Raw genomic sequence first — 57,671 nt, forward strand, 5'->3', positions numbered from 1 at the left:
ACCACCACCAGCTTGACCACGCCTTCGGCACGCAGGCTGTGGGCGATCTGCGCCACGGAGTGGCCCTCCGGCCGCTCGCCCACGGTCTGGCCGCCGGTCATGGCGACCGCATCGTTGTAGAGCAGCTTGTAGGTGATATTGGCGCCCGAGGCGATGCTCTGGCGGATGGCCAGCAGACCGCTGTGGAAGTAGGTGCCGTCGCCCAGGTTGGCAAAGACATGCTTGTCCGTGGTGAACGGCGCCTGCCCCACCCAGGTCACACCTTCACCGCCCATCTGCGTGAAGGTGCTGGTGTTGCGGTCCGGCATCCAGGTGGTCATGTAGTGGCAGCCGATGCCGGCCACCGCGCGCGAGCCTTCGGGCACGCGGGTGCTGGTGTTGTGCGGGCAGCCGCTGCAGAACCAGGGCGTGCGGTCGGCCGTGCCGGCCGGAATCTCGGCCAGCGACCGTTCCCGGGCCGCAATCACCGCCAGGCGCTGCTCCATGCGTGCTTCGATGTCGGCCGGGACGCCCAGCTTCTTCAGGCGCTTGGCAATCGCCTGCGCGATGATGGCGGGCGTCAGGTCGGCCTTGGGGCGCAGCAGCCAGTTCTGGCTGGGGTTGGGCATGCTCCATTCGCCGCCGGAATTGTCGCCTTCCTGCTCGTCGAACTTGCCCAGCACGTTCGGGCGCACATCGTTGCGCCAGTTGTACAGCTCTTCCTTGAGCTGGTATTCGATGACCTGGCGCTTTTCCTCGACCACCAGGATTTCCTGCAGGCCCTGGGCGAAATCACGGGTGATCGACGCCTCCAGCGGCCAGACCACATTCACCTTGTGCACCCGGATGCCCAACTGGCGGCAGACCGCGTCGTCCAGGCCCAGGTCCACCAGGGCCTGGCGCATGTCGTTGTAGGCCTTGCCGCTGGCAATCAGGCCAAAGCGGTCGTTCTGCCCCTGCACCACGTTGTAGTTCAGCTTGTTGGCCCGCACATAGGCCAGCGCGGCGTACCACTTGTAGTCCATCAGGCGCGCTTCCTGCTCCAGCGGCGCATCGGGCCAGCGGATATGCAGCCCGCCCGGCGGCATGACAAAATCTTCGGGCAGCACGATGTTCACGCGGTCCGGATCGACCGAGATGCTGGCCGAGGACTCCACCACTTCCTGGATGGTCTTCAGCCCGGACCACAGGCCCGAAAACCGGCTCATCGCGAAGGCGTGCAGCCCCATGTCCAGGATGTCCTGCACATTGCTGGGAAAGAACACCGGCGTGCCGCAGGCCTTGAAAATATGGTCGCTCTGGTGGGCGGCGGTGGAGGACTTGCTGATGTGGTCATCGCCCGCAATAGCAATCACGCCGCCGTGTTTGGCGGTGCCCGCCATGTTGGCGTGCTTGAACACATCGGAGCAGCGGTCCACACCCGGGCCCTTGCCGTACCAGATGCCGAACACGCCGTCGAACTTCTTGGAGTCAGGGTACAGATCCAGCTGCTGCGTACCCCAGACGGCCGTGGCGGCCAGTTCCTCGTTCACGCCCGGCTGGAAGACGATGTGATTGGCCTGCAAATGCTTTTTGGCGGCCCACAGCGACTGGTCGTAGGTGCCCAGCGGGGAGCCCCGGTAGCCGCTGATGAAACCGGCCGTGTTCAGGCCGGCCTGGGCATCGCGCTGGCGCTGCAGCATGGGCAGGCGCACCAGCGCCTGCACCCCGCTCATGAAGGCACGTCCATGCTGCAGGTCGTACTTGTCATCCAGCGTGACGGTTTCCAGTGCGCGGCGCACGCTTTCGGGCAAGGGGGCGTTCATAGGCCACCTCCATGCACTGCAGCGGCAGTTCCTGCGCCCTGGGCCGGAAGGCGGGGCTCGGCTGGGGCGCGCACGCTGGCGCACCCGGCTTCGGAATAGGCTTTCATCGCTTGTCTCCATGGGCGGCGCAGTGGTCCCGTCTGGAGCGAATCCCGCAGACATGGCCCCGCACCTTTTGTATGTAATTTCGATGATGCGGGTCAAGTGTAGGTTCCACCGCCCGGAAGGTGATTGCTTTCTTTGCCGACTTCCTGCAGTCTTGCGCAAGGATTTTTCTCAGATCTACCAAAAAGTGAACAATCTCGACAAATTCGACCTGGGCATACTTGCCGCCCTGCAGGCCGACGGCCGCCTGACCAATGCCGAGCTGGCCCAGCGCGTGGGACTGTCGGCTGCGCCCTGCTGGCGGCGCGTGCGGGCGCTGGAAGAGGCGGGCTTCATCCGCGGCTACCACGCCGAGATCGACCGCCACAAGATCGGCCTGGGCGTGCTGGCCTTTGTGCGCATCGATGCCGAAATCAGCACCGGCGTGCGCACCCGCGAGATGGAGGAAGCCATCCGCGCCATTCCCGAAGTCGTGTCCTGCCACTACATCAGCGGCAAAGGCATGTTCGAGCTGCAGGTGGTGGCCAAGGACCTGGAAAGCTTTTCGCACTTCACCCGCACCGTGCTGCTGAACCTGCCAAATGTGAAAGACATGCACACCAGCTTTTCGCTGGGCGAGGTCAAGTCCAGCAGCGCCTGGCCGCTGGGCCATCTGCAGCCCAAGGCGCCTGCCAGGGGCTAGTGCAACCCGCGGACAACGCTGCACTGCAGCACGCCCCGGCCGCGCCGCAAGACCGCCAACTGACTGTCACCAAGGCGTCCGACCGCCTGCACGGCGCGCGGCTTCCAAGCACAATGGCCCGGCCATGTCCGAAGCCTCTCCTCCCCCCTCTTCCGATTCTTCTGGCGCGCACGGCCCTGCTGCGCCCGTTCCGCCTGCACCGGCGCCGGCGCCCGCCGGCCAGGTGCTGGAAGACCCGGCCAGCCCGCACAGCCGCTCGCCCCAGGCCAGCAAGCCGGTGTCCACCTGGGCACCGCTGGTGGCTTCCCCCAGCTTCCGCATGCTCTGGGGGGTCACGCTGGCGGCCAATATCTGCATGTGGATGAACGATGTGGCCGCAGCCTGGATGATGACCTCGCTGACCACCTCGCCGGTGCTGGTCGCCCTGGTGCAGACCGCCTCCACCTTGCCGGTCTTTCTGCTGGGCCTGCCCAGCGGAGCGCTGGCCGACATCCTGGACCGCCGCCGCTATGTGATTGCCACCCAGTTCCTGGTGGCCACGGTGGCGGTGCTGCTGTGCATCACCGTGGCCATGGGCTGGATGACGGCACCGCTGCTGCTGGCCCTCACCTTTGCCAACGGCATCGGCACGGCCATGCGCTGGCCGGTGTTTTCCGCCCTGTTGCCGGAGATGGTCAGCAAGGCCCACCTGCCATCGGCCATGGCGCTCAACGGCGTGGCCATGAATGCCTCGCGCATCGTCGGCCCGCTGGTGGCGGGCGCCATCATCGCCAGCCTGGGCAGCGCCTGGGTGTTTGTGCTGAATGCCGTGCTGTCCATCCTCTCCGGCATCGTGCTGGTGCGCTGGAAGCGCCACCAGCCGGAAAACCCGCTGGGCCGCGAACGCCTGCACAGCGCGATGCGCGTGGGCCTGCAGTTCGTCAAGGAGTCGCCGCGCATGCGCGCCGTGATTGCGCGCACCGTGGCGTTTTTCTTCATGTCCACCGCCATCATGGCGCTGCTGCCGCTGACGGCCCAGCGTTTCGAGGGGCACTTTGTCGGCGGCGCCGGCACCTTCACCATCCTGCTGGCCTCCATGGGTGCAGGCGCCATCATCAGCGCCATGTTTCTGCCGCGCCTGCGCCAGGCGCTGGGCGAAAAGCTGGTGATTGTCGGCACCTGCGTGATGGCACTGGCCACGGTGGGCGTGGCCCTGGTGCCGCACCTGCTGCTGGCCATTGCCTGCATGATGGTGGCAGGCATGGCGCTGATCTCCACCGCCAACAGCCTGGGCGTGAAGGCCCAGATGGCCCTGCCCAACTGGGTGCGTGCCCGCGGCATGGCGGCCTACCAGATGTCCATCATGGGCGGCACGGCCATCGGTGCGGCACTGTGGGGCAAGGTGGCCTCGCTGACCAGCGTGCCCACCAGCCTGATGGCCGCGGCCGTCACCGGCGTGCTGGTGATGCTGCTGGTGCAGCGCCTGGTGACCGAGCGCCAGGCGCTGGAAGACCTGAGCCCCTCCAAGGCCTGGATACCGCCTACGCACGACCGCCCCGAAGGCGGCCGCGTGGTGGTACAGATCGAATACCGCATCAACCCCGCCAAGGCCCGGCGCTTTCGCACGCTGATGCAGGAAAGCCGCCGCAGCCGCCTGCGCCAGGGGGCGGTGGGCTGGAGCCTGCTGCACAGCATGGAGCAGCCCGAGCGCTATGTGGAGCAGATCGTGGATGAATCCTGGACCGAGCACCTGCGCCGCTTTGAACGCGTGACGGCCGCCGATGTGGCGCTGCGCGAACGCAAGCTGGCCTTCCATGTGCACGACACCCCGCCGACCGTGCGCCGCTACTTCGAGACGGATTGACCCGGCGGCCCGGCCGCGCCGGGTGGCCGATGCCCACAAAAAAGGATGCCCGGGGCATCCCTTTTTATTGCAGCGCAGCATGCTGCCCGAAATGTCTGCACTGGCGAGGGCCTGCCGGATCTGCGGCCCGGAAAGACCTGCGCCAGAGCAAGCGCCCATCGCCTGCGCAGCACCGGCGGCAGCGGAGACTAGCCTCCGCGCACCGGCACGCCCTTGGGCCACAGCACCCAGAGACGCAGGTTCTGCTTGATGCGCCCGGCCAGCTCCCCGGCTTCATGCCCCCAGCCCATGAAATAGTCGGCACGCACGGCACCCACAATGGCGCTGCCCGTGTCCTGCGCCAGCACCAGCCGGCTCAGGCTGACCTGCGGGCCGGTGGAATGCAGCCATACCGGCGTGCCATAGGGAATGCTGCCGCGGTCCACGGCAATGCTGCGCCCGGGCGTCAACGCCACGCCCTGCGCGCCCTTGGGCCCGAAGTTGATGTCCACTCCTTCCAGGGCTTCCTCGCGGAAGAAGACATAGCGCGGATTGCTCCACATCAGCTCCTGGGTACGGCCGGGGTTCTGCGCGATCCAGGCCTTGATGCCCGGCCAGGTGGCATCGCGCACCAGGCCCTGGTCCAGCAGCCATCTGCCGATGCTCTTGTACGGCTGGTCGTTGGTGCCGGCGTAGGCCACGCGCACCTGGCGCACACGGCCGTCGGGCTCGGTGATCTGCAGGCGTCCCGAACCCTGGATGTGCAGCACCATGGCCTCGACCGGATCGTTCATCCAGGCAATGACCTTGCCCTGCAGCGCGGCCTGGGCGGCGGGCAGGGTTTCGATCTGCTGGCGGGTGTACCAGGGGCCGCCCTTGGCGGTGCGGCCGGCCGGCAGGGCATACAGCGGAATGTTGAACTCGGCCGTGGGCTGGCGGCTGGCGATGATCTGCGGCTCGTAATAGCTGGTCAGCATGCCGTCCACGCGGCCGTCATGGCCTTCCACGCGGTAAGGCTGCAGGCGGGAGCGCAGCCACAGCTGCTGCTCGGCCTCGCTGGACAGGCTCATGCGCCGCACCTCGCCGCACAGCGGCGAAAACGCCGGACTGGGGCGCTCGCAGCTCTTGAGCATGGCGTTCCAGGCTTCGTGCAGGGCGTCCTGCTGCACGCCGGGCAGCTCGGCCCAGCGCACCGGCACCCAGCGGCTCTTGGGCTGCAGGGCCGTGGGCGGCAGCGGCTCGGCGTCGCTGCCATCGCCCAGGGCGATCGAAGGCTCGGAAGGCAATGGGCCGGAACCCGTAGGCTTGGGGGGGCTGGAGCAGGCCACCAGGCTTCCTACAATGACAGCCAACGATGCTCGCAGCAGGAGAGAGAGATTCATGACCCTGATTTTGCTTGAAGCGCTACTGGCTTTGTTGGTATTGGTGTTGATTGTCTGGTGGACCATGTTCTCCGGTCGCCCCAAGGGCGAACGACCGCCGCCGGACGAGCCACCGCAGCACTAGCCTCCGGCGCGGCGACCGCGGCGTGGCACCGGGTGTTGCGCACGGGCATGGTGCATCGCTGCGGCGCAGCATGGCGCTGGCCGCCGGACCGGCCCGCCTGGCCGTGCGGGCGTCCGAGGTGGCTGCGCACACTATGAAAAATCTTCATTGCCCGCAGTGCCAGCGCACACTCCCCCTACCAACGGCCTACACTGCCTCTGGTGTCCTACGTGAACCGGCCCGAGACGCTGATAGCCTCGAGGCATCACGTCACCACAATTTCAGGTCCGCGACGTGGCGATTGCCGCGTCGCCTACTCCACGCAACCTGACTAGGAGTGTTTTTTATGCGTAACAAGATCATCCTTGCAGCCGCCACGGCCGCCGTCCTCACCATCACCGGCTGCGCCAACACTGGCATGAGCGACACCACCCGCCGCACCGCCACCGGTGCCGGCGTGGGCGCCCTGGCCGGCGCCGCCATCAGCGCGGCCACCGGCGGCAAAGCCGGTGTGGGTGCGGTTGCAGGCGCTGCCGTGGGCGGCCTGGGCACCTACATCTGGTCGCAGCACATGGAAAAGCAAAAGCGCGAGATGGAAGCCGCCACCCAGGGCACCGGCGTGGCCGTGACCCAGACGGCAGACAACCAGCTGAAGCTGGACATCCCCAGCGACATCTCGTTTGCCACCGGCAAGTCCGACATCCAGAGCAACTTCGCCCCCATCCTGGACCGCTTTGCCGAAGGCCTGCGCAACAACCCCAACACCGATGTGCGCATCGTGGGCCACACCGACAGCACCGGCACCGACGCCATCAACAATCCGCTGTCGCTGCACCGCGCCGAATCCACCCGCAACTACCTCACTGCCCGCGGTGTGAACGGCAACCGCATCCGTGTGGAAGGCCGTGGCTCCATGCAGCCCGTGGCCACCAACGACACGGCCGAAGGCCGTGGCCGCAACCGCCGCGTGGAAATCTTCGTGGGCGAACGTTCGGCCCAGTAAAACCGTCGGCGCCAGACCACAAAAAGGCCGCAGTCGCGGCCTTTTTGCATAGGGAAACACCTGGGTCGTGGCGGCCATGCGTCCCACCACCCTGGCGGGGCTCAGGCCGCCGGCAACTGGCCGTGGGCACGCAGCAGATTGGCCAGCTCCACCGCCGACTTGACCTGCATCTTGTCAAACACACGGGCGCGGTGCACCTCCACCGTGCGCACGCTGATGTCCAGCTGATCCGCAATCAGCTTGTTGGGCACACCTTCCACCACCAGGCCCATCACGGCGCGCTCGCGCTCGGTCAGCTCGGACAGGCGGGTGCGCACCGTCTCCTGCTGGGCCGCCGCCTCCAGCCACTGGGCCGACACGGCCAGCGCCTGCTCGATGCGGTCCACCAGTCCGTTGTCGGAAAACGGTTTTTCGCAGAAATCAAAGGCACCGCGCTTGACGGTGTCCACCGCCGTGGGCACATCGGCGTGGCCGGTCAGGAAGATCACCGGCATGCGGCCGATCTGGTCCTGGGCCTTGAGGTCGTCAAACAGCGTCAGACCGCTTTTGCCGCCCATGCGGACGTCCAGCAGCAGGCAGCAAGGGGTGCGCGAAGGGCTGTGCGAGGCCAGCATGGCTTCAAAGGCCTCGGCACTGTCATAGGATTCGCTCAGCAGCCGCCGCGAGCGCAGCAGCCAGGCAAGAGCCTCGCGCACATCGGCGTCATCGTCGACGATGTAGACGGTAGCGTTGGGGACTGGTTCCATGGTATCTGTCAGGGGGAGAGTGGCTTCACTGCGGTACCGCAACGGGCAGCGTGAAAGTGAATACCGTACCACGTGGCTGGTGCTGACGGTGCTGCAATTGTCCGCCATGCTGCTCCACCACCGTGCGGCACAGGCTCAAACCCAGGCCCATGCCCTCCGGGCGGGTGGTGAAAAAGGCCCCGAACAGCTGTTCAGCCACCTCGTCCGGAATCCCCGTGCCCCAATCGCTGACAGAGAACACCAGCCGGTCGGCAGGCTGTCCGGCTTCCGGTGCCTGGACCCGCACTTCCAGCCGACGCTCCACGATCTGCGCCGCCTCCATGGCCTGCATGCCGTTGCGCGTCAGGTTCAGCAGCACCTGCTCCACCATGGTCACATCGCACCACACCGGCGGCAGGCCGGGGGCCACATAGGTCTCCACGTCCACGCCCAGCTTGCGCGCCTGCATGCGCACCAGCGGCAGCACGGCATCCAGCAGCTCCTGCGGAAACACGGCTTCGCGCGACTGGTCGCGGCGGCGCACGAAGTCGCGCACGCTCTTGATCACGCGCCCGGCACGGTCGGCCTGGAAGCCGATCTTGCGCATCACGGCCACCAGCTCCTGCAGCTGCTCCCGCGCCTGCTCGCCGGTCAGCTGCGCCACCGGCGTGTTGCCCGAACCCTCCAGCAGGTGCAGCGAGCCCGAGGCGTAGCTGGCAATGGCCATCAGCGGCTGGGTCAGCTCGTGGCTCAGCAGCGAGGCCATCTCGCCCACCGTGGCCAGGCGGGCCGTGGCCTGCAGACGCTCCTGCGAGGCGCGGGAGATTTCCTCGATGCGGCGCTGCTCGCTGATGTCGATGAACGCGCTCATCCAGCCCGTGTGCTGGCCCTGGGCATTGATCAGCGGCGCTTCGAAGATCAGCACCGGGAAACGCGTGCCGTCTTTGCGCATGAACACCGACTCATGGCCCTCGCGCGCCGTGGGAATGGCGCCGGACAGCCGGCGCCCCTGGCGCTGGCGGTATTCCTGCGCCAGCTCCGGCGGCCAGTAGGGTGCGATGTCCAGCCCCAGCAGTTCCTCGGAGCTGAAGCCCACCATGGCGCAGAACGCCGGGTTCACATAGCTGATGCGGCCCTGCAGGTCCCGCGCGCGCAGGCCGGTGATCAGCGAATCCTCCATGGCCTTGCGAAAGGCCAGCGCATCGCCCAGGTCGCGTTCGGCACGCAGGCGGCGCCGGTTGTCGCGCACCAGCACCACCAGCACGCTCACCAGCGCAATCGACATGGCCGTCACCAGCGCGGTCAGCACGTTCGGGAACACGTTGGGAGCCCGGTGCCAGCTGTCCATGCGCAACACCAGCGTGTGGCCCGGCAGGTCCAGCAGCTGCTGGGCCGAGAACACGCGCGTGCCACGCCAGGCCGCCCCCACCAGGGCCAGGCGCGTGCCATCGGGCTCAGTGAACGAGACCTCCTGGTTGCGCGTCAGGTTCTTGCTGACCTGGCTGCTCAGGATGTTGGGCAGCGAATAGGTGGCCACCACATAGCCCACGAAATGGCCCTGGTGCTGCAGTGGCTGGCAGGCCTCCATCAGCTCCATGCCCAGGCCCTCGCCCAGCAGCTGGAAGTAGCTGGGCGAATAGGTCGCCGCATTGGTGCGCCGGGCGTTGGAACAGGCCGCCACAGCATGGGTTTCGCTTTCCTCGCGGAAGTTGTCGCTCCAGTATTCGCCGCGGTACGGGGTCTCGGCGTGGGCCACCAGCCGCATGGCGGCGTTGCGCCATTCCACGCGCACGATCTCGCGGCGCACCTGCAGCAGCTCGGCGGCACGCACGCGCCAGTCTTCCAGCGCCACATCCCCGGCATTCAGGGCCTGCAGATCCTGCATGTTGCGGGCCAGCGCGGAGCGGATTTCGGACACCGCGCCCACGGTGTCGCGTTCCAGCTTGTCCTGGACCTGGCTGGCCTCGTAGCGGCCGGCCAGCCACACCATGGTGACCAGCATGCTGACCACCAGCACCACCAGCAGGGTCCACAACGACCAGCGCCGCCAGGCACTGTGCCAACGGCGCCAAGGCCAAGTTTGCAGGGAATTCACAGGACGCGATGCTCCAAAGCAGGCAGTTGCTGCCGCACCTGCCGTAGATAGGTGCGGTCCATCTGGCCCAGCACCACGCCAGCACCTTCGGCGGCCTGGAGGGCCTGCACCTGCCCCCAGGGGTCGACCAGCATGCTGTGCCCCCAGGTGTGGCGCCCATTGTCGTGGATACCGCCCTGGGCCGGCGCCAGCACATAGCACTGGTTTTCCACCGCCCGGGCGCGCAGCAGCAGCTCCCAGTGCGCCCGGCCCGTGGTGTGCGTGAAGGCACTGGGTACCAGCACCAGGTCCGCGCCCGCGGCGGCATGCGCGCGGTACAGCTCGGGAAAGCGCAGGTCGTAGCACACGCTCAGGCCCAGGGTCCAGGTCTGGCCGCTGCGGTCGGTCAGGGTTGCCGTCACCGGCCGGTCACCGGGTTCCACCACCCGGGATTCGTCGTACTGCTCCTGTCCCGTGGCAAAGCGGAACAGGTGCACCTTGTCGTAGCGCGCCACGCATTGCCCTTGCGGGCTGAAGAGCAGACTGGTGTTGCGCACATGGTCCGGGGCCAGGGCCACCAGCGGCAGCGTGCCTGCGGCCAGCCACACCCCGGCTTCCCGCGCCCAGTCCGCCAGAGCGGACTGGATGGGACCATCGCCCCACCGCTCGGCATAGGCCAGCTTGTCGGTATCGCTGCGGCCCATGGCACAGAAGTATTCGGGCAGGGCCACCAGCTCCGCCCCCCGCTCGGCGGCCTGCAGCAGCAGCGTTCGGGCGGTGCACAGATTCTCTTCCACCACCGGGGTGGACACCATTTGCAGGGCGGCGATCTTCATGGCTGGGGCTCCTTGGTCGATGGCGCGCCGGCCGCTGCCGGGGGCACCGTGCCTCCGGCAGTGGGCGGTGCGGTGCGCCGGGGCACGGCGCGCACCTCGGGCTCGGACCAGCTGCCGGTGATGTCGAACTCCCGTGTCGCCACCGCCACCAGCGGACCACGCAGCACGGCCTGGGCCAGGAAACTGCCCAGACCGATCACCGGGTTGATGGCCGTGGCCACCAGCGAAGCCGTCATGGCATTGATTTCCGGCACCACCACCACGCGCAGCTGCTGGGTCTCGTCGGCCAGATTGGCCTGGCCTTCCATCAGCACGGCGGCGTTCACGCCCTTCATCTGCAGGTTGTTGGTGCGGGCCACGCCCTGGGCCACGGTCACATCGCCGCGGACAAAGTCAAAGGCAAAACCGCTGCTGAACACATCGCGGAAGTCCAGCCCGATGCGCCGCGGCAGGGATTGCAGGCTGAGCACGCTCAGCAGCTTGGCCAGCCCGGGTTCTGCCTTCAGGAACTGGCCCTGGCCCACATCCAGGTGCAGCTTGCCGGCCATGCTGTGCCAGTCCGGCGCAATCGGTGCGCCGCGCCAGCCCAGCTCGCCTTCCAGACTGCCCTTGCCGCCGCGCACCACGCCGGGCATGGCAAAACGTTCCAGCAGCGCGCCGGAATCCTTGAGGGCCAGCGTAAAGCGCAGCTGGGTGCGGCGGCGCAGGGCATCCGGGCCACCCCAGGTGCCCTGTGCGGTGAGCGTGGCCTCGGGCAGGCTCACATCGAAGCGGTCCAGCACCCACTGCGGCTGGCCATCGCGGCGCTGGTTCTGGGCCTGCACCGCCAGGCTGCCCAGTGCCCGGCCGGCCAGGGCGAATTCCTTGACCGAAATGTCCAGCGCCGGCATCTGCTGGGGCTGGGACTGCAGCAGGCTGTCGGCCTGGTCGGCCGCCCCTTCGGGCAGCAGCAGGTGGGACAGACGGGCAAACACCAGGCCCTGGGGGTGGGTCTTACCCGGCGGATGGTATTCCACATAGCCGCCCAGCTGCCGCGCCTGGATGTTGCCGCGCCAGACGGCATCGGACTGGGTCAGCCCGGCCACCACGTCGTACAGCACGCGGCCATGCAGGTGCAACTGGTCCACGCGCAGCCCCAGGCGTTGGGGCAGATAGGGCAGCACGTCCGCCGGCACCGGCGCCGCGGCGGGGGCCACGCGCCCGGCTTCCGCCGCCGGGGTGGCCAGCGCCCGCCAGGCGTCGATGTCCAGGGTGTCCAGCTGGGCCTGTGCCTGCACGCCAGGGCCCCCGTTCCAGCCTGCGGGCCAGGCCCCGGCGGGTCCGATGTCGCGGCCCAGCTGGATCCAGCCCCCGGTCACCCTGGCCTGCGGGCCCGTCTGGTCGTAGACATAGGTCAGCGACGCGCGGTCCTGCACATGGATCTGCAACATGTCCTGCAACGGGGACTTGCTGTCGCCTGCCGCAGCCGGTGTCAGCCGCTGGGCCACCTGCAGCGGGGCCGCCACCTCGGCCGCCTTGCCCAGCGGGGCCGGCAGATTCAGCGCCATGCCCTGCAGGCTGCTGCGCACCACGATCTGCGGCAGCTCCCGCTGCAAGCCCACCTGCACCTCGTACTCGGTGGCACCCGTGGCATGCCGGGCCAGGTCCGCCACCGGCGCCAGAAAGGCGTCGCTGCGCAGCCCCTCGGCCGTGGCGCGGCCTCGGGCGCGGATGTCCAGCGCCGGCGCGCCCTTGCCCACCTGCAGCCCGCCGGCCAGCGACACATTGCCGCCCAGCGACTGGGCCTGTACGCTCTGCAGGGTGAAGCCCTTCTCGCTGAAATGCACCATGCCCCGGGCCTCCTGCAGCTCGGGCACATCGGGACGCAGGCGCAGCCGGTTGCCCTGCAGGCCCACCGTGCCGGTCACCCGAGCATGCTCCAACTGCTCGATCGGCAGATGCAGCGCCAGCTTCAGCGTGGCGGGACCGGCCGCCGCAGCACGGTCCAGCGCATGCTCGGTGATCCCGGCCAACGGGGAGCGTGCCACCACATCCAGCCAGGCCGGCAGCGCCGCCTTGCCATGGCCAGAGACGTCCAGCACCGGGGTGGACAGGTCCGGAATCGCGGCCTGGATGGCTTCAAGCGGCACCTTGCTGTGCTCGCCAAACCAGCCTTGGGCGTTGCGCACCTGCATGCCCGCCCGGTCGAACACCAGCTCCCCGGCCAGCTGGGTGATCAGCGGCCAGGGGGCTTCGCCCTCCGCACGCAGGCGCGGCGGCACATAGTCATAGACCACGTCCCGCACCGGTGCGACGATGTGGAACACACCTTTGCTTCCATGGGTGTCGAAGGGGAACTGTTCCAGCGGCCCCGCCACCTTGAAGCGCACATTGCTGGCGCTGCCGCTGCGCACGCTGTCGCGCACATAGTGGCGCGCGTCTTGCGGCACCTCCAGCGGCAGATAACGGTGCACGCGTGCGCCATTGGCGCGGCTGAGCACGCCTTCCAGCTCCAGATCGCCCGGCAGGCGCCGGGCCGCATCGGCCCCCATCTGCCAGCGCAGCTGCAGCTGGCCTTGCGCATCGGCATTGGCAAACTGGGCCTGCGGCACCTGGACCGACCAGCGCCCGTGGGCATCCTGGCTCCAGCGCAGGCTGGCCTGCAGCCGGTCCACCGGGATGCGGGGCTCTTCAAAAATACCGGGAAATTCCAGCGCCCCCTGGCGCATCTCCACATCGGCCGAGCCCCCTTGCTGGTCGAAGGTGAAGCGCAGGTTGGCGTTGTGCAGACCCGGCGTGTGGCTGTCAGCCTGCAGGTCGCGCAAGCTCACCCCCTGCAGCTGGCCTTGGGCCCGGTAGCGCAGCGGGTGGCCGGCCATGGCCGGCTGCCAGCGCAGCTGCAATTTTTCCGCCCGGCCTTGCAGCTCCCAGCGCGCCAGCTGCGCCTGGGCATCCTCCGGCAGGGGCAGCCGCTGGGCCACGGCCCGGGCCAGCGCCAGATCCAGGTAGCTGGCTTCCAGCGCATGGGGTGTATCGCTACCGGCCTGGGGCCAGCGCAGCGTCACATCGCTGGCCGGCCAGTGGGCGCCGTCGGCCAGGGTGAAGGTCCAGCCCGTTCCCCGGGCTTGCCAGCCCCCGTCCAGGGCCTGCAGGTCCAGCCGACCGGCCACCTGCTGCAGGTCCAGCGCGGGCTGTCCGTTGCGCCAGTCCACCCGCGCCTGGGGCAGGCGCAGGTCGGCCGTGACACCGGCCAGCGCGCCTTTGCGCACATCGGCCCAGGCACGAAAGTCGCCCCGTGCCTGCACCTGGTCCACTCCCCATTCGGCCGGCCAGGGCAGGTGCGGCACCTGCTGCAAGGCTCCCTGGGCAAACCACTGTCCCTGCCAGCGTTCCCAGGGGCGGCCGCTGACGGCCAGCACCGGTTCCTTGAAGTTGCCCATCACCTGCAGTGCACCGCCCCCCTGCGCCAGGGGAAGCCGGGCGTCCATGCGCAGCGCATGCTGCCAGTGCCCGTTGCGCAGCACCAGGTTCACGCCTTCGAGCTGCTGTTCGGGGGTGTTCCGCAGGGCATCGTTCCAGCGCAGCACGCCGTTGCGGATGGCGATTTCGGGCTGGTCCAGCACCCATTCCAGGGGGCTGCTGTCCGGCGTGGCGTCGTCCTGCTGCAGCAGGCCCGCCACTTCCCAGCGCCCGTCGGCCCGACGCCGCACATCCAGCTGCGGAGACTCCACGACGATCTGCTCCACCCCCCTGCGCCAGAGGGAGCGGGCCGAGACGGCCACCACCACCTGCGGCAGCTGCAGCGCAGGCCGGCCCTGGGCGTCCTGCAGCTCCACATCCTTCAGCTCCAGGCTGGGCACCAGACCGTCGGAATAGGCGGTCACGGCACCGATGCGCACCGGTACCCCCAAGGCCTGAGCGGCCAGCTGTTCCAGCTTGCCGCGGTAGTCCCCGATTCGCGGCACAATGAATCCATGGAGCACCCCGGCCGTGGCCGCGAGCAGCAACCAGAAGGCCAGCAGCCCTGCCAGCGCCCACCGCGCCACCACTGCTGCCCTGTGGAGCAGGCGGGAGGGGTGCGGTTTCGGATCGATCATTGGCAAGGTGAAGAGTGGCCAAATTATGACCCGCGGCTCCCGGCACAGGGAGCATGTAGGGGCATGGTGCTGGCAGACGCTTCCCAGGCCCTATCCCTTGGTGAACATGCAGAGCGCAGACATTTCCCCGGCCGAACACGCAACCCCCGCCTTGCCGCCTGCGGCCTATTCACGCTTCTGGCAGCGTCTGCACCGGCGCTACGACGCCCTGTTCCCGCTGCTGCCGGCCGGCGTGCCCACCCGTGCCACGATGGAGCAGGCACTCGACGCCCTGCTGGCCCAGCCCTATGAATTGGGGGCCGCGTTGCGCATCCTGCGCCAGCTGGTGCTGGAGCGCACCATGGTCCTGGACTGCGATGGCACGGCCGACCTGGGCGCCGTCACCGGCAGCATGACCGCGCTGGGCGAGCTGGCCCTGGACCGGGCCTGTCAGGCCGCCCGCGCCGATCTGGACAGCCGCCATGGAGCCCCGCAGGGCCCCGACGGCCAGCCGGTCCAGCTGTGGATCATCGGCATGGGCAAGTTCGGCGCGCGGGAGCTGAACGTCTCCAGCGACATCGACCTGATCTATGTCTACGAACACGATGGCGACACCGCCGGCCTGCCCGACGGGCGCGGCAAGCTCTCCAACCATGAATACTTTGGCCGCGTGGTCAAAGCCATCTATGCGCTGATCGGCGACACCACCGAGCACGGCTTTGTCTTCCGCGTCGACCTGGCGCTGCGCCCCAATGGCAATTCCGGCCCGGCCGCCGTGTCCCTGGGGTCGCTGGAAGAGTATCTGCTGGTGCAGGGCCGCGAATGGGAGCGCTTTGCCTGGCTCAAGAGCCGCATCGTCGCGCCCACGGCCTGCATTGCCACCCCCAATGTGCAGGGCCTACGGGGCGTGGTGCTGCCGTTCGTGTTCCGCCGCTATCTGGACTACAGCGTGTTCGATGCGCTGCGCAGCCTGCACCGCCAGATCCGCGAACATGCCACCCGCCGCAGCGCCGGCCACCCCGAACGCGCCAACGATGTGAAGCTGTCGCGCGGCGGCATCCGCGAGATCGAATTCACCGTGCAGCTGCTGCAGGTGGTGCGCGGCGGCCAGTTCCCCGAACTGCGCTGCCGCCCCACGCTGGAAGCGCTGCAGCGCCTGGCCCGTGCCAATCTGATGCCGCAGGAGACGGCCCAGCAGCTGGCCGAGGCCTACACCTTTCTGCGCGGCGTGGAACACCGCATCCAGTACCTGGACGACCAGCAGACCCATGTGCTGCCCACGCGCGACGACGACCTGGAATGGATTGCCCGGACCATGGGCTTTGCCCGCTGCCAGGATTTCCTGCACCAGCTCGATGCCCACCGCGAACTGGTGGCCCAGGAATTCGACACCCTGCTGGGCGGCGACAAGGCCCAGGACTGCGCCAGCGGCAACTGCGCCGGGCCGCGCGCCATCACCGGGGGGCCGGCCATTCCCGATCTGGAAGCGCTGCTGGAACAGCTGCCGCCGGCCCTGTCCAGCCGCGTCGCCGAATGGCGAGACCTGCCACGGGTGCAGGGCCTGCGCGACGAGGCCCGCACCCGCCTGTTCCGCCTGGTGCTGCGCACCGCGCAATGGGTGCAGCAGGGCAAGGTGGGCGAGGAAGCTGCCGTGCGCATGATCAACTGGCTGGAGCCGCTGCTGCGCCGAGAAAGCTATCTGGCCCTGCTGCTGGAGCGCCCGTCCGTGCACGAACGCCTGCTGCACATGCTGGGCGCCGCCAAATGGCCGGCCCGCTACCTGCAGCAGCACCCGGGGGTGATCGACGAGCTGGCGGGCGAAGCCCTGTTCCAGGAGCGCTTTTCCGCCGCCGACTTCGAGCACGAGATGGCGCTGCGCCTGCAGGCGCTGGAATCCACCGGAGAGGACGACGACGAAACGCTGCTGAACCTGTTGCGCCGGGCCCACCATGCGGAAACCTTCCGCACCCTGGCCCGCGACGTGGAAGGCGCCATCACCGTGGAACAGGTGGCCGACGACCTGAGCGCCCTGGCCGATACCGTGCTGCGCGTGACCGCGTCCTGGTGCTGGCAGCGCCTGAAAAACCGCCACCGCGAGGTCCCGCAGTTCGCCATCATTGGCTACGGCAAGCTGGGCGGCAAGGAGCTGGGCTATGGCAGCGACCTGGACATCGTCTTCGTCTTCGACGACGCCGACGACAACGCCCCGGAGGTCTATGCCGCCTTTGTGCGCAAGCTGATCAACTGGCTCACGGTGAAGACCGGCGAAGGCGATCTGTTCGAGATCGACACCGCCCTGCGCCCCAATGGCAACTCCGGCCTGCTGGTCACCAGCTTCAAGGCCTACGCCGACTACCAGCAGCAACGCGGCAGCAACACCGCCTGGACCTGGGAACACCAGGCCATGACCCGCGCGCGCTTCGTGCTGGGCAGCGACGATCTGGCCGCCCGCTTCGATGCCGTGCGCGAAACCGTGATCACCGCCCCCCGCGACGCCGCAGCGCTGCGCGAGGAGATTGTCTCCATGCGTGCCCGTGTGCGCGCCGCCCATCCGGTGCGCGGTGCGGCCTTTGATGTGAAGCACAGCGAAGGCGGCATGGTGGACGCGGAGTTCGCGGTGCAGTACCTGGTACTGTCCCAGTCCGCACAGCACCGTGAACTCATCGACAATGTGGGCAATATCGCGCTGCTGCAACGGGCCGAAGCCGCCGGGCTGCTGCCCGCAGGCCAGGGCCAGGCAGCGGCAGCGGCCTACCGCGAACTGCGCCGGGTACAGCACCAGTCGCGCCTGAACGAGGGCAACGGCCAGGTAGATCCGGCCAGCGTCCAGGTCCAGTCCGATGCCATCCGGCAGCTGTGGCAGACCGTTTTTGGCGATGCGTAAGCAATTACTTCCAGTTCCAACGGAAATTTCCGTGGAGCAGTCCTCCATAAGATGTAAAAATATGTCACATCTTCCATGTGGCCGCCATGAACCTTGTTGAACTGAATATTGACACCATTCCTTTGGGTCAGCCCCTGCCTTTCGCCTTGCGCGGGGTGGCCGGTGCCTTGCTGGCCCAGAAGGGCTATGTGATCCGTACGCCCAAGGAACTGGAAATCCTGCTGGCCCGTGGACAGACCCTGTGCGTGGACACCGACGAGTCGGGCGACAGCTTCCGCGCCTTCAAGGCCCACCTGCAGAACATGCTGATGTCGGACAAGCCGCTGGGCATGATTTCCAGCATGACCATGCATGCCACCCTGGCCCAGGAAGATGCCGCCGACCGGGAACGCAAGACCCCGCACTGGCCCACCTGGCAGGCCCGCCTGACCCAGCTGATGCGCACCCCCGACCCGGATAGCTTTCTGCCCCGGTTCGAGAACATGCACCAGGGTCTGGCCCGCCACTGCGCCGAAGCCCCGGACGCCACCCTGCTGGCCCTGGTGCAGATGTCCGCCGAGGAAACCCGCCACTACTGCGCCACCCACGCCATGCTGGTGGCGGCGGTGTGCATGATTTCCGCCCGGGAAACCCTGCGCTGGCCGGAAGAGCGCATCCACCAGATCGGCCGCGCCGGTCTGAGCATGAACCTGGGCATGGGCCATCTGCAGGACGACCTGGCCCAGCAGATCACCCCGCTGAGCGCCACCCAGGCCCAGGCCGTGGAAGACCACGCCCTGCGCTCGGAGCAGATGCTGCGCGACCTGGGTGTCACCGACGAGGTCTGGCTGCAGGGCGTGCGGGGTCACCACCTGCGCGCACCCGGCCGCCTGGCCGAGAAGACGGCGGGTGACCAGCTGGCCCGGATGATCCAGCGCGCCGACATCTTTGGCGCCCGGATCGCACCCCGCGCCAACCGCCACCCCATGTCGGTCACCTCGGCCATGCAGGCCAGCTACTACGACGAGACCAAGTCGGTGGACGAAGCCGGCGCCGCGCTGATCAAGTCGCTGGGCATCTACCCGCCCGGCGCCTGGGTCAAGCTGGCCAGCGGCGAAACCGCCGTGGTCGTGCGCCGCGGCACCACGGCCGCCACCCCCAAGGTGGCGGTGCTGGTGAACAAGGAAGGCATGCCCACGGGCGAGCCCATTCCGCGCGACACCGCCCACCCGAACTGGAAAATTTCCGCCCCGGTGGCGCAGCGCGACGTGCGCGTGCGCCTGCCGCTGGACCGCCTGCTGGAGATCAATTGCTGAGCCTGCGGGCCGCCTGGATGCAAGCCGTTACATAAAAATTCCCCGGGCCCTCTGGAACTTTTGTCCAATGAGCCCATCTAGCAAGTAGTGGATTGGCGAGAGTGATCGCTTCCACCGTAACGGTTTATTGTTGTGAAGCCTGCATGCTTGGCATCTGTCCATCCTGGAGCGCTTCTCCTCCCTCCCTCTCTTAATTCGTTTCGGGACGCTTCACAACGTTTTTATGCAAAGCAAAAAGCCACCTGCGGGTGGCTTTTTTGCGGGCGGTCGGGGCTGGCGGGGCGGTTCAGAGCCGCGGCGCCGTGTCGGCAAAGCTGGCGCGCGGGGCCAGGCGCTCGCGCAGGGCCGCCAGGGCCGGGCGTCCCTGCAGCCAGTCCTGCTGGGGAAAGCGGAAGGCCAGCCAGTCCACGGCCGTGACGACGGCGATATCGGCCAGGCTCAGATGCTGGCCGGTCAGGAACGGCTGTGCGCCGGGCGCCTGGGCCTGCATGGCATCCAGGCCGCGCTGCACCTTGTCCAGGGAGCGGTCCACCCAGGCCTGGCAGCGCTGGGCGTCGCTGCGGCCGGCCCAGGTCTGTTCCAGGCGCATGGCCACACCGGCGTCCAGCACGCCGTCGGCCAGGGCTTCCCAGGTCTTGACATGGGCGCGCTCGCGCCCGCCCGCCGGAATCAGCCGGCCCACCGGCGACAGCGTGTCCAGGTACTCGACGATCACGCGCGAGTCGTACAGCACCTCCTTGCCGTCCAGCACCAGGGCCGGCACCTTGCCCAGCGGGTTGGTCTGGGGCAGCTGCGTGTCCGCTGCCCAGGGGTTGTCTTCCTGGAAACGGTAGTCCAGCTTTTTTTCGGCCAGCACGATGCGCACCTTGCGCACATAGGGGCTGGCGAGGGAACCAATCAGCAACAAAGACATGGCGGAAGCTTTCGCGGAAGGCAGCGGGGAGACGGCGTGGCAGCGGGCCGGCATGCGCCGGCACCGGAATCTGGGCCAAATTCTATCGGGGCTGTCGGGGGCAGGCTCTGCGCATTGCAGCCGTCCCACCTACAATCGCCCCCCATGAGCCTGTCCCACATCTCCGCCCTCTCCCCGCTCGACGGCCGCTACGCCGCCAAACTGACCGACCTGCGCCCCATCATGAGCGAGCAGGGTTATATGCACCGCCGCGTGCAGGTGGAAATCACCTGGTTCATCGCGCTGTCGGATGCCGGTTTTGCCGAGTTCCCCCCGCTGTCCGAAGGTGCCCGCACCTATCTGCACGGTCTGGTGAGCAACTTCTCGGAAGCCGATGCCGCCGCCATCAAGGAGATCGAGAAGACCACCAACCACGACGTGAAGGCCGTGGAATACTGGATCAAGGCCAAGTTCGACGCCCGTCCCGAACTGCTCAAGGCCGCCGAATTCGTGCACTTTGCCTGCACCAGCGAAGACATCAACAACACCAGCCACGCGCTGCAGATCCGCGTCGGCCGCGACATGGTGGTGCTGCCCGCCCTGGACCGCATCATCCTGAAGCTGCGCGAAATGGCCCGCCTGTACGCCGCGGTGCCCATGCTCAGCCGCACCCACGGCCAGACCGCCAGCCCCACCACCGTGGGCAAGGAAATCGCCAACGTCGTGATGCGCCTGCAAAAGGCCTCGGACAACATCGCCAACGTCAAGACGCTGGCCAAGATGAATGGCGCCGTGGGCAACTACAACGCCCACCTGTCCGCCTGGCCCGACTTCGACTGGGAAGCCTTCAGCCAGAAGGTCATCGAGACCCCCGAACCCCAGGGCCTGGGCCTGACCTTCCAGCCCTACTCGATCCAGATCGAGCCGCACGACTACATGGCCGAGATCTTCGACGCCGTGGCCCGCGCCAACACCATCCTGATCGACCTGTCGCGCGACATCTGGGGCTATGTGTCCCTGGGCTACTTCAAGCAGCGCCTGAAGGCCGGCGAAATCGGTTCCTCGACCATGCCGCACAAGGTCAACCCCATCGACTTCGAGAACGCCGAAGGCAATCTGGGTCTGGCCAACGCCATCCTCAAGCACCTGTCCGAAAAACTGCCGGTGTCCCGCTGGCAGCGTGACCTGACCGACTCCACCGTGCTGCGCAACATCGGTGTCGCTTTCGGTTATGCCACCCTGGCGTACACCTCGCTGATGACCGGTCTGAACAAGCTGGAACTGAACGAAGAGCGGCTGCAGCAGGACCTGGACAATGCCTGGGAAGTGCTGGCCGAGCCCATCCAGACCGTGATGCGCCGCTATGGCGTGCAAGGCGCGTACGAAAAGCTCAAGGAAGTCACCCGCGGCAAGACCGTGCTGGCCGAAGACCTGCACCGCCTGATCAATGGCCTGGAAATTCCCCAGGCCGACAAGGACCGTCTGCTGGCCATGACACCGGCCTCCTACATCGGCAAGGCGGCCGAGCTGGCCCGCCGCGTCTGAGCCGGGCCCTGCGCCTTCCTGCGGGTGGCCACACCCGCAAGGCTCCCCTGTAGAGCTGCCTCAGCGCCACTGCCGGCGCGCGGGCGGCTCTTGTTTTTGACAGTTTCCCAAGGACTGCCTGCGGGCAGCACCGCCACCACGTCCCGCCATGGCCATCAAGTCCACCATCTTCAAAGCCAATCTGTCGATTGCCGACATCGACCACGGCTACTACGCCGACCACAACCTGACCCTGGCACGCCACCCCAGCGAGACCGACGAACGCATGATGGTGCGCCTGGTCGCCCTGGCGCTGAACGCCTGGCAGCTGCAGGCCCTGTGCAACGGCGACGGCACGCTGGGCTTTGGTATCGGCCTGAGCGACCCGGACGATCCCGATGTCCACATCACCGACTACACCGGCCAGAAACGCCTGTGGATCGAAGTGGGCCAGCCCGAGGAAAAGCCCATCACCAAGGCCTGCAACAAGTCCGACCATGTGCTGGTCTACCCCTTCAACCACGCGGCGCATGTGTGGTGGAAAGGCATCGAGGGCAAGGTCAACCGCCAGGACAAGCTGGAGGTGCTGTACATCGACTCCGAGGTCGCCCAGCAACTGGGCAGCCTGGCCGAACGCAGCATGCAGCTGCAGGCCACCATCCAGGAAGGGCAGCTGACGCTGTCCAGCAACCAGGGCATGGTCGTCGTCGAACCCACCCGCTGGAAGTAAGACCCGCCCGGCGGGACGCTGCTTGCGGGCTAGGCGCAGTCCATCTGCACGGCCTGTGCAAAGGCCTCCAGCTCCCACCCCGTGCCCAGCAGCAGGCGGCGGGTGGCACGCTGGTCCAGCACCGCACCGTCGGGCACACGCCGGCCCAGGTGCTGCAGCGATTTGTCACCGGCAATCGCCACGTAATGGCTGTCGTAGCTGCGCGCCAGCCGGTTCCACAGACCGTGGGCCCCTGGCGACTGGCGCGCGCCGCTGAGCAAGCAGACGCCCCGGTCCAGCACCTGCTGGTACACCGCGCTGGCAATGCCGCGGCGCTGGTAGGCCGGCGCCAGGCGGGAATGGGGCGAGCGCACGCGGCGGTCGGTGCGCCGGTCCACTTCCACCAGGCGGTTGAACACGGTGTAGCCGGCCAGGCAGGCGTTGGCCACATCTTCCACATAGGCAAACCATTCACCGTCGGCCTCGCGCCAGTGCAGCACGAACTGCGGGTCGTGCAGGGGGCGGCGCTCCAGCCCGTAGAGCTTGTTGCCCGGCTGATACAGCCGCTCGTACAGCGCTTCCAGCTCGCCGTCGACCAGGGGCAGCATCACGTCGATGCGCAGCTCGGTGTGCAGCTGCGGCCGCAACGGCCGCAGGCGCCGCCACCAGGCGGACACCGCAGGCACGGCAAAATTGCAAGCAAAAGTAGGCAGGGACAGCATCCCCATGGCAGGCAGGTACACCGCATGCTCCTTGGCAGGCCAGCGGGAGGCGCGGCGTGACGGCTGGGCGCGCGCATCCGGTCTGCGGGCACCGGCGTGCCCGCAAGGATTCAGCTGTGCCTGTCCGTCGGCATGCGCCCGCGCGGGCTGACCGGCTCCGGGGGCACTGGGCTCACCGCCACACGCTGGCCTGCGACACCCAGGCCAGCGCGTACAGGCCGTGCGGCCTGGCGGGGGCCGATTTCACGGCGCACCACGGCACGCTCGCTCAGGCGCGCCATCACCGGCAGCAGCAGGTTCTGCGCGCGCACGGGCAGCCCCAGGCCACGGGGGCAGGCAGACACATGGGGCAGGCAGCAGGCGGGCATGGAGGCAACATGCCGGGTCCGGGGGACCACGGCATACACACTGTCGGTGGAAAACGGCCATCCTAGGCGCCCCGGCCATGGCCGGCCAGCACCGGCGCCATATCGCACCAAATGGGTGCGATATGGGCGGAATGCCGCGGCCAGCACCGGCCCAATGTCCAGGGATTGCCCAAGAGCTCCGCCCGCCTTCTCAGCACGGCGCAAGCCCCGACCTCTACAATGCGACCCGATTTCGTCTCCCACACTTCTATAAGACCTGCCGGTTTCACCGCCATGAACATCATTCGCTTTTCCGACCTGTGCGCCCAGGGCAAAGCCCAGGGCCAGCGCGTTTTCATCCGTGCTGACCTGAACGTTCCGCTGAACGACGCCGGCCACATCACCGAAGACACGCGCGTGCGCGCTTCCGTGCCCGCCATCGAGATGGCGCTGAAGGCCGGCGCTGCCGTGATGGTCACCAGCCACCTGGGCCGCCCCACGGAAGGTGAATTCAAGCCCGAAGACTCGCTGGCCCCCGTGGCACAGCGTCTGTCCGAGCTGCTGGGCCGTGAGGTGCCTCTGGTCGCCAACTGGGTGGACGGCGTGCAAGTCGCGCCCGGCCAGGTCGTGCTGCTGGAAAACTGCCGCGTGAATGTGGGCGAAAAGAAGAACAAGCCCGAACTGGCCCAGAAGCTGGCCAAGCTGTGCGACATCTTTGTGAACGACGCTTTCGGCACCGCCCACCGCGCCGAAGGCACCACCTACGGCATCGCCGAGTACGCGCCCATCGCCTGCGCCGGCCCGCTGCTGTCGGCCGAGATCGACGCGCTGAACAAGGCCCTGGCTGCACCGGCACGCCCCCTGGCCGCCATCGTGGCCGGCTCCAAGGTGTCCACCAAGCTGACCATCCTCAAGAGCCTGGCCGACAAGGTGGACCAGCTCATCGTGGGCGGCGGCATTGCCAACACCTTCATGCTGGCGGCCGGTCTGAAGATCGGCAAGTCGCTGGCCGAGCCCGATCTGGTGGCCGATGCCAAGGCCGTGATCGATGCCATGGCCGCCCGCGGCGCCAATGTGCCCGTGCCCACCGATGTGGTCACCGCCAAGACCTTTGCGGCCGACGCCGTGGCCACCGTCAAGAAAGCCACCGATGTGGCAGACGACGACATGATTCTGGACATCGGCCCCGAGACCGCAGCCCTGCTGGCGGCACAGCTGAAGAAGGCCGGCACCATCGTCTGGAACGGCCCGGTGGGCGTGTTCGAGTTCGACCAGTTCGCCCATGGCACCCAGGTGATTGCCCAGGCCATCGCCGAATCCCCCGCCTTCAGCATTGCGGGCGGTGGCGACACCCTGGCCGCCATTGCCAAGTACGGCATCGAGAAGGACGTGGGCTACATCTCCACCGGCGGCGGCGCCTTCCTGGAAGTGCTGGAAGGCAAGAAGCTGCCTGCCTTCGAGATCCTGGAAAAGCGCGCCAACGGCTGAGGATCACCCCTCCACGGCCGCCCGTGCGCTGCCGGCCCCGAGGGGACTCCTCAAAAAAAGCCCGCAGTGCACACTGCGGGCTTTTTCCTTTTGGGGGGATCAGGCCTCTGCTCCGGCTGGGCGCTCACCCCCACAGCATGCTGCCACCGGTCCAGGCCAGATAGCCCAGCACGCTGAAATACGCCACGCTCAGCACCAGGCCCAGGTAACCCAGCAGCACAAACAGCCCATCGCGCTGCACCAGGCCCACGGTCAGCAACAGAATGCCCACGGCCGGTGCGGTGTTGGAAAACGGAATCGGCCCCAGCGGCGCCATCAGCAGCAGGCCGCCAAATGCCAGCATGGCACTGTTCACGCGCAGCATGGTCCAGCCGGTCAGCGCCGGCCAGCGCGGCTGCACCCAGCGGTCTATCCTGCGCACCACGGCCACCCCCTTGTGCAGCACGGGCTTGAGCCTGGCGGCATCCAGCGGCTTGTCCAGAATGCGCTGCGGCAGCCAGGGCAGGCGGTTGAGGAACAGCGCGCAGGCCAGCAGCACGATCGCGGCGCCAAACACGGTGGACACGCCGGGGATGGACACCGGAATCAGAAACGGCAGCGACGACAGCGCGCAGATCAGCAGCATGCCCTGGCGGCCACTGGCCTCCAGCAGCGCGCGCAGGGTGACGGTGTCACCGTCGATATCGTCAATCAGGGTGGTGAGCAGATGGCTCAGCATGGCATCCTTGGGTGGCGGGCGGTACAGGGCTGCGGACGCAGCCGGATGCGGTCTGAGTGCGCACAGCGCCCAAAGTTGCAGCGGCGTAGCGGCCTGGGCCCGGATGTTCCCATGGAACACTGCTTTTTCCGCAATACCCGTGCGCGCACGCAGCTATCAAAAACAAAGCCCGCCAGGCTGCTGGCGGGCTTGCAGAACGGGATGACCAGGGCGGCCGCAGCGGTCGGGCCTGCCGGTACTCAGTGGCCGAAGACGATCTGGGCAATCACGCCGGTCGCCACGGCCACCAGCAGATAGTCCTGGCCGTTCTGCACCCATTGCTGACCGCGCCCGGGCCGCTTCAGGCCATGGCGCTGCCAGTCCTGCACCACATAGTGCGGGCCCCGGTACTGCTGCGGCACGCGCGAACCCGGCACCCAGCGGTGGTCCGGACCGGCGCCATGGCGCTGGGCCTGGCCGTGCGCAGGCTGATGGGGTGCAGCGTGGGCTGCGGGGGCGGCCGGCTTGCCCGGATGGGGCTGCGCGGCGGGCGCCTTGCGCGGTGCGTCGTGGCGCTCCGCTCCCGGTCCGCCCTGCGGGCCGGGTTGGGCCACGGCCGACAGGCTGGCAGCGCCCAGGATCACAGCGGCGAGCACGGCGGAAAATCTCGTTTGCATGGCGGTCCTCCTCGGAAAACATCGATGGAGCCATCGTAGGCAGTGCATGCAACGCCCAGCCAACGCCAAGGTAAAGCGCAGGCAAAGTTGCGTGACGGGGCGTACCGCCACCGCAGCGTCAGGCCGTCACCGCGACCGCGCCGGCCACAGCACCGAAGCGATGGCCACCACCATCAGGCCCACGGCCGTCCAGTCCTGCCAGTGCAGCACCTCGCCCAGCCACCAGGCTCCGCTGAACACGCCGATCACGGGAATCAGCATCACGCTCAGCGTGGAGGCCACGGGCGGCAGCGTGCGCGCCAGAAAGAACCAGGTCACCTGGGCAAAGCCGATGGCCAGCGGACCGTTGTAGAGGATGGTGGCCAGGGCCGTGGAGTCCGGCCACACCCAGCGCTCCCGCTCCAGCAGCACAGACAGCACGGTCAGCACGACGGCCGTGATCAGCACCATCCAGAACGACAGCGTCATCAGCGGCACCGGCATGCTGGTGCGGCGCAGCAGCTGCGTGCCCAGGGCCCAGCCGGCGGCGGCGGCCAGCATCAGGCCCACGCCCACGGGGCGGCTGCCCATGGCGGCGGTTTCGTGCCACAGCAGCAACACCACGCCCAGGGCCGCAGCGACCACACCGCCCCAGGCTCGGCCGGCCAGCCGGTCGCCAAAGCAGAACGCGCCCAGCACGGCCGAAAAAATGGGCATGGTGTAGCCCAGGATGGCGGCACGCCCGCTGGACAGCAGCGGGATGGCCAGAATCATCAGGCAGTGCCAGAACAGCATATTGGTCAGCGTCAGCGCCGCCAGCCGGCCCCAGGCGGAGCGCGGCACGGTCCAGGGCGCTTTCTGCTGCCACAGCACCGCGGCCAGCACCGGCACGGCCAGCCACATGGCCACCATGCGGAAGGTGAGCGGGGGGAAATGCGCCACCCCGACTTTCATGATGGGCCAGTTCAGCCCCCAGACGACGGTGAGCAAAACCAGCAGGACAAGTTGACGGGGCGTGAAGCGGGGCATAGGCGGCCGATTGTGCAGGCAAGAACCGGGCCACCGAGGGACACAGGTGACAGCCTGGGCGCCGATGGGCCGCCCCCTCTAAAATCGCGCTTTATGACTTTTCTCGACATGCTGCGCGACGCGTCCACGCGCAATGACTCCATGCTGTGCGTGGGTCTGGACCCCGAACCCAGCCGCTTTCCCGGCGCCATGCAGGGCGATGCGTCCAAGATCTACGACTTCTGTGCAGCCATCGTCGATGCCACCTACGATCTGGTCAACAGCTTCAAGCCCCAGATCGCCTACTTCGCGGCCCACCGCGCCGAAGACCAGCTGGAAAAGCTGATGGCGCACATGCGCCGCGTCGCCCCCCATGTGCCAGTGATCCTGGACGCCAAGCGCGGCGACATCGGCTCCACCGCCGAGCAGTACGCCAAGGAAGCCTTCGAACGCTACGGTGCGGACGCCGTGACGCTCTCGCCCTTCATGGGCTTCGACTCCATCACGCCCTACCTCAAGTACGAGGGCAAAGGCGCCTTCCTGCTGTGCCGTACCTCCAACCCCGGTGGGGACGATCTGCAGGCACAGACCCTGGCCGACCTCCCCGGCCGGCCGCACATGTTCGAACATGTGGCCAAGCTGGCCCAGGGCCCCTGGAACACCAACGGCCAGCTGGGTCTGGTCGTGGGCGCCACCCGCCCGCAGGAGATCGAACGCGTGCGCGCCGTGGCCCCCACGCTGCCGCTGCTGATCCCCGGCGTCGGTGCCCAGGGCGGTGATGCCGTGGCCACGGTGAAGGCGGCACGCATCGGCGGCGGCCCCATCATCATCAACTCGTCGCGCGCCATCCTCTACGCATCGCAGGGCGAAGACTTTGCCCAGGCCGCACGCGCTGCGGCCATCGCCACCCGCGCCACGCTGCAGGCCGCCGCCCGCAGCTGAACCCCCACCCCGCGCAGCGCCTGTTATGCAGCTCAAGTGGCTGGAAGACTTTGTGGCCCTGGCGCAGGAGCGCAGCTTTACCCGTGCGGCGGAGCTGCGGCATGTGACCCACCCGGCCTTCGGCCGGCGCATCCGTGCGCTGGAGGCCTGGGCCGGCACCCCCCTGGTGGAGCGCGAAGGCAGCCCGGTGCGGCTCACGCCGGCGGGCGAGGTGTTCCTGGATTCCGCCGAACAGATCGTGCGTACGCTGGAACAGTCGCAGGAAGAATTGCGCGCCGCGGCCGGTCGCCAGGCGCACACCATCACCCTGGCCACGGGCCGCACGCTGGCGCGCACCGTGGTCGCCGACTGGCTGATGCAGCTGCAACCGGTGCTGAACCAGCACGAACTGGTGGTGCGCACCACCTCCATGCAGCAGGCGGCGTTGATGCTGGAGCAGGGCCAGGCCGATTTTTCGCTGCTCTACCACCACCCCACGCTGGCGCCCGGACTGGACACGCGCCAGTTCCACTATCTGCATGTGGCATCGGACAAGCTGGTGCCGGTGGCCCGTGCCGATGCGACCGGCACTGCCCGCTACCGCTTTGAAAGGGGCACACCGGTGCCCTACCTGGCCTATGCACGCGCCCTGGCGCTGGGCCGGCTGGTGGAAGACCACCTGGCCAACCACCGCCAGGCCCCGCGCCTGCAGCGTCTGGTGGAGTGCGACAGTGCCGACGCGGTACACGAATACGCGCTCAAAGGCCTGGGGGTGGCCTGGCTGCCCTGGTCCATGGTGCATGCCGACTGCCGCGACGGGCGGCTGGCCGTGGCCGGGGGGGCCGCGCTGGAAATCCGCTTCGATGTGCGCATCTACCGCCCGAAAAGGCGACTGAGCCCCTCGGCCGAGGATTTCTGGCAAGCTCTGCAACCTGCTTGATGCGTTTTTTGCATACCCTGATAACAGCACGGGCATGTGCCGTTTTGGCACCAAACTTGCTGGTGAAGATCGCACAATTCGCAACAACCTCGTTTCGAACACTCCCCCCTCCTCCCTGAAGGACAGAAATTCATGACCCGCACTATCCTGCGCCGCACCGTACTGGCCTGCGGCGTGGCCCTGGTGGCCGCTCCCGCCCTGGCTGATGCTTCCTACCCCAACAAGCCCGTGACCATCGTCGTGGGCTACCCCGCCGGCGGCTCGACCGACCTGGTGGGCCGCCTGGTGGCCAACGAGATCGAAAAGCACCTGGGCCAGACCGTGGTGGTGGAAAACCTGGGCGGCGCCGGCGGCGCCATCGGTGCCCAGAAGGTCGCCAATGCCAAGCCCGATGGCTACACCCTGCTGGTGGGCGCCAACAACGAGCTGGCCATTGCCAACCTGGTGAACAAGGCCGTGAAGTACAAGATCAGCGACTTCACCCCCATCGGCATGGTGGCATCCCAGCCCATGGTGCTGGTCGCCTCGCAAAAGTCCGGCGTGAAGAACACCCGCGAATTCATCGACCTGGTGAAGGCCAAGCCCGACGCCACCAGCTACGGCTCGTCCGGCGTGGGCACGGCCCTGCACCTGGCTGGCGAAATGATGAAGGACCAGGGCAAGATCAAGATGCAGCACGTGCCCTACCGCGGCGTGCCGGCTCTGACCAATGACGTGCTGGGTAACAACATCGAGTTCGGCGTGTTCGTGCTGTCCTCGGGCCTGCCGCTGATCAAGTCCGGCAAGGTCGTCGCCCTGGGCACCACCGAAGCCAAGCGCTACCCTGCCACGCCGGATATCCCGGCCCTGGCCGAGCAGCCCGAGTTCAAGAACGTGAACATCAACAGCTGGTTCTCGCTGATGGGCCCGGCCAACATGCCTGCCCCCGTGGTCGCCAAGATCAAGGCCGCGCTGGACAAGACCATGGCCGCCCCCGAATTCCGCAAGAAGATGGAAGACGCTGGCGCCCAGGTCATGGACCCCAAGCTGGACCCCAGCAAGTACATAAACACCGAAATCGGCAAGTACAAGAAGATCGTGGACGTGGCCAAGATCGAACTGTGATCGCCTGCGGGCAGCGCCTGGCACAGCCCGGGCGCCTGCCGCGCATGCAAAGCCCCTGCTGCCCTGGCACAGGGGCTTTTCTACGTCTGCACCATGGTGGTGCAGCCCGCTTTCCTCCTCGGTGCCACAGGCTTCGGCGCCGGAGCCTGGATGTCAGACCCGCTGTACCCGCGCAGGCGACAGCACGGCCGCATCCACGCCCTGGGCCCGCAGCGTGGCATCCACCGCCTCGCCCAGAATCAGGTTGCGTGCCAGCAGGCTGTAGCCGGCGGCGCTCTGGATGCCGTAACCGCCTTGCGCGGCCAGCCAGAAGAAGCCGGGCAGCGGCGCGGGCGACGCGTCCCAGCCCACCACCAGCTCGCCGTCTTTCACAAAGCTGCGCAGCCCGGCCCAGGTGTGGCTGGGACGGCGTATCTGCAGCGTGGTGGCCTCTTCGATGCGCCAGATGCCGGTGGCCACATCCAGCTCCTCGGGCTGCACATCGTGCGGGGTGGTGGCGTCGGCATTGGCCGGCGAACCCAGCAACTGGCCGGCGTCGGGCTTGATGTAGAAGCTTTCGTCGGCGCTGATCACCGCCGGCCAGTGCGTGGCATCCACCCCTTCCGGCACGCCGAAGGTGAAGGCACTGCGGCGCATGGGCGTCAGGCCGATCGGCACCGCCCCGGCCAGGCCGCCCAGCACATCGGCCCAGGCACCGGCGGCATTCACCACCACGGGGGCCTGCACGCTGCGGCCGTCGGCCAGCGTGACCGTCCACAGCCCTGCCGCCCGCGCCAGCGCCGTCACCTCGGCACTGCACCACAGTGCGCCGCCGACCTGGCGCAGGCCGCGCAGAAAGCCCTGGTGCAGGCCATGCACGTCGATATCGCGCGCGCCCTCGTCCAGAAAACCGTCGACGATGCCGTGCTGGAGTACCGGCACCAGTGCCTGCAGAGCGGCCGCGTCCAGGCGGCGGGCCGCAGGCGCATGCCGCAGCGCTTCGGCGTAGGCCGCATCGAGCAGCGCACGCTGCGCGGCCGTGGCGATGTAGAGCACGCCGCGCGGGCTCAGGATGGGCGCGTCGGCAAAACCGGCGGGCGGCGCGTCATAGAACGCCCGGCTGGCACGCGTCAGCGCCTGCACCTGGGCCGGTCCGTAATGCTCTTCGAACAGCGCCGCGGAGCGGCCGGTCGTGTGGTAGCCCGGCTGGGTTTCGCGCTCCAGCACCAGCACCCGCTGGCCGGCCTGCGCCAGCTGCCATCCCGCGGCTGCACCGGCCATGCCCGCCCCCACCACCACCGCATCCCAACCCGCTGTCTGCATTGCCTGTTCTTCCTGCGGTCGGTGACCGCACTGGGCGGTGGTGCACTTGACCCCCGCCGCTGCTTCAAGATGCCCACCATACACCGGCGATGTGCTTGCCGCGTGCTACGCCTCCAGCCTGGCAGCAATCCAAGGGTTAACCCTTTGGTTTGTGGCGCAATCGACCACCGGGTGACGCTCGCACGGCCACTGGTCGCCGCACCGCAGCAAAGATGCGGATCCGCTGCCCATACTGGGAACATGGGCGCTTGCGGTCGCGCCCGGTGGGCCTTGGGGCCCTGCGGCGCGGCCCACCTGACCTGGCGCCCCATGGACTCCACCCACGCAAAGGAACCCCCATGCCGCGTTGGCTTTCACAGTTGCGCCTGTCGCAGAAATTTCTGATCCTGGGAGTGCTGGCATTGGTGATGGTGGCCATCCCCACCGGGCTGTACATCAAGGACGTGCTGGGCAATCTGCGCCACGCCGACCAGGAAGCCGCTGGCATGGCACCGCTGATGGCCATCAACCAGGCGGTGCAGCAGATCCAGCTGCACCGCGGCACCACGGCCGGCATGCTGGGCGGCGACACCGGCATGGCCAACCGCCGCCCCTCCGTGCGCGACGCCGTGAACCAGGCGCTGCAACAGGCCCAGGACGCCCTGCAACAGGCTGATGCCCCGCAGCCACTGCGCAAGCTGGCACAGACCTGGCAGGGCCTGGAGCAGAAAGTGGCCGCCCAAGCCATCACCCCTCCGCAGAGCATGGCCGAGCACACCCAGCTGGTGACCAGCCTGCACCAGCTGAGCGAGGAACTGCTGAACGCCTACGGCCTGACCCTGACGTCCCACGCCGACATCCAGGCTCTGATCCAGTCCGCCCTGGTGCAGGCGCCCCTGCTGAGCGAAAGCCTGGGCATGGTGCGGGCCCAGGGCACGGCGGCGCTGGCGCAGAAGCAGCTCTCGCCCGAAACCCGGGGCAATATGCGCGCCCTGGTGCGCCGCATCACGGAAATCCGCGGCACCGGCAGCCGCGCCACCGAGCGCGCCATGCAGCTCAATCCCGAGTTCCGCAGCGCGCTGGGCAACGTGGTCGACACCATGCGCGCCCTCACCAGCGCCAGCCTGACGCTGGTGAACGACCAAGTGATCGAAGCCCAGGCACTGGCCCTGCCGCCCGCCACCTACTTTGACAAACTGACCCAGGCCATCGACGCAGTGAACGCGCTGGGCACCGGTGGTGCCCAGGCACTGAGCCAGCGCCTGGAAGACGCCGCCCGCAGCCAGCGCCGGCAGCTGGTGGCGGTGGTGGCACTGCAGGCGCTGTGCCTGGTGGGTGCCGTGCTGCTGGCCCTGGCCTTTGTGCGCTCCATCACCCGCCCGCTGTCGCAGGCCGTGCAGCTGGCCCAGGCCGTGGCCGACGGCAACCTGACCGGTCACGACGCGCCCGTGGACCGCAACGAGGTGGGCGAACTGATCGGTGCCCAGCAGCAGATGCGCGCCAGGCTGCTGCCCATCGTGCAGCAGGTGCGCCGCGGCGCGGACAGCGTGGCCCTGGCCAGCGCGGAAATCGCCCAGGGCAACCAGGACCTGTCGTCACGCACCGAAAGCCAGGCCAGCGCGCTGGAAGAAACCGCCGCGTCCATGGAGGAACTCAGCGCCACCGTGCGCCACAACGCCGACAATGCCCGCGAAGCCAGCCGCCTGGCCGAATCCGCGCGCGATGTGGCGGTACAGGGCGGCGACGCAGTGGCGCGCGTGGTGGGCACCATGCAGGGCATCAACGACAGCAGCCGCCGGATTGCCGACATCATCAGCGTGATCGACGGCATCGCCTTCCAGACCAACATCCTGGCACTGAACGCCGCCGTGGAAGCCGCCCGCGCCGGTGACCAGGGCCGGGGCTTTGCCGTGGTGGCCAGCGAAGTGCGGGCCCTGGCGCAGCGCAGTGCCGAAGCGGCCAAGGAGATCAAGCAGCTGATCGAAGCCAGTGTCTCCCGCGTGGGCGAAGGCAATGTGCTGGCCCAGCAGGCCGGTGCCACCATGGGCGATGTGGTGCTGGCCATCCAGAAGGTCACGGAAATCGTCACCGCCATCAGCAGCGCCAGCCAGGAGCAGGCCTCCGGCGTGGCCCAGGTGGGCGAAGCCGTGACGCAGATGGACCAGGTCACCCAGCAGAACGCCGCCCTGGTGGAGCAAATGGCCGCCGCCGCCACCAGCCTCCACACCCAGGGTCAGGAGCTGGTGCGCGCCGTCTCGGCCTTCCGCTGGAATGGCGGGCAAGCCAGCAGCGCTCCGCCGACACCGGCCCTGGCCGGTGGCACCGTCGAGCGCCCGGCCCTGCTGCATACGCTGACCTCCGCCTGAAGCCAGGCCGCCCCGGCCGGGTCTACTGCGGCCCCATCGCTGGCCATCGCCAGGGGCGATGGCCTCAACCCATCCCGGGTCCGGAATCCCCGCTGCGCCGACCCCCGGCGCTCACTGCTGCAGATACGGCTGCAGATAGCGGCCGGTGTGGCTGGCCGGGTTCTGCGCCACCTGCTCGGGCGTGCCCACGGCCACCACCTGGCCGCCGCCGGCGCCGCCTTCCGGCCCCATGTCGATCAGCCAGTCTGCGGTCTTGATCACGTCCAGGTTGTGCTCGATGACGACGATGGTGTTGCCCGCATCGCGCAGCTGGTGCAGCACCTTGAGCAGCAGATCCACATCGGCAAAGTGCAGGCCGGTGGTCGGCTCGTCCAGCACATAGAGCGTGCGGCCGGTGTCGCGCTTGGACAGTTCCTGCGCCAGCTTCACGCGCTGCGCCTCACCGCCGGACAGGGTGGTGGCGCTCTGCCCCAGGCGGATATAGGACAGGCCCACGTCCAGCAGCGTCTGCAGCTTGCGCGCAATGGTCGGCACATCCTGGAAGAAGGCATGCGCATCTTCCACCGTCATCTCCAGCACGCTGGCGATGTCGCGGCCCTTCCACTGCACTTCCAGCGTTTCGCGGTTGTAGCGGCGGCCATGGCAGATGTCGCAGGGCACATAGACATCGGGCAGAAAGTGCATTTCCACCTTGACCACACCGTCGCCCTGACAGGCTTCGCAGCGACCACCGGCCACATTGAAGCTGAAGCGCCCCGGGCCGTAGCCACGTTCTCTGGCGGTATTGGTTTCGGCAAACAGGTCCCGGATGGGGGCGAACAGGCCGGTGTAGGTGGCCGGGTTGCTGCGCGGCGTGCGGCCGATAGGGGCCTGGTCGACGTTGATGACCTTGTCGAAATGCTCCAGCCCTTCCAGCGCCTCGTGCGCCGCCGGCTCGGTGCCGGCGCGGTGCAGCTGGCGTGCCACTTCGGCGTACAGCGTGTCGTTGACCAGGGTGGATTTGCCCGAACCCGAAACACCGGTCACGCAGGTGAACAGGCCCACGGGGAAGTCCACGGTCACCTGCTGCAGATTGTGGCCCCGTGCCCCCACCACGCGCAGGGCCTGCAGCGCGTGGTGCTGGGGCGCCGCCACCCGGTCCGCGCCCGGCACCTGCGGAAAACCGCCGGCCGGTGGTGCCGCCGCCCCAGGGGCCGCGCCTGCTTCCTGCCGCAGCGGCAGCCAGGGCGTGCGCCGGCGCGGCACCTCGATGCGGCGCTCCCCGCGCAGGTACTGGCCGGTGGGGGAGGCGGGCGTGGCCGCCACTTCGTCGAACGTGCCCTGGGCCATCACCTGGCCACCATGCACACCGGCGCCCGGCCCCATGTCGATCAGCTGGTCGGCGGCGCGCATCATGTCTTCGTCGTGCTCGACCACGATCACGGTGTTGCCGATGTCCCGCAGATGCTGCAGGGTCGCAATCAGCCGGTCGTTGTCGCGCTGGTGCAGGCCGATGCTGGGCTCGTCCAGCACATACATCACGCCGGTGAGGCCGCTGCCGATCTGGCTGGCCAGACGGATGCGCTGGGCCTCACCGCCGCTCAGGGTGTCGGCGCTGCGGTTCAGGCTCAGATAGCCCAGGCCCACATCGTTCAAAAAGCGCAGGCGCGCGGCGATCTCGCCCACCACCTTGGCGGCGATATCGGCCTTGGCTCCCTGCAGCTGCAGCGTCTCGGACCAGGTCTGGGCGCTGGCCAGGGTGTCACCACCGATCTCATAGATGGCCTTGCGCTGCGCGCCCTCGCCTACGCGCACAAAGCGCGCCTCGCGGCGCAGGCGGGTGCCATGGCAGTCCGGGCACACGGCCGTGCTGCGCAGCTTGGCCAGGTCGTCGCGCACCACCTGGGAATCGGTTTCGCGCCAGCGGCGCTGGATGTTGGGGATGATGCCTTCGAAGGGGTGGCTTTTGACCAGTGTCTCGCCCTTGCGCGCACCGCTGTCGAACTGGTAGGTGAAGGCAATGTCTTCCTCACCCGAGCCCCACAGGATGACCTGCTGCACGGCCTCTGGCAGCTCGTCGAACGGCGTCTCCACGCTCACCTCGTGGTGCAGCGCCACGCTCTCCAGCATCGAGAAGTAGTAGCCATTGCGCCGGTCCCAGCCCTTGATGGCGCCGCTGGCCAGGCTGAGCGTGGGAAAGGCCACCACCCGCTCCACATCGAACGTCTCGCTCATGCCCAGACCGTCGCAGCTGGGGCAGGCGCCCTGGGGCGAGTTGAAGGAGAACAGGCGCGGCTCCAGCTCCGGCAGCGAGTAGGTGCACCGGGGGCAGGCAAAGCGGCTGCTGAACAGGTGTTCCTGGCCCCCATCCATTTCCAGCACCACGATGCGGCCGTTGGCCGCCGCACCGCCGATGCGCAGCGCTGCCTCGATGCTTTCCGCCAGGCGCTGCTGCACATCGGCACGCACCTTGAGGCGGTCCACCACCACATCCACATCGTGGCGGGCGTTCTTGTCCAGCTGCGGCAGATTGGCCGCGTCCACCACCGCACCGTCGATGCGAAAGCGGATATAGCCCTGGGCCTGCATCTGTGTGAACAGCTCGGCGAACTCCCCTTTTTTGCCCCGTGCCACCGGCGCCAGCACCATGATGCGGGTCTCTTCCGGCAGGGCCAGCACGCTGTCCACCATCTGGCTGACGGTCTGGGACTGCAGCGGCAGGTCGTGGTCCGGGCAGTAGGGCGTACCGGCGCGGGCATAGAGCAGGCGCAGGTAGTCGTTGATCTCGGTCACCGTACCCACGGTGGAGCGCGGGTTGTGGCTGGCGGCCTTCTGCTCGATGGCAATCGCCGGCGACAGACCTTCGATCAGATCGACATCGGGCTTGTCCAGCCGGCCCAGGAACTGGCGCGCATAGGCCGACAGGCTCTCCACATAGCGGCGCTGGCCCTCGGCGTACAGCGTGTCGAACGCCAGGCTGGACTTGCCCGAGCCGGACAGCCCCGTCAGCACCACCAGCTGGTTGCGCGGGATGTCCAGATCGATGTTCTTCAGATTGTGCGTGCGCGCACCGCGCACGCTGATGCAGGCATGGCCGGCCACGGCGCCCAGATAGCGGCCATGGTCCTGCGGTGCCGCAGGCACCGGACGGGAAGAAGAGGATTTCGGGTTCACGCAAACAGCTTTCTTGACGCGGCCCCCGCCACGGGGAAACCCACCATGATAGAGATTCACTCACAGCCCTGCCTGGCGCCCTCCTGCCGGATGACCGACAATGGCACGCTGCAAGGGGGCATCTCCCTGCCCGTGTCTCCTGTTTTCCACACCTGCCTGTTTTCGCGTGTCCGCTTCTTCCGCATCTTCTTCCACCGCATCCACACCGGCGCCATCGACCCGGATGACCAGCCTGGAGCGCCGCTCCAGCGCCAGCCTGGCCCTGATCTTTGCGCTGCGCATGCTGGGCCTGTTCCTGGTGCTGCCGGTGTTTGCGCTGGAGGCGGCCCGCTACCCCGGGGGCGATGATCCGGCCCTGGTGGGCCTGGCCATCGGCATGTATGGGCTCACGCAGGCCGTGTTCCAGCTGCCGCTGGGCCTGGCCTCGGACCGCTGGGGGCGCAAACGCGTGATCGTCGCCGGCCTGCTGGTGTTTGCGGCGGGCAGCCTGCTGGCCGCCCTGGCCGATTCGGTCACCGGCCTGCTGGCAGGCCGTGCGCTGCAGGGCGCGGGCGCAGTCTCGGCCGCGGTGACGGCCCTGCTGTCCGACCTGACGCGCGACAGCGTGCGCACCAAGGCCATGGCCATGGTGGGCGGCAGCATCGGCCTGACGTTTGCACTGGCCCTGGTGCTCAGCCCGCTGCTGGCCGCCTGGGGTGGCCTGCCCGGCATCTTCAGCCTGACCTGCGCCCTGGCCCTGGCCGGCGTCTGCGCCGTGCTGTGGGTGGTGCCGCCCGAGCCCCGTGCCCATGCCGACGCACCGCGCGCCGCCCCCTCGGAGCTGCTGCGCCACACCGATCTGCTGCGCCTGAACCTGGGCGTGTTCGTGCTGCACACCGTGCAGATGTCCATGTGGGTGGCCGTGCCCGCCATGCTGGTGCAGGCCGGACTGGCCAAGGCCGTGCACTGGCAGGTCTACCTGCCGGCCGTGGTGCTGTCGTTCGCGGCCATGGGGCTGCTGTTCTCCATGGAACGCAAAGGCCGGCTGCGCGCCGCCCTGCTGGGCGCCATCGGCCTGGTGCTGGTGGTGCAGATCGGCCTGGGCATGCTGGCCGCCAGCGGCACCATCCCCACCGTGTGGTGCATGGCCCTGCTGATGTTCGTGTTCTTCTGCGGCTTCAACGCACTGGAAGCCAGCCAGCCCAGCCTGGTCTCGCGCATGGCGCCGGCACCGCTGCGCGGCACGGCCCTGGGCGCGTACAACACGCTGCAGTCGCTGGGCCTGTTTGCCGGCGGCGCACTGGGCGGTGCTCTGGCCAAATGGGCGGGCACGCCCGCACTGTTTGCCTCCACCGCCGCGCTGTGCGCGCTGTGGCTGCTGGTCAGCTGGCCACTGCGCCCGGTGGGCCGCACCGGCGCCGGGCACTGAGCCGGGAGCGGCGCCCGGCAGCACCGCATCAAAAACCATAGCTTACCGGGCTTACATATTCATGCTTTCATGGCTTAAATGCTTTTAAAGCATTGATAAATCTGCATAGCCCGCTCACCTTTTTCATTTAGCCGACACCCTGTCGCAACAGGCTTGCGGGTCTGTCCCGATCACGCTGCACGACAGGGCCGACCTGCGTTATGCTGCGTCCCTGCAGTCCGCCGGAGGGGGACTGCACCTACCGATTTGGCCGGGGACCCTCCCCACTTTCTCCGGCTAGCTGCACAGGATTTTTTACCCATGGCATCCGTCAACAAAGTCATCATCGTCGGCAATCTCGGCCGCGATCCCGAAATGCGCACCTTCCCCAGCGGGGACCAGGTGGCCAACGTGACCATCGCCACCACCGACCGCTGGCGCGACAAGAACACCGGTGAGAACAAGGAATCCACCGAGTGGCACCGCGTGGTCTTCAACGGCCGTCTGGCCGAAATCGTCGGCCAGTACCTGCGCAAGGGCTCGCAGGTGTATGTGGAAGGCTCCATCCGCACCCGCAAGTGGACCGACCAGAGCGGCCAGGAACGCTACAGCACCGAAATCCGCGCCGACACCATGCAGATGCTGGGTGCCCGCCAGGGCATGGGCGGCGGTCAGAACCAGGGCTATGGTGACGACGCCGGTTACGGCGACAACGGCGGTGGCGGCTACGACGCTGCCCCCCGCCGCCAGGCTGCCCCGGCAGCGCCCCGTCAGGCACCGGCTCCGCGCATGGCACCTCCCGCTGCGGCCCCGGCGCCCATGGCACCACCTCCGCAGCGCGCCGCCTCAGGCTTTGACGACATGGACGACGACATCCCGTTCTAAGCCGTTCCCCCACTGTGCCGCAGCCGCTGTCTGCGGCATTTTCATTCCTGCGCTCCTGTTTGCAGAGCGCACCCGACAGGGCCGACCTAGTGCGGCCCTGTTTTTTCGGCCTTTATGGCCTGTGCCTTCCATGTCTACGTACCCGGATGAACATTACGCGGCCGACTGGCAGCGTATCCTCCAAGCCGCCCCGCCTGCGGCACGGGCCCAGATCCAGCAGCTGGCCACCACCCACCAGCAGGCGCTGGCCCAGCACTTCTACCGCGAGATGCTGCAGGACAGTGTGGCCGCCACCATGCTGGACCATGAGCAGGTGCAGCAGCGCCTGCATGCGTCCATGCAGGCCTGGGTCGCAGCGGTGTTCAGCGCCGCGGCAGACGGCGATCTGCTGCCCCTGGTGACACAGCAAAAGCGCATTGGCGAGGTGCACGCCCGCATCGACATTCCCATGCATGTGGTGCTGCGCGGGGCACGCGCCCTCAAGGACCGCATGTACGCCCTGCTGCCGTCCCCGCCGCAGGACGGTGCAGTCGCCCTGGTCTGCAGCGTGATCGATCTGACCATGGAAATCATGGGCCAGGCCTATGCTGTCTCGCACGACCGCCAGTCCCAGGCCAAGGAGGCCTACCGGCATTTCGAGCTGGCACAGAACGTCTCCACCGAGCGCGAGCGCCGCCGTGCCAACCTGCTGGATTGGGAAAACCAGCTGATGTTTGCCCATGCCGTCGGCACGGCGCAGGAGCAGTTGCCGCAGCTCGGACAGTCCGAGTTCGGTCTGTGGTTCCGCCACAAGGGCGCCCATGTGTTCCAGGGCACGCACGAGTGCACCACCATCCTGGGCACCATGGACGCCATCGATGGCGAGCACCTGCCCGCCATCCACCGCGCCGGCAGCACCCCCGCCGACCGGCTGGCCCTGCTGCACACGCTGCGCGACCACACCCGGCGCATTGCCTTCCTGCTGGACTCGCTGTTCGAGCAATCCAGCGCCCTGGAAGCCGGTCGCGATGTGCTGACCCGCCTGCTCAACCGCAAGTTCCTGCCGGTGGTGCTGGACAAGGAAGTGCACTATGCACGCGAGGGCGGACACAGCTTTTCGGTGCTGTCCATCGACCTGGACCATTTCAAGCAGGTCAACGACACCCACGGCCATGAAGCCGGCGACATGGTGCTGCAGCAGGTGGCATCGCTGCTGAGCCAGCACAGCCGCGGCGGTGACTACCTGTTCCGCCTGGGCGGCGAAGAGTTCATCCTGGTGCTGGTGGACACCATGGCCGATGCGGCCCGGCGCACGGCCGAGCGCATGCGCCAGCACATCGCCAGGGAAATGCTGCACCTGCCGCGCAATCAGACCTTGCAGGTGACGGTGAGCATTGGCGTAGCCACCTTCAACGGCCATCCCGACTACCAGGTGCTGCTGCGCCGTGCCGATGCGGCGCTCTACCAGGCCAAGCACCAGGGGCGCAACCGGGTGGAGCTGGCCGGCGAGTGACGCACCAGGGCAAGAAATCGCGCGCCGGGTGGCAAATTACCTGATTCCAGGGATGGGCAGCGCGCACGAACTGCCCCATATTCCCAAGGCAATTTCAGATCACTTTTTATGCTGCCCCTGCCTCCTCTTCCGCCGGAATTGCTCCTCCCCGCACCGGTGCTCGTCGTCGAAGACGACCCGCTGATCCGGCAGCGCCTGTTGGGCATCCTGGCACACCTGGGATACCAGGCCGATGCACTGCTGTTTGCCGAGACCCTGGCCCAGGCACGCCATCTGGTGCAGGAATCCCCTATCGCCCTGGCACTGGTCGACCTGGGATTGCCGGACGGCAACGGGATTGACCTGATCACCGAACTGCGCAACAGTGACCCGGCTCTGGGCATTCTGGTGATTTCGGCATGGAGCACGGAAGATGTGCTGCTGGGTGCCTTGCGTGCCGGTGCCACCGGCTATGTGCTGAAAGAGCGGGACGATCTGGAAGTCTCGCTCTCGATCCGCAGCGTGTTGCGTGGCGGTGCGCCGATCGACCCGTTCATTGCCCGCCGCATCATTGCCGAATTGCAGCCTGCGCCCTCCCTCTCCACGGAGACTGCGGCCTCCGACGAGGTCAAGCTCAGCATGCGCGAGGGCCAGATCCTGGAACTGGTCGCCGAAGGCCTTGCCAACCGTGAAATCGCCGAAAGGCTGTTTCTCTCCCGATATACGGTCGAATGCCACATCAAGCATATCTATCGAAAGCTGGCAGTCTCCTCCCGCGTCAAGGCGGTGAGGGAAGCACGCTCGCGCGGACTGCTGTTGTAAGCCAAGCTTCACGCTGGCTGGTCTTTGGCTTTTTCTTGCTGCTGGCCTGGTGTGCCGCCGCCCGCCCGGCCCATGCCGCCAGCCCCCCCGCTGCGCCAGAGCTCCGGCAGTGCCTGCCCCAGGTGCTGCAGGTGCAGGCGACACGCGACAGCAGCACGGCGGCGGCCCCGCCTGCCGATGCCGCGCTGGACTGGACGCCCGTCACACTGCCCGACCAGTGGCAGCACCGCTGGCCGGGCCACGACGGCGCCGTGTGGTATCGCCTGGACTGGAAGCTCGACTGCATCGACCCCGCCCAGCCCATTGCCCTGTCGCTGTACTCCATGGTGCTGGCCGGCGAGGTCTACCTCAACCAGGACCTGCTGTGGCGTGACCAGCACCTGCAGGAGCCGCTGTCGCGCAGCTGGAACCTGCCGCGCTACACCCTGCTGCCGGCGTCCGCGCTGCGGCCCGGGCTGAACCACCTCTGGATCCGTGTGCACGGCCTGGCGGCCCAGACCCCCGGCCTGGGGGAAGTGCGCCTGGGCGACCCAGTCACCATCCGCGCCTGGTATGAGGCACAGCAGTGGAGTCAGCGCACCCTGATCACCGTGAACCTGGTGGTCTCCGCTGTGCTGGGGACCTTGTTCCTGTGCGCCTGGCTGCTGCGCCGCCGCCACACGGTGTACGGCTGGTATGCCTTCAACTGTGCCTGCTGGGTGCTGTTCACCGCCAATATGCTGCTGACCGAGGCCTGGCCCTTCCCCGACACCATGACCATGGCCCGGGCCAATCTGCTGCTGTTTGTGCTGTTCTGCAGCAGCTACTGCATCTTCACTTGGCGTTTTGGCGAGCAGCAGCTTCCCCGGCTGGAGCAGGCGCTGTGGGCACTGACCGGCCTGGGCTGCGTCTACGCCCTGCTGGCCCCGGTCGCCTGGCTGTCCAACTCGTCACCCGTGACGCTGCTGTTCTTGCTGATCGCCCTGGCCAACACCCTGCAGTTTCCGTTCCATGCCTGGCGTACGCGCAAGCTCATGCACGGCATCTATGCAGGGTGCCTGCTGCTGTTCATGCTGGCAGGCCTGCACGACATGGGACTGCTGTACCAATGGTGGTCAGGCTCCCCGCTGACCCCCTACTCCGCGCTGCTGACCATGGTGGCCCTGTCCGTGACCCTGGGGCGGGAAGTGACGCGCAACATGCAGCGCATCGAGAACTTCAACCACGAGCTGACGGACACCGTGGCCCGGGCCTGCGACGAGCTGGCCCAGACACTGGAGCGCGAACATGCGCTGGCGCTGCGCCATTCGCGGCTGGAGGAGCGCCTGCAGCTCAGCCATGACCTGCACGACAGCCTGGGCGGCTCGCTGGTCCGCTCCATCGCCTATGTGGAGCAGGCCAGCCAGCCACTGGCCAATGCCCAGATGCTGTCCATGCTCAAGCTGATGCGCGACGACCTGCGCCAGCTGATCGACCACAGCGGTCACACCGAAATGCCGGCGACGCCCGGCGCCTGGGCCGCCCCGTTGCGCCACCGTTTCACGGGGCTGTTCGATGCGCTGGACATCCGCTCCGACTGGCTGATCCCTGCCCACTGGCTGCAGCGCCCCAGTGCCCTGCAATGCCTGGGCCTGACCCGGGTGGTGGAAGAGGCGCTGACCAATGTGCTCAAGCACAGCCGCGCCACCCAGGTACGCGTGGAACTGCTGCAGCCCCAGCCACAGCTGCTGCAGCTGCGGGTGCGCGACAACGGGGTGGGCTTTGACGTGCCCGGCGTGCAGCAGCACGGGCTGGGGGTGGGCATGCGCAGCATGCGCGCCCGCCTGGAGCGTTTTCACGGCGCCCTGCAGATCCAGAGCGAACCCGGCGCCACGCTGCTGGAAGCCTCCTTGTGGCTGCCAGCCGAGGCCGCAGCGGCCGCCGGGCCGGCGCCTCAGGCCCTGGTCAGCGCGGATCCACCGCGGCAATGATGCCGCCGCCCAGGCATACATCGCCGTCGTACAGCACGGCCGACTGGCCGGGCGTGACGGCCCATTGCGCCTCGGGGAAGTCCAGGCGGAAGCCTTCGGGCGTGGCCTGGGAAATCAGCGCCGGCGAATCCGGCTGGCGGTAGCGGGTCTTGGAGCCGTATTCCCGGCCGGGCGCGGGCGCGTGACCAGCCACCCAGCTGACCTGGTCCGCCAGCAGCGCATGCGACTGCAGCAGCGGATGGTCATGGCCCTGCACCACGCGCAGGATGTTCTTGTCCAGCTCCTTGGCCGCCACAAACCAGGGCGCATGGTCGCCCGCACCGCGGGCCGCGCCTTTTTCCTTGACGCCGCCGATGCCCAGGCCGGAGCGCTGGCCCAGGGTGTAGAAGCTCAGGCCCACGTGCTTGCCCAGCTTGCGGCCCCGGTCGTCCAGGATGGGGCCCGGTTCCTTGCTGATGTAGCGGTTGAGGAAATCGCGGAAAGGCCGCTCGCCGATGAAACAGATGCCGGTGGAATCCTTTTTCTTGGCGTTGGGCAGCGCAATGTCGGCGGCAATACGGCGCACCTCGGTCTTGCACAGCTCGCCCACCGGGAACATGGCCTTGGACAGCTGGGCCTGGTTCAGGCGGTGCAGAAAGTAGCTCTGGTCCTTGCTGGCGTCCACACCCTTGAGCAGCTCGTACAGGCCGCTGCCCGGGTTCTGGCGCACGCGCGCATAGTGGCCAGTGGCGATCTTTTCAGCCCCCAGGCGCATGGCGTGGTCCAGAAAGGCCTTGAACTTGATTTCGGCATTGCACAGCACGTCCGGGTTCGGCGTGCGACCGGCCTGGTACTCGCGCAGGAACTCGGCGAACACGCGGTCCTTGTATTCGGACGCGAAGTTCACATGCTCGATCTCGATGCCCAGCACGTCGGCCACGGCGGCCGCGTCCAGAAAGTCCTGGCGGCTGGAGCAGAACTCGCTGTCGTCGTCATCTTCCCAGTTCTTCATGAAGATGCCGACCACGTCATGGCCTTGCTTTTTGAGAAGGTAGGCCGTCACCGCGGAATCCACGCCGCCAGAAAGTCCCACCACAACCCGATGTTTCGTCATAGGTGTGCGATTATCCCAGTCAGGCGGCAGACCGCAGTTTGCGGGGATAAAGACGAGACGACGATGGAACTGAGGCAGTTGCGCTATTTCGTGCGCATTGTGGAACTGGGCTCGATGAGCCGCGCCGCCGTGGACCTGGACATGGTGCAGTCGGCACTGAGCCAGCAGATCAGCCGCCTGGAAGGCGAGCTGAGCACCCGCCTGCTGCAGCGCACCAGCAAGGGCACCGTGCCCACGGAAGCCGGTGTGGCCTTCTTCCACGAGGCCCAGCTGACGCTGCGCCATGCCGACCAGGCCATCCGGGCAGCCCAGCAGGCCCGGCTGTCGGGGGCGGTGAGCATCGGCCTGTCGCCCACGATTGCCAATGTGCTGGGCCTGCCGCTGGTGCGGGCCATGCGCGAACGCTATCCCGATGTGCGCCTGCACATGGTCTCGGCGCTGTCCGGGCACCTGACCAGCCTGCTGAATGCCAGGCACCTGGATCTGGCCATCCTGTTCGATACCCACAATGCCCGCCGCTGGAGCGTGATGCCGCTGCTGGAAGAGCAGCTGTTCCTGATCCAGTCCCGCCAGCAGCCCGTGGCGCCCTATATCCCGCACGACACGCCCATCCCGCTGGCACAGCTGCAGCAGGTGCCGCTGATCCTGCCCTCGGGCAGCCACGGCCTGCGCAGCTCGGTGATGGCCTCGTTCAACCATGCCGGCTTCCAGTCGCAGATGGCTATGGAAATCGATTCGCTGCCGCTGCTGATGGAAGCCGTGGCCGAAGGCCTGGGCGCCACCGTCCAGCCCTGGTCGGCCGTGGGCATGTACCGCGATGCGGCCGAGCGCTTCCAGTGGTCGCAGATTGCGGACGAGTCCGTGCGCCGCAAAGCCGCGCTGTGCAGCCTGTCGGACGATGAACTCTCTCCCGCCGCGCTGGCCGCGCGCGTGGTGCTGATGGACTGCGCACGCCAACTGGTGCACTGCGGCAACTGGGTCGGCGCCACCCTGAGCACCTGAACCCCGGTCGCAACGCAGATTTTCTGCCCATGGCCGGGCACAAATCACTATGCTGGACAGCCTGGAGGGTTGCGGCTGCCATGGGGCGATGCACAGCACCCGCCCCCCGCTGGAGTCGTATCTGCAACCACCGCTGCCGCGACCCCGGGACCGATTGCCATGTCGCCAGCTTGCGGCGCTTACGCTGCAGCATGGAGGAGAAGCTGCCATGGGGCAGGCCCTCTGGCGGTGCATGGTGGTTTCCGGACCGTCAGCCCAAGCCAAGTCTCATCCATGACCCCTCTCGATACCCAACTGCTGCTGACCGCCCTGGTCAGCGTGTTGCTGCTGGTCGCGCTCATCGTCTCGCGCATCAAGATGCACCCCCTGCTGGCCCTGCTGGTGGTCTCCATCGGCGTGGGCTTCGCCACCGGCATGGCGCCCGCCCAGATCGTCAAGGAGCTCGGCAATGGCGCGGGCAAGACGCTGGGCTCCGTGGGCGTGGTGATTGCGCTGGGGGCCATGCTGGGCAAGATCCTGGCCGACGCGGGCATCACCGAGCAGATTGCCGCAGCCATACTGAAACACGCCTCGACCCGCATGGTCCCCTGGGCCATGACGCTGGTGGCCTTCATCGTCGGCATTCCCATGTTCTTTGAAGTCGGCCTGGTCGTGATGCTGCCGCTGATCTTCAGCGTGGCGCAGAAGCTGGAGGGCCAGGCCCGCTTCAAGGGCTCGGCCTATGTCTATGTGGGGGTTCCGGTGATCTCTGCCCTGGCCGCCATGCACGGCATGGTGCCGCCCCATCCCGGTCCGTTGACGGCGATTGCCACCCTCAAGACCACGGTCGGCCCCACCATGCTGTACGGCTTTCTGGCAGCCATCCCGGCCATGGTGCTGGGGGGCCCGCTCTACGGCGCCTTCATCGCGCCGCGCATGAGCACCAAGCCCGACCAGGGCCTGCTGGACCAGTTCACCATCGCCGCGCCAGCCACCGGCCACAGCCGGCCCAGCGTCGCCCTGGGGGTGCTGGCCGCGCTGCTGCCCGCCATTCTGATGCTGGTGCATGCCGTCGCGGAGATGCTGCTGCCCAAGGACTCCGCCGCCCTGCATGCGGCCAGCTTCCTGGGCAATCCGCTGATCGCCATGCTGCTGGGGGTGCTGTTTGCCATCGTGGCGCTGGTGCTGGTGCGCGGCGGGGACATGGAAAAGCTGCGTGATGCACTGGGCGCCAGCCTCAAGCCCATTGCCTCCATCATCATGATCATTGCCGGCGGCGGCGCTTTCCAGCAGATGCTCACCAGCGCCAAGGTGGGCGACGCCATCGTCCACCTGACCCAGCAGTTCGCCCTGCCGCCGCTGATCCTGGGCTGGCTGATCGCCATGCTGCTGTCGGTGTCCACCGGCTCGGCCACCGTGGGCATTGTGGGGGCGGCCGGCCTGCTGGCGCCGCTGGCCGGCGCCGACCCCAGCCTGAACCTGCCGCTGCTGGCGCTGTCCATCGGCTGCGGTTCGCTGTTCTTCAACTATGCCAACCACGCAGGCTTCTGGATGGTCAAGGAATCCTTTGGCATGACCATGGGCGAGGCCACCAAGACCATCTCGGTGGTGCAGTCCATCGTGGCCGTGGTGGGGCTGGTCATGGTCCTGGTCTTCAACGCTGTGGCCCCACTGGCCTGAGCCACCACCGCGGCCATCGCCCGGGCCGGCCATGGCGCCGGGCCTGGGTCACAGCCACATCACGAATCGTGATACCCCCATCCCTTCCCCCTGCTGCACGGGAAGGGTGGTACTTACTACAGTCGCGTTCAACACTTGGCGGCCTTGCATTTTCCCGGTGATCCGGGCGCCGGCCAGCACAAGACTTTCCCCACGTTGAACCGCCACAGGCCCAGGCCTGCGGCAGCCCATCATGAAAACTGAAGCCTTTGACACCGATGTGCTCATCATCGGTGGCGGCAATGCTGCGCTGTGCGCCGCCCTCATGGCCCGCGAAGCCGGCAGCCGTGTGCTGCTGCTGGAGTCCGCGCCCCGCGCCTGGCGTGGCGGCAACTCCAGCCACACCCGCAATCTGCGCTGCATGCACGACGCACCGCAGGATGTGCTGGTGGAAGCCTACCCCGAAGAAGAGTACTGGCAGGACCTGCTGAAAGTCACTGGCGGCATCACCAACGAGCACCTGGCGCGCATGGTGATCCGCGCGTCGAGCACCTGCCGCAGCTGGATGCGCAAGCATGGCGTGCACTTTCAGCCGCCGCTGTCGGGGGCACTGCATGTGGCCCGCACCAACGCCTTCTTCATGGGCGGCGGCAAGGCGCTGGTGAATGCGTATTTCCGCAGTGCCGAGAAGCTGGGCGTGGAGATCCGCTACGAATCGCCGGTCGACCGGCTCGACATCGAAAACGGCCAGTTCCAGGCCGCCTGGAGCAAGGGCCAGCGCATCACCGCCAAAAGCTGCGTGCTGGCCGCGGGCGGCTTCGAATCCAACCGCGAATGGCTGCGCGAAGCCTGGGGCCAGAACGAGCGTGGCGAATGGCCGGCGGACAACTTCATCATCCGCGGCACCGCCTTCAACAAGGGGGTGCTGCTCAAGCATATGCTGGAGGAGCACCAGGCCGACGGCCTGGGCGACCCGACCCAGGCACACATGGTGGCCATCGACGCACGCGCTCCGCTGTACGACGGTGGCATATGCACCCGCATCGACTGCGTGTCGCTGGGCGTGGTGGTCAACCGCGAGGCCCAGCGCTTCTACGACGAGGGCGAAGACTTCTGGCCCAAGCGCTATGCGATCTGGGGCCGCCTTGTGGCGCAGCAACCCGGCCAGATTGCCTACTCCATCATCGACAGCAAAGCCATCGGCCGCTTCATGCCGCCGGTTTTCCCCGGCATCAAGGCAGATACCCTGCCCGAGCTGGCGGAAAAACTGGGACTGGATGGGGAGCGCTTCATGCAGACCCTGAATGCCTACAACGGCAGCTGCAAGGTCGGCCAGTTCGACCACACCGCGCTGGACGACTGCCACACCGAACACCTGGCACCGGCCAAGACGCACTGGGCCCGCCCCATCGACACCGGTCCGTTCTACGGCTATGCGCTGCGCCCCGGCATCACCTTCACCTACCTGGGCCTCAAGGTGGACGATACCGCCGCCGTGCGCTTCGGCGACCAGCCCAGCCCCAATCTGTTTGTGGCCGGCGAAATGATGGCCGGCAATGTGCTGGGCAAGGGCTACACCGCCGGCGTGGGCATGTCGATCGGCACCGCCTTCGGCCGCATCGCCGGTCGCAATGCCGCACGGGCTGCCGCCGGCCAACCTGCCGTGCGCGGCGCTGTGAAAGACGAGGCCTGAGCCATGAGCATGCAATCCCTCCACGACCTGGGCCAGGAAGCCCGCCAGCTGGCGACCGGCAAGGTCATCCCCATCGTGCCCATGAGCGCCGCCGAAGACGAAGTGGCGCGCGTGATGCAGATCTGCAATGCCTGCCGCTACTGCGAAGGCTTCTGCGCCGTGTTTCCGGCCATGACGCGCCGCCTGGAATTCGCCAAGGCCGATGTGAACTTCCTGGCCAACCTGTGCCACAACTGCGGGGCCTGCCTGCACGCCTGCCAGTACGCGCCGCCGCATGAATTCGGCATCAACATCCCCAAGGCCATGGCCGAGGTGCGTGGCCAGACCTATGTGGACTACGCCTGGCCGCCCGCGCTGGGTCAGCTGTACAAACGCAACGGCCTGACACTGTCGCTGGCCCTGGTGGCGGCGCTGACGCTGTTCCTGGTGCTGGGCGCGACGCTGCAGGGCGGCGGTCTGGGCGCGCTGTGGGGTGCCGATCTGGGCCGCAACTTCTACCAGCTGTTCCCGCACAACCTGCTGGTGGGCATGTTCGCACCGGTGTTCCTGTTCGTGGTGTTCGCACTGTCCATGGGCGTGCGCCGCTTCTGGCGCGACATCAAGCCCGCCACCAGCGGTGCCGATGTGAGCGGCGCCGCCGCCTCGGAGGCCACCAGCGATGTGCTGCGCCTGAAATACCTGGACGGCGGCCATGGCGACGGCTGCCACAACGAGGACGACGCCTACACGCTGAAGCGCCGCCGCGCCCACCACCTGACGTTCTACGGCTTCCTGCTGTGCTTTGCCGCCACGGCCGTGGCCACGCTCTACCACTACCTGTTCGACCTGCCTGCGCCCTACGATTTTCCCAGCCTGCCCAAGCTGCTGGGCGCAGTCGGCGGCGTGATGCTGATGCTGGGCACGGCCGGGCTGTGGGTGCTGAACCGCCAACGCCATCCGCTGCATGGCGATGTGCAGCAAAAGCCCATGGACCTGGGCTTCATCGCACTGCTGTTCCTGGTGAGCAGCAGCGGCCTGGCGCTGTGGCTGGGCCGCGGCACGCCGGCCCTGGCGCTGCTGCTGTGCCTGCACCTGGGCGCGGTGATGGCCTTGTTTGCCACCCTGCCCTACGGCAAGTTTGCCCACGGCGTGTTCCGCACCGCAGCCCTGCTGCGCCACAACACGGAAAAGCGCCAACCCAACCCCATCGGCCTGGGGGCCGATTGAGCCGCACGGGGCCACAAGCCCCGTGCCGAGCCCAGCTTTCCCCCACCTCAAAAACGAAAACATTCCACTCAGGAGACCCCGTGAAACGTCGCACCCTCATCCAATCCTCTGCCCTGCTGGCCAGCGCCAGCCTGCTGTGCGGTCTGCCCGCCCAGGCCCAGGACTTTCCCCCCAAGAAGCCCGTGACCCTGGTGGTGGGCTTTGCCGCCGGTGGCGCGGCCGATGCCGCGGCCCGCCTGATCGCCAAGAAGCTGGGCGAGAACATCGGCCAGAGCGTGGTGGTGGAAAACAAGGGCGGTGCGGGCGGCAATATCGCCCACGGCCAGGTGGCCAACAGCGCTGCCGATGGCTCGGTGCTGCTGTTCGGCTCCGTGGGCCCGCTGACCATTGCGCCCCACCTGATGAAGCTGAACTACGACCCGTTCAAGGACCTGGCGCCAGTGTCGGGCGGCGTGAACTTCCCCAATGTGCTGGTGGCGCACAAGGGCCTGGGCGTGAAGAACCTGCAGGAGTTCGTGGCCAAGGCCAAAGCCAAGGCCGGCGGCATCGACTTTGCCTCCACCGGCGCGGGCTCGGCCTCGCACCTGGCGGGCGAGCTGTTCAACCAGCGCGCCGGCGTGGACATGGTGCACGTGCCCTACAAGGGCGGTGCCCCGGCACTGCAGGACCTGCTGGGCGAGCGCGTGGCCAGCTACTTTGCTGCCCCGCCCACGGCCCTGCCGCACGTGGAAAGCGGCAAGCTGATTCCGTTGGCCACCACCGGCCTGACCCGCCCGGCCTATATGCCCAACATCCCAACGGTGGCCGAAGCCGGTTTCCCCGGCTTTGAAGCCTTGAACTGGTACGCCTTTGTGGCCCCGGGCAAGACCCCCGCCCCCATCCTGGACCGCTGGAATGCCGAAATCGTCAAGGTGCTGAACGACGACGAGGTGAAGAAGGCCCTGCTGGCCCACGGCCTGACGCCCCAGCCCACCACGCGCCAGGGTCTGGCCGACTTCATGAAAAAGGAATACGCCCAGTGGGGCAAGGTGGTCAAGGAGCGCAAGCTGACCGCCAACTGAGCCGCATCCTGCCGGGCATGCACCGCGCCCGGCCGCCCCGTTTCCAACACGGGGAGCATCCGGCGGCCACCGCCGGATTCCTTCTTTGACAGGCCGCCGCGTGCGGCCTTTTTTTATGGCGTCAGCCCAAGGATCGGCCTGTGTCAGCGGCCTGCAGCAGGCACGGCTTGGCACAGGCCTTCACCTCGACGCCCCTCAGGAAGCCTGGCTTCAGGCGGCTGCCGCCAGCACCGAGGTGGGCTGCGGCTTGGTGAACAGGCTGGGGTCGGCATGGAACATGTCCAGACCGAAACGCTGGCCCGCCAGGTAGTCGCGCACGCTTTGCAGCACCATGGGGCTGCGGTGGCGCTCGGCACTGGCTTCCAGCTCTTCCAGCGTCATCCACAGGGTGCGCAGCACGCCGTGGTCCAGCGGACGGCCGGCGTGGAAAGCGCCCAGGTCTCCGGTGAAGGAAAAGCGCAGGTAGGTGATGTCGGAGCCGGTGCGGGTGCGCACAAAGCGGTTCATGTAGACGCCCACCAGGGCCGTGGGCGTGAAGCTGTGGGCCGTTTCCTCCAGCACCTCGCGCACGCAGGCCTGCGCCGGCGTTTCCGCCGGGTCCAGATGGCCGGCCGGCGTGTTCAGGCGCAGGCCGTCGGCCGTATCTTCTTCCACCAGCAAAAAACGGCCGTCACGTTCGATGACTGCGGCCACGGTGACATTGGGTTTCCATCGATTGGGCATGGCGGGCATTATCACCAGCGGGCTGTGACAGGCTTGTCGCAGCTTTCTGACAACTTGTGACAGGTGGTAGGAAGTGAGCGCCCGCCGCCCCGTGGCACCTTCAGATCTGGGGTGGGGCCCAGTGCTGTTCCATGTACAGGGCGTCATCGCCATAGCTGGCCAAATGGGCTTTCTGCACCGTATCCCTGGGCTGGCTGGGGACAAAACCGCGCCGCTGCCAGTAGCTGGCTGCCCCTTGCACGGCCACCAGGGCCGCGCGCTGCACCCCGCGCGCCCGGGCCTGGGACTGGGCTGCGGCCAGCAGCCGGGCGGCAATGCCCTGGCCGGCCAGGGCCGGGTCCACGGCCATATCGTGCAGGTAGAGCACACTGGCCTGAGGCTGGGCATCGAATTCGCCCTGCAGCGGCGTGATCTTGCCGGGGTGCGACCAGTACGCCGCCAGATAGGCCACCACCTGCCCCCCCAGCTCGGCCGCCCAGGAACACTGGTGCGGCGCCTGCAGGCGCCGGGTGAACACGGCAGCACCTTCGACATAGTCCGCGCCATAGCACAGCGCCTGGATGCGCAGCACCGCCGCTACGTCGGCCACAGACAGGCCGCGCACATGCAGGGAATCGGTCGGAGAAGAAGCCGCGGAAGCCATGTCCCTATTATCGGCAGACCGCTGCCGGCGTGCCGGTACGTGGCACAGAGCCCTTCACCGCGCCCTGGCGCGGGCGGCCGGCCCCCTGCTCAATCGCCCCACTGGATGCGCACTTCCTCGATCACGGGGCGCAGCGTCATGAACTGCGCCACCAGCGCCGGGTCGAAATGGCGGCCTGACTGTTCCTGCAGATAGGCCAGGGCATCGTCCACGCTCCAGGCCGCCTTGTAGGGGCGCACCGTGGTCAGCGCATCGAACACATCGGCCACCGCCACAATGCGCGCCTCCAGCGGAATCGCCAGGCCCGCCAGCCCCTGCGGGTAGCCGGAACCGTCCCATTTTTCGTGGTGGGTCAGGGCGATGGTGCGTGCCATCTGCAGCATGGGAAACGCATGCTCGCCAATGATTTCGGCGCCCACCTGCGGGTGGGTGCGCATGATGGCCCATTCCCGTTCGTCCAGCGCGCCGGGCTTGAGCAGCACCGCATCGGGAATGCCGATCTTGCCCACATCGTGCATGGGCGCCGCGTTGAACAGATCGTCCACCCAGTCCGGCCCGCAGCCCAGCGCCTGGGCCAGGGCCCTGGCATACAGGCTCATGCGGATCACATGCTTGCCGGTCTCGTTGTCCTTGTACTCGGCCGCACGGCCCAGGCGCTGCACGATCTGCAGCCGCGAGGCGTGCAGCTCTTCCGCTCGCACCAGGGACAGATGGGTGCGCACCCGGGCGCGCACCACGGGCGCACGCACCGGCTTGACAATGTAGTCCACCGCGCCCAGGGCAAAGCCACGCTCCTCGTCCGCACTGTCGGACAGGGCACTGACAAAGATCACCGGGATGGCCGCCGTGCGCGCATCGGCCTTGAGCTGCTCGCAGACGGTGTAGCCATCCATGCCCGGCATCATCACGTCCAGCAGGATCAGATCGGGCTTTTGCTGCGCCAGTTGCAGCGCCTTGGCGCCATCGGTGGCAAACAGCAGCCGGTACTCGTCCTGCAGCACCTGGCGCAGCACATGCAGATTGGTGGGTTCATCGTCCACCACCAGCAGGCGCTTGCGCTGGTCGGTGGGGGCCTGCGGGGCCGCAGGCCGGGGGGCTACGCGAGTGTCCATTGTTTCTTCAGGGCATGGGCGCATTCCAGCGCACGGTCAAAATCAAACGCGTCCACGGCTTCCTGCAGCGGCTGGATGTCGAGGGACGACGCATGCTGCTGCAGCGCATCCAGCGCATCCGAGGCCAGCTCGCCGCCTTGCAGCGCGGCAATGGTTTCATCCAGCCAGTACTGCAGCTGCGCGGCCGGCACGTCGGCAGCGGCTTGCACCGGGGCCGCGGGTGCGGCCGCGGTGTCCTGCTGCGCCAGCAGGCCGTCCAGGTGCGCCAGCGCCGGTGGCAGATCGCGCAGCTGACGGTCTGCCAGGGCCACATCGCGGCTGCGGGCCGCGCCTTCCAGCGTGGCGGCCATGGTGTAGAGCGTGTTCAGCGCCAGATTGCCCGCAGCGCCACGCATGCGGTGGGCGGCGGCGGCCAGCTCGACCCAGTCTTCGGCATCGCGCAGCGACTGCAGGCGCAGCGCCTGGCCCGGCTGGTCCTTGGCAAAACGGCGCAGGGCACGCAGCAGGCTGTCCATGCTGCCCCAGCGCTGCAAGCCGGCTGGCCAGTCGATCACATGGGTGTTGGCCATGGCTTCTCGCTGCTGGCTGCTGGTGGCAGGGACGGCCGCCTTCAGCTGGGCATCGAGCTTCAGCACCCGGGTCATTTCGGCATACAGCTTGGGCAGCTCCAGCGGCTTGGCGGCAAAGCCGTCCATGCCGGCCGCAGCGGCGGCGCGGCGGTCTTCTTCCAGCACGCTGGCCGACAGCGCCACGATGGGCACCGGAGTGCGCTGCTGCGCCACCTCCCAGGCACGGATGGCGCGCGCGGCCTCCAGCCCGTCCATGCCCGGCATCTGCAGGTCCATCAGCACCAGGTCGTAAGCGTTCTGCTGGAACAGCGCCACGGCTTCGCGGCCATCACCGGCCAGGGTCACCCGGTGGTGGGACTTGCGCAGGTGTATGTCCAGCAGCTCCAGGTTTTCCGGCACATCATCGGCCGCCAGCACCCGCAGCGAAGGCAGTTCGCCATAGCTGCGTGCACTTTGCACATCCACATGCTGGCCCGGCGGCAACGGAAGGATCACACGGAAGCTGCTGCCCTGGCCCAGGGTGCTTTCGACTTCGATGCGGCCGCCCATCAGTTCTGCCAGCTGGCGCGAGATGGTGGTGCCCAGCCCGGTGCCGCCGTACTGGCGGGTGGTCGAGGCATCCGCCTGGGCGAAAGGGTCAAAGATGCGGCGGATCTGCTCCGGCGCAATACCGATGCCGGTGTCCTGCACCGCCATGCACAACCGGCCGTCCAGATAGTCCACCAGCACGGTCACGCCGCCGCTCTCCGTGAACTTGATGGCATTGCCCACCAGGTTCACCAGGATCTGCTGCACACGCAGCGCGTCGCCCACCAGATAGTGCGGTACCTCGCGGTCGAAATCGAGCCGCAGGAACAGCTTCTTCCTGTCGGCATTGATGCGCAGCGACGCCAGGATCTGCTCGCACAGTTCGCGCGGGCTGAAAGACGCCTGCTCCAGCAGCACCGCCCCCTTGTCCAGCTTGGCTGTGTCCAGAATGTCGTTGAGCAGCCGCAGCATGGAGCGCGCCGAGTAGTGCACCGTGCTCAGATAGCGCGACTGCTGGGGTTGCAGCGGCGTGTCCAGCAGCGCCTCGGTAAAGCCGATGATGGCATTCATGGGCGTGCGGATCTCATGGCTCATATTGGCCAGGAATGTGCTGCGCGCCGCGGCCGCGGCTTCGGCATGCTCCTTGGCCAAGAGCAGTTCCTGCTCCATCTTGCGCCGCCCCGTCAGGTCGGTGATCAGCTGCACGATCTTGGACGGCTGCCCCCCTGCATCGAGGATGGGGTTGTAGCTGCTCTGCACCCACAGCAGGCGCCCGCCCTGGCCCACATGCTGGTACTCGCCGGCATCCGGCTTGCCGCTGCGCAGCTGGCCCCACAGCTGCATGTAGCTGGCGTCGGCCACATGCTCAGGCGGGCACAGCAGGCGGTGGAACTTGCCCACCACCTCCTCGGCGCTGTAGCCAAACAGCTGGCAGAAGTTGTCGTTGACGGCCGTGATGCGGCCCGCCAGGTCATACTCCACCACGGCCAACGCGCTGTTGATGGCATTCATCGTGCCTTCGAACTCGGCATTGCGGGTCTTGAGCGCGGTGTTGTCCATCAGCACGCCGTCGACATACTGCAGCACGCCATCGGCGCCATAGATGCCACGCGCGCTCTCGGTCACCCAGCGCACGCCGCCATCGCGGTGCAGGATGCGGTACTCCACCGTGTAGGGCTCACTGCGCGCCAGCGCATCGTTCACCTGGTGCCAGAACGCCTGGGCATCGTCAGGGTGCACGATGTCGGTGAAACGGATGCGCTGGTCCAGGAAGTCTTCGGCCGGCCAGCCCGACAGGGACTCCACCGCACCGCCCAGAAACAGCGGTGAGCCGGCCTCGCCCAGCTGGCGGCGGAAGGTCACCCCCGGCAGATTGCTGATCAGCGTGCGGTGCTGCTTTTCGCTGCGGCGCACGGCTTCCTCCATCTGCTTGCGGCTGCGGATATCGGTCAGAAAACCCACGAACAGCGGCATGCCAGGCAGCGGGACGCGCCCCAGGGCCAGGCGCACGTCGACCAGAGAGCCGTCCTTGTGCAGGGCCGTCACCTCGCGGCCCACGCCAATGATGCTGGAGTGGCCGGTATCGATGTGGCGGCGCAGGTAGTTGTCGTGCTCGCGCTGCATGGGCTGGGGCATCAGCATGCTGACGTTCTTGCCGATCACCTCCTGCGCCGTCCAGCCCAGCAGGCGCTCTGCCGCCCCGTTGAAGGAGCTGATCAGGCCATTGCCTTCGATCATGATGATGGCGTCTACCGCCGTATCCACCACGGCGCGCAGGCGGGATTCGCTGCGTTTGATGTCATGGAAGAACTGGCGGTAGCGCAGGCCCACATTCAGCGCGATGACCAGCAGGCTGAGCAGCAGCACAAAGCCGCTCAGTCCGGCCACCAGGCCCAGATGGGTGCCGGAGTCGGCCGTGGCCTGCGCCGGCAGCGGATCGGTGTAGCGAATGGCCCCCATGGCCGTGTAGTGCATGCCGGCAATGGCACAGCCCATGATGGAGCCGCCCAGCAGCGTGGGCCACAGACGCCGGCCGCTGTATGCCAGGCGAAAGCGCACGGCCAGCGCGGCTGCAGCCAGCAGCACGCTCACCGCCACCGCCAGGAACACACCCAGGGGCGCGTAGCGCATGATGTCGCGCAGGCTGGACGCGGCCATGCCGATGAAATGCATGCTGCCGATGGCCACGCCCATCAGCACGGCCGACAGCCACAGCCGGCGTACGGAGATCGCTTCGCGCATCATCACGCGCAGCGCCAGCCATGAGGCCAGCAGCGCCGGCAAGGTGGACAGCAGCGTGATCCAGGGATCGAAGTCATTCTGGGCACAGGGCAGATAGGCCAGCATGCCGACGAAATGCATGCTCCAGATGCCGCCCCCCATGGCCAGGGCACCGGTACTCAGCGCGGTGGTGCGCGCCCAGCGGTGCTGGCTGCGGCGCGCCATGACGGCCATCTGCAGCGCCATCATGGACGACAGCACCGCAATCGCCACCGAAACCGCCACCAGCAGCGGGTCCATCCAGGTCCACAGCGGAGGGGAAAAGCCCTCGCCGTGCATGAAAAACAGGTCCAAGATCACGATGAAGGCAGCAGAGGCTGTGGTTCGTCCAGAAAACGGTGGCGATGGCCGGCGAAGATGGCCAGAGGCCATTGCACTGCAAGCAGGCCCATGCTGACATGCCCGGACCGGTTGCTGCACAAAGTTTCACAAATTCCCGCACACCCCATTCGGTCCAAGGCCATGCCGGCGGGCAATTGATAGCTTCAATCAATCATTTATAGCATTTTGATTGGATTTATATTTGATGGTGCCCTACCATGACCACACGGTTCGCTGGTGATGCGGACCGCGTGCCTTTTCCCCTCTTTGCCGACACCGCCATGACCTGTATCCACCGTTTGATCGACCACCACCAGACCAGCTTGCGCAAGACCGCCAGCTACTATCTGGTGCACATCGTGGTGGCCGCAGCGGTCGCCTATGCCGTCACCGGCAGCCTGCACACCGCGCTGGCGCTGAGCCTGCTGGAGCCCACGGTACAGGCGGTGGCCTTCTTTTTTCATGACAAGGCCTGGGAACGGACCACGGCGTTCCGGGCACGCACCCTGGTCAAGACCGGCAGCTACTACCTGCTGCACATCGGCGTGGCGTCGATGGTGGCCTACACCGTCACCGGCAGCTGGATCCAGGCCCTGACGCTGAGCCTGCTGGAGCCCACCGTACAGATGATCTTCTTCTACCTGCACGAAAAGCTGTGGGAACGCCGCGCCCTGCGCCTGCAGCAGACCGTTTCCGCCGCCTGAGCCCGCTGTCCACGATCGGAGTCGCC

42 protein-coding genes and 2 pseudogenes (1 of these 44 cut by a window edge) are annotated in these 57,671 nt (G+C 67.6%); 25 read left to right on the forward strand and 19 right to left on the reverse strand.

Annotated elements, in window-relative coordinates; genetic code table 11:
* Nucleotides 1-1,784, reverse strand: the 5' end (the start) of a protein-coding gene (locus tag CT3_RS20620; protein ID WP_066538129.1) for an indolepyruvate ferredoxin oxidoreductase family protein. 1,816 nt of this gene lie to the left of the window's left edge; only the first 1,784 of its 3,600 coding nucleotides appear in the window; it begins with the start codon at nt 1,782-1,784; its stop codon lies off the left edge, out of view.
* Between the two features lie 292 nt (nt 1,785-2,076).
* On the opposite strand from CT3_RS20620, the gene CT3_RS20625 reads away from it, so the two are divergent.
* Together CT3_RS20625 and CT3_RS20630 are read left to right on the forward strand one after the other, a co-directional pair.
* Nucleotides 2,077-2,571: an Lrp/AsnC family transcriptional regulator gene (locus CT3_RS20625; RefSeq protein ID WP_066538402.1), complete on the forward strand. Its 495-nt coding sequence runs from the start codon at nt 2,077-2,079 to the stop codon at nt 2,569-2,571.
* Nucleotides 2,572-2,695: 124 nt separating this feature from the next.
* Complete coding sequence (locus CT3_RS20630; protein ID WP_083520467.1) at nt 2,696-4,414, forward strand: MFS transporter; 1,719 nt, start codon at nt 2,696-2,698, stop codon at nt 4,412-4,414.
* A gap of 188 nt (nt 4,415-4,602) precedes the next feature.
* Here CT3_RS20630 and mltA read toward each other — a convergent pair whose 3' ends face one another.
* Nucleotides 4,603-5,775 (reverse strand): murein transglycosylase A, encoded by a 1,173-nt coding sequence (gene mltA, locus CT3_RS20635; protein ID WP_066538135.1) that lies wholly within the window; start codon nt 5,773-5,775, stop codon nt 4,603-4,605.
* On the opposite strand from mltA, the gene CT3_RS21520 reads away from it, so the two are divergent.
* On the forward strand, nt 5,774-5,899 hold the full coding sequence (locus CT3_RS21520; protein ID WP_255503409.1) for a hypothetical protein: 126 nt from the start codon (nt 5,774-5,776) through the stop codon (nt 5,897-5,899). The genes mltA and CT3_RS21520 overlap by 2 nt on opposite strands.
* Before the next feature lie 325 nt (nt 5,900-6,224).
* Nucleotides 6,225-6,881, forward strand: coding sequence for a YiaD family glycine zipper/OmpA-like lipoprotein (locus tag CT3_RS20640; RefSeq protein ID WP_066538137.1), 657 nt, complete (start codon nt 6,225-6,227; stop codon nt 6,879-6,881).
* 101 nt (nt 6,882-6,982) lie between these two features.
* Here CT3_RS20640 and CT3_RS20645 read toward each other — a convergent pair whose 3' ends face one another.
* The 4 genes from CT3_RS20645 to CT3_RS20660 form a co-directional block, all read right to left on the reverse strand.
* Nucleotides 6,983-7,627 (reverse strand): response regulator transcription factor, encoded by a 645-nt coding sequence (locus CT3_RS20645; protein WP_066538139.1) that lies wholly within the window; start codon nt 7,625-7,627, stop codon nt 6,983-6,985.
* Nucleotides 7,628-7,652: 25 nt separating this feature from the next.
* Nucleotides 7,653-9,608, reverse strand: a complete 1,956-nt coding sequence (locus CT3_RS20650) for a two-component system sensor histidine kinase NtrB (RefSeq protein ID WP_083520476.1) — start codon at nt 9,606-9,608, stop codon at nt 7,653-7,655.
* An 89-nt stretch (nt 9,609-9,697) separates the two neighbouring features.
* On the reverse strand, nt 9,698-10,516 hold the full coding sequence (locus CT3_RS20655; protein ID WP_066538144.1) for a carbon-nitrogen hydrolase family protein: 819 nt from the start codon (nt 10,514-10,516) through the stop codon (nt 9,698-9,700).
* Nucleotides 10,513-14,592, reverse strand: coding sequence for a YhdP family protein (locus CT3_RS20660; protein WP_066538147.1), 4,080 nt, complete (start codon nt 14,590-14,592; stop codon nt 10,513-10,515). The genes CT3_RS20655 and CT3_RS20660 overlap by 4 nt, the downstream gene beginning before the upstream one ends.
* Nucleotides 14,593-14,698: 106 nt before the next feature.
* Between CT3_RS20660 and glnE the strand changes: the two genes are divergently transcribed.
* Together glnE and CT3_RS20670 are read left to right on the forward strand one after the other, a co-directional pair.
* The gene (gene glnE / locus CT3_RS20665) at nt 14,699-17,455 is read left to right on the forward strand and encodes a bifunctional [glutamate--ammonia ligase]-adenylyl-L-tyrosine phosphorylase/[glutamate--ammonia-ligase] adenylyltransferase (RefSeq protein WP_066538406.1); all 2,757 of its coding nucleotides are present in this window, start codon (nt 14,699-14,701) and stop codon (nt 17,453-17,455) included.
* A gap of 86 nt (nt 17,456-17,541) precedes the next feature.
* Complete coding sequence (locus tag CT3_RS20670; protein ID WP_066538150.1) at nt 17,542-18,750, forward strand: HD-GYP domain-containing protein; 1,209 nt, start codon at nt 17,542-17,544, stop codon at nt 18,748-18,750.
* Nucleotides 18,751-19,036: 286 nt separating this feature from the next.
* Here the strand turns inward: CT3_RS20670 and CT3_RS20675 are convergent, their stop codons facing one another.
* A complete protein-coding gene (locus CT3_RS20675; RefSeq protein ID WP_066538408.1) occupies nt 19,037-19,657 on the reverse strand; it encodes a glutathione S-transferase N-terminal domain-containing protein in 621 nt (206 codons plus the stop codon).
* Nucleotides 19,658-19,807: 150 nt separating this feature from the next.
* On the opposite strand from CT3_RS20675, the gene purB reads away from it, so the two are divergent.
* Together purB and CT3_RS20685 are read left to right on the forward strand one after the other, a co-directional pair.
* A complete protein-coding gene (gene purB, locus CT3_RS20680; RefSeq protein WP_066538153.1) occupies nt 19,808-21,187 on the forward strand; it encodes an adenylosuccinate lyase in 1,380 nt (459 codons plus the stop codon).
* Between the two features lie 148 nt (nt 21,188-21,335).
* Complete coding sequence (locus CT3_RS20685) at nt 21,336-21,896, forward strand: YaeQ family protein (protein WP_066538155.1); 561 nt, start codon at nt 21,336-21,338, stop codon at nt 21,894-21,896.
* A 29-nt stretch (nt 21,897-21,925) separates the two neighbouring features.
* On the opposite strand, the gene CT3_RS20690 is transcribed toward CT3_RS20685, so the two are convergent.
* Together CT3_RS20690 and CT3_RS20695 are read right to left on the reverse strand one after the other, a co-directional pair.
* On the reverse strand, nt 21,926-22,603 hold the full coding sequence (locus CT3_RS20690; protein WP_370510825.1) for an N-acetyltransferase: 678 nt from the start codon (nt 22,601-22,603) through the stop codon (nt 21,926-21,928).
* A gap of 104 nt (nt 22,604-22,707) precedes the next feature.
* Nucleotides 22,708-22,965: a hypothetical protein gene (locus CT3_RS20695; RefSeq protein ID WP_066538156.1), complete on the reverse strand. Its 258-nt coding sequence runs from the start codon at nt 22,963-22,965 to the stop codon at nt 22,708-22,710.
* A 273-nt stretch (nt 22,966-23,238) separates the two neighbouring features.
* Here CT3_RS20695 and CT3_RS20700 point away from each other — a divergent pair, with 273 nt between their 5' ends.
* The gene (locus CT3_RS20700; RefSeq protein WP_066538158.1) at nt 23,239-24,432 is read left to right on the forward strand and encodes a phosphoglycerate kinase; all 1,194 of its coding nucleotides are present in this window, start codon (nt 23,239-23,241) and stop codon (nt 24,430-24,432) included.
* Nucleotides 24,433-24,556: 124 nt separating this feature from the next.
* Here CT3_RS20700 and CT3_RS20705 read toward each other — a convergent pair whose 3' ends face one another.
* From CT3_RS20705 to CT3_RS20715, 3 genes are all read right to left on the reverse strand, one after another.
* The gene (locus tag CT3_RS20705; RefSeq protein ID WP_066538160.1) at nt 24,557-25,150 is read right to left on the reverse strand and encodes an exopolysaccharide biosynthesis protein; all 594 of its coding nucleotides are present in this window, start codon (nt 25,148-25,150) and stop codon (nt 24,557-24,559) included.
* Between the two features lie 239 nt (nt 25,151-25,389).
* The gene (locus CT3_RS20710; protein ID WP_083520469.1) at nt 25,390-25,806 is read right to left on the reverse strand and encodes an RcnB family protein; all 417 of its coding nucleotides are present in this window, start codon (nt 25,804-25,806) and stop codon (nt 25,390-25,392) included.
* Nucleotides 25,807-25,932: 126 nt separating this feature from the next.
* Nucleotides 25,933-26,814, reverse strand: coding sequence for a DMT family transporter (locus CT3_RS20715; RefSeq protein ID WP_066538164.1), 882 nt, complete (start codon nt 26,812-26,814; stop codon nt 25,933-25,935).
* A 93-nt stretch (nt 26,815-26,907) separates the two neighbouring features.
* On the opposite strand from CT3_RS20715, the gene pyrF reads away from it, so the two are divergent.
* The 3 genes from pyrF (at nt 26,908) to CT3_RS20730 (ending at nt 29,758) form a co-directional block, all read left to right on the forward strand.
* Nucleotides 26,908-27,735: an orotidine-5'-phosphate decarboxylase gene (pyrF, locus tag CT3_RS20720; RefSeq protein ID WP_066538167.1), complete on the forward strand. Its 828-nt coding sequence runs from the start codon at nt 26,908-26,910 to the stop codon at nt 27,733-27,735.
* 25 nt (nt 27,736-27,760) lie between these two features.
* On the forward strand, nt 27,761-28,654 hold the full coding sequence (locus tag CT3_RS20725) for a LysR substrate-binding domain-containing protein (RefSeq protein WP_066538170.1): 894 nt from the start codon (nt 27,761-27,763) through the stop codon (nt 28,652-28,654).
* A 132-nt stretch (nt 28,655-28,786) separates the two neighbouring features.
* Complete coding sequence (locus CT3_RS20730) at nt 28,787-29,758, forward strand: Bug family tripartite tricarboxylate transporter substrate binding protein (protein WP_066538172.1); 972 nt, start codon at nt 28,787-28,789, stop codon at nt 29,756-29,758.
* Nucleotides 29,759-29,911: 153 nt separating this feature from the next.
* Here CT3_RS20730 and CT3_RS20735 read toward each other — a convergent pair whose 3' ends face one another.
* Nucleotides 29,912-31,060: an NAD(P)/FAD-dependent oxidoreductase gene (locus CT3_RS20735; RefSeq protein WP_066538174.1), complete on the reverse strand. Its 1,149-nt coding sequence runs from the start codon at nt 31,058-31,060 to the stop codon at nt 29,912-29,914.
* Nucleotides 31,061-31,398: 338 nt separating this feature from the next.
* Between CT3_RS20735 and CT3_RS20740 the strand changes: the two genes are divergently transcribed.
* Complete coding sequence (locus CT3_RS20740) at nt 31,399-33,405, forward strand: methyl-accepting chemotaxis protein (protein ID WP_098065976.1); 2,007 nt, start codon at nt 31,399-31,401, stop codon at nt 33,403-33,405.
* Between the two features lie 111 nt (nt 33,406-33,516).
* Here the strand turns inward: CT3_RS20740 and uvrA are convergent, their stop codons facing one another.
* Nucleotides 33,517-36,528: an excinuclease ABC subunit UvrA gene (gene uvrA / locus CT3_RS20745; protein ID WP_066538175.1), complete on the reverse strand. Its 3,012-nt coding sequence runs from the start codon at nt 36,526-36,528 to the stop codon at nt 33,517-33,519.
* A 253-nt stretch (nt 36,529-36,781) separates the two neighbouring features.
* Between uvrA and CT3_RS20750 the strand changes: the two genes are divergently transcribed.
* The 5 genes from CT3_RS20750 to CT3_RS20770 all read left to right on the forward strand — a co-directional run bounded on the left by CT3_RS20750 (nt 36,782) and on the right by CT3_RS20770 (nt 43,072).
* Nucleotides 36,782-37,966: an MFS transporter gene (locus CT3_RS20750; RefSeq protein WP_066538178.1), complete on the forward strand. Its 1,185-nt coding sequence runs from the start codon at nt 36,782-36,784 to the stop codon at nt 37,964-37,966.
* Between the two features lie 300 nt (nt 37,967-38,266).
* Entirely contained in the window at nt 38,267-38,830 is a 564-nt protein-coding gene (gene ssb / locus CT3_RS20755; protein WP_066538180.1) for a single-stranded DNA-binding protein, read from the forward strand.
* 130 nt (nt 38,831-38,960) lie between these two features.
* Nucleotides 38,961-40,322, forward strand: a complete 1,362-nt coding sequence (locus tag CT3_RS20760) for a GGDEF domain-containing protein (protein WP_066538182.1) — start codon at nt 38,961-38,963, stop codon at nt 40,320-40,322.
* Nucleotides 40,323-40,430: 108 nt separating this feature from the next.
* The gene (locus CT3_RS20765) at nt 40,431-41,123 is read left to right on the forward strand and encodes a response regulator transcription factor (protein ID WP_370510823.1); all 693 of its coding nucleotides are present in this window, start codon (nt 40,431-40,433) and stop codon (nt 41,121-41,123) included.
* Nucleotides 41,124-41,158: 35 nt separating this feature from the next.
* Nucleotides 41,159-43,072 carry a sensor histidine kinase gene (locus CT3_RS20770; protein WP_227657840.1) on the forward strand — a complete coding sequence of 638 codons (1,914 nt, stop codon included), beginning with the start codon at nt 41,159-41,161 and terminating at the stop codon, nt 43,070-43,072.
* Here the strand turns inward: CT3_RS20770 and mnmA are convergent.
* On the reverse strand, nt 43,047-44,165 hold the full coding sequence (gene mnmA / locus CT3_RS20775) for a tRNA 2-thiouridine(34) synthase MnmA (RefSeq protein ID WP_066538193.1): 1,119 nt from the start codon (nt 44,163-44,165) through the stop codon (nt 43,047-43,049). The genes CT3_RS20770 and mnmA overlap by 26 nt on opposite strands.
* 63 nt (nt 44,166-44,228) lie before the next feature.
* Here mnmA and CT3_RS20780 point away from each other — a divergent pair, with 63 nt between their 5' ends.
* From CT3_RS20780 to CT3_RS20800, 5 genes are all read left to right on the forward strand, one after another.
* Nucleotides 44,229-45,167, forward strand: coding sequence for a LysR family transcriptional regulator (locus CT3_RS20780; protein ID WP_066538196.1), 939 nt, complete (start codon nt 44,229-44,231; stop codon nt 45,165-45,167).
* A gap of 273 nt (nt 45,168-45,440) precedes the next feature.
* On the forward strand, nt 45,441-46,826 hold the full coding sequence (locus CT3_RS20785) for a GntP family permease (protein WP_066538199.1): 1,386 nt from the start codon (nt 45,441-45,443) through the stop codon (nt 46,824-46,826).
* A gap of 232 nt (nt 46,827-47,058) precedes the next feature.
* Complete coding sequence (gene tcuA, locus CT3_RS20790) at nt 47,059-48,498, forward strand: FAD-dependent tricarballylate dehydrogenase TcuA (RefSeq protein ID WP_066538205.1); 1,440 nt, start codon at nt 47,059-47,061, stop codon at nt 48,496-48,498.
* Between the two features lie 9 nt (nt 48,499-48,507).
* The gene (gene tcuB / locus CT3_RS20795; RefSeq protein WP_066538416.1) at nt 48,508-49,704 is read left to right on the forward strand and encodes a tricarballylate utilization 4Fe-4S protein TcuB; all 1,197 of its coding nucleotides are present in this window, start codon (nt 48,508-48,510) and stop codon (nt 49,702-49,704) included.
* Between the two features lie 80 nt (nt 49,705-49,784).
* Entirely contained in the window at nt 49,785-50,765 is a 981-nt protein-coding gene (locus tag CT3_RS20800) for a Bug family tripartite tricarboxylate transporter substrate binding protein (RefSeq protein WP_066538208.1), read from the forward strand.
* 210 nt (nt 50,766-50,975) lie between these two features.
* On the opposite strand, the gene CT3_RS20805 is transcribed toward CT3_RS20800, so the two are convergent.
* The 4 genes from CT3_RS20805 to CT3_RS20820 form a co-directional block, all read right to left on the reverse strand.
* Nucleotides 50,976-51,497, reverse strand: a complete 522-nt coding sequence (locus tag CT3_RS20805) for an NUDIX hydrolase (protein WP_066538211.1) — start codon at nt 51,495-51,497, stop codon at nt 50,976-50,978.
* A gap of 91 nt (nt 51,498-51,588) precedes the next feature.
* Nucleotides 51,589-52,131 carry a GNAT family N-acetyltransferase gene (locus CT3_RS20810; RefSeq protein ID WP_066538214.1) on the reverse strand — a complete coding sequence of 181 codons (543 nt, stop codon included), beginning with the start codon at nt 52,129-52,131 and terminating at the stop codon, nt 51,589-51,591.
* Nucleotides 52,132-52,220: 89 nt separating this feature from the next.
* Complete coding sequence (locus CT3_RS20815) at nt 52,221-53,243, reverse strand: response regulator (protein WP_066538217.1); 1,023 nt, start codon at nt 53,241-53,243, stop codon at nt 52,221-52,223.
* Nucleotides 53,228-56,920: a PAS domain S-box protein gene (locus CT3_RS20820; RefSeq protein WP_227657841.1), complete on the reverse strand. Its 3,693-nt coding sequence runs from the start codon at nt 56,918-56,920 to the stop codon at nt 53,228-53,230. Before CT3_RS20820 ends, CT3_RS20815 begins: the two co-directional genes overlap by 16 nt.
* Nucleotides 56,921-57,222: 302 nt before the next feature.
* On the opposite strand from CT3_RS20820, the pseudogene CT3_RS20825 reads away from it, so the two are divergent.
* Both CT3_RS20825 and CT3_RS21525 read left to right on the forward strand, forming a co-directional pair.
* Nucleotides 57,223-57,423: pseudogene (locus tag CT3_RS20825) on the forward strand (DUF2061 domain-containing protein); the annotation flags it as partial.
* A gap of 84 nt (nt 57,424-57,507) precedes the next feature.
* Nucleotides 57,508-57,645, forward strand: a pseudogene (locus CT3_RS21525) (DUF2061 domain-containing protein); the annotation flags it as partial.
* Nucleotides 57,646-57,671 lie beyond the last annotated feature (26 nt).

Source organism: Comamonas terrigena NBRC 13299, from assembly GCF_006740045.1.
GTDB lineage: Bacteria > Pseudomonadota > Gammaproteobacteria > Burkholderiales > Burkholderiaceae_C > Comamonas > Comamonas terrigena.

Bases quoted from the DNA above. Each gene is read 5' to 3' on its own strand.
- CT3_RS20630 (WP_083520467.1), top strand. From the start codon at position 2,696: ATGTCCGAAGCCTCTCCTCCCCCCTCTTCCGATTCTTCTGGCGCGCAC.
- CT3_RS21520 (WP_255503409.1), top strand. From the start codon at position 5,774: ATGACCCTGATTTTGCTTGAAGCGCTACTGGCTTTGTTGGTATTGGTG.
- mltA (WP_066538135.1), bottom strand. From the start codon at position 5,775: ATGAATCTCTCTCTCCTGCTGCGAGCATCGTTGGCTGTCATTGTAGGA.
- CT3_RS20640 (WP_066538137.1), top strand. From the start codon at position 6,225: ATGCGTAACAAGATCATCCTTGCAGCCGCCACGGCCGCCGTCCTCACC.
- CT3_RS20645 (WP_066538139.1), bottom strand. From the start codon at position 7,627: ATGGAACCAGTCCCCAACGCTACCGTCTACATCGTCGACGATGACGCC.
- CT3_RS20650 (WP_083520476.1), bottom strand. From the start codon at position 9,608: ATGCTGGTCACCATGGTGTGGCTGGCCGGCCGCTACGAGGCCAGCCAG.
- CT3_RS20655 (WP_066538144.1), bottom strand. From the start codon at position 10,516: ATGAAGATCGCCGCCCTGCAAATGGTGTCCACCCCGGTGGTGGAAGAG.
- CT3_RS20660 (WP_066538147.1), bottom strand. From the start codon at position 14,592: ATGATCGATCCGAAACCGCACCCCTCCCGCCTGCTCCACAGGGCAGCA.
- glnE (WP_066538406.1), top strand. From the start codon at position 14,699: ATGCAGAGCGCAGACATTTCCCCGGCCGAACACGCAACCCCCGCCTTG.
- CT3_RS20670 (WP_066538150.1), top strand. From the start codon at position 17,542: ATGAACCTTGTTGAACTGAATATTGACACCATTCCTTTGGGTCAGCCC.
- purB (WP_066538153.1), top strand. From the start codon at position 19,808: ATGAGCCTGTCCCACATCTCCGCCCTCTCCCCGCTCGACGGCCGCTAC.
- CT3_RS20685 (WP_066538155.1), top strand. From the start codon at position 21,336: ATGGCCATCAAGTCCACCATCTTCAAAGCCAATCTGTCGATTGCCGAC.
- CT3_RS20690 (WP_370510825.1), bottom strand. From the start codon at position 22,603: ATGGGGATGCTGTCCCTGCCTACTTTTGCTTGCAATTTTGCCGTGCCT.
- CT3_RS20695 (WP_066538156.1), bottom strand. From the start codon at position 22,965: ATGCCCGCCTGCTGCCTGCCCCATGTGTCTGCCTGCCCCCGTGGCCTG.
- CT3_RS20700 (WP_066538158.1), top strand. From the start codon at position 23,239: ATGAACATCATTCGCTTTTCCGACCTGTGCGCCCAGGGCAAAGCCCAG.
- CT3_RS20705 (WP_066538160.1), bottom strand. From the start codon at position 25,150: ATGCTGAGCCATCTGCTCACCACCCTGATTGACGATATCGACGGTGAC.
- CT3_RS20710 (WP_083520469.1), bottom strand. From the start codon at position 25,806: ATGCAAACGAGATTTTCCGCCGTGCTCGCCGCTGTGATCCTGGGCGCT.
- CT3_RS20715 (WP_066538164.1), bottom strand. From the start codon at position 26,814: ATGCCCCGCTTCACGCCCCGTCAACTTGTCCTGCTGGTTTTGCTCACC.
- pyrF (WP_066538167.1), top strand. From the start codon at position 26,908: ATGACTTTTCTCGACATGCTGCGCGACGCGTCCACGCGCAATGACTCC.
- CT3_RS20725 (WP_066538170.1), top strand. From the start codon at position 27,761: ATGCAGCTCAAGTGGCTGGAAGACTTTGTGGCCCTGGCGCAGGAGCGC.
- CT3_RS20730 (WP_066538172.1), top strand. From the start codon at position 28,787: ATGACCCGCACTATCCTGCGCCGCACCGTACTGGCCTGCGGCGTGGCC.
- CT3_RS20735 (WP_066538174.1), bottom strand. From the start codon at position 31,060: ATGCAGACAGCGGGTTGGGATGCGGTGGTGGTGGGGGCGGGCATGGCC.
- CT3_RS20740 (WP_098065976.1), top strand. From the start codon at position 31,399: ATGCCGCGTTGGCTTTCACAGTTGCGCCTGTCGCAGAAATTTCTGATC.
- CT3_RS20750 (WP_066538178.1), top strand. From the start codon at position 36,782: ATGACCAGCCTGGAGCGCCGCTCCAGCGCCAGCCTGGCCCTGATCTTT.
- ssb (WP_066538180.1), top strand. From the start codon at position 38,267: ATGGCATCCGTCAACAAAGTCATCATCGTCGGCAATCTCGGCCGCGAT.
- CT3_RS20760 (WP_066538182.1), top strand. From the start codon at position 38,961: ATGTCTACGTACCCGGATGAACATTACGCGGCCGACTGGCAGCGTATC.
- CT3_RS20765 (WP_370510823.1), top strand. From the start codon at position 40,431: ATGCTGCCCCTGCCTCCTCTTCCGCCGGAATTGCTCCTCCCCGCACCG.
- mnmA (WP_066538193.1), bottom strand. From the start codon at position 44,165: ATGACGAAACATCGGGTTGTGGTGGGACTTTCTGGCGGCGTGGATTCC.
- CT3_RS20780 (WP_066538196.1), top strand. From the start codon at position 44,229: ATGGAACTGAGGCAGTTGCGCTATTTCGTGCGCATTGTGGAACTGGGC.
- CT3_RS20785 (WP_066538199.1), top strand. From the start codon at position 45,441: ATGACCCCTCTCGATACCCAACTGCTGCTGACCGCCCTGGTCAGCGTG.
- tcuA (WP_066538205.1), top strand. From the start codon at position 47,059: ATGAAAACTGAAGCCTTTGACACCGATGTGCTCATCATCGGTGGCGGC.
- tcuB (WP_066538416.1), top strand. From the start codon at position 48,508: ATGCAATCCCTCCACGACCTGGGCCAGGAAGCCCGCCAGCTGGCGACC.
- CT3_RS20805 (WP_066538211.1), bottom strand. From the start codon at position 51,497: ATGCCCGCCATGCCCAATCGATGGAAACCCAATGTCACCGTGGCCGCA.
- CT3_RS20810 (WP_066538214.1), bottom strand. From the start codon at position 52,131: ATGGCTTCCGCGGCTTCTTCTCCGACCGATTCCCTGCATGTGCGCGGC.
- CT3_RS20815 (WP_066538217.1), bottom strand. From the start codon at position 53,243: ATGGACACTCGCGTAGCCCCCCGGCCTGCGGCCCCGCAGGCCCCCACC.